The following is a 53,175-nucleotide window of genomic DNA, read 5'->3' on the forward strand; positions in this document are numbered from 1 at the left end:
TTTTAACATAACCCTTCTCCTCGTTCTTTTATTTTTTCTTAGCTAGCTTATGCTATTATACTAATGCAAGTCCTGTGCCAACTTTTTGCTTTTCGGAAATCTTATGTTTTTATGGCTTTATCCAGCCGTTTCATTGTATTTTTTACGATTTTTTAGACAAATTCATTTTATCATTTCTGATAATACCAGGATTTTTCTTATCAGATTAGAGAAAACGTTTATTTTTTTGTTTTCATACATCCTTTTTCTTGTTTATTTTTTAAATTAGTATTTAAACTTTTTTCTTTTATCTTTATTATGATCTTTAATTCATTTATCTAACGCATCTTTTTATAAAAATATTTTTTCAAAATATTATAGATTTTAAGATTTTTATCCTGCTAAGCGGTTTTCCGCAATCTTAACAAAAAAGTAAGAATTTTGACGAGTCGACAGTAAGATTTTGCTGATACAATAGCTTTAACGAAAACGAAAGGATCCATAAGCAGGATGAAAAAGCAGCACTCACACAACCGCCCACCCATCACACGCCTGACACCGCCGCCCTCTGCCGGACTGAGCAGTGCTGAGGCCGCTCAGCGGAAAAAAGCCGGCTGGCACAACCAGACAAAGGAACAGCTCTCAAAAACGGAAGGGCAGATCATTTTTGACAACATCTTTACCTTTTTCAATTTTCTGTTCTTTGCGCTGGCCTTCTGTCTTTTTCTGGTCAAAGCCTATACCGATATGTTGTTTATTGGCATTGTTGTAGTCAATGTTCTCATCGGCATTGTCCAGGAACTAAAGGTAAAGCGCACGCTGGATAAAATCACGCTGCTCTCTGAACAGAATACCCGGGTGGTACGGGACGGCAGGGTGCTGTCTCTGCCGCCGTCTGAGCTGGTTTTAGACGATATCGTGCACTTTGGACCAGGCAGCTCGATCTGCGCGGACGCCATTTTGTGCGAGGGCACAGCAGAGGTCAACGAATCCCTGCTCACCGGCGAGTCGGACATCATCGTCAAGCGTCCCGGCGATACCCTGCTGTCTGGCAGTTTTATCGTATCAGGCCGCTGCTCAGCAAGACTGGACCGGGTAGGCGATGACGCTTACGCTGCCAGCATCACCCGGGAGGCCAAGCGCCGCAAAAAGCACCGTTCAGAGATGATGCGCGACCTGGACCGCCTGCTGAAATTTATCGGCATTGGCATTATTCCACTCGGGCTCATCATGTTTTTCAAACAGAGCGCGCTCTTAAACACAGGCGTCCCTTATGCAGTCAGCTCCACGGTGGCAGCCATGGTGGGCATGATCCCGGAGGGGCTGTACCTGCTGGTCAACATTGCCCTGGCAGTGAGCGTGATGAACCTGGCCCGCCGCAGAACATTGGTCCACGAGCTGTCCTGCATCGAGAACCTGGCCCGGGTCGACACGCTGTGTCTGGATAAAACCGGCACCCTGACCGAGGGCGTGATGGAGGTGGCCAAAGTCCTTCCGCTGGCAAATTGCTCCAGGGCTGTCTTTGGTCAGGAGCTGGCCGTTTTTCTGAGCGCCAGCACGTCGGAAAACGCCACGGCCACAGCCCTTGTCCGATATTTTGGCCCAACGGATAAAGCGCCCCCTGTCCAGCGGGAAATCCCCTTTTCCTCTGAACGCAAATGGAGCGCGATCGTCTATGAGGATGGCGACGCCTGCTTTCTGGGCGCGCCGGAAAGGCTTCTGGGAGCAGCCGCCCCACGGTTCGACTCTCTGCTGAAGCCTTATCTGACCTCAGGACAGCGGGTGCTGCTGTTTGCCCGCGGAACCGTTTCGGCCGACGATGCGCCGGAGGCAGAGACCTTAACGCCTCTGGGATTTATCATTCTCTCGGACAAACTCCGGAAGGATGTCCACGAGACACTGGCTTACTTTAAGGAGCAGGGTGTTACCATCAAGGTAATCTCCGGCGACAATGCTGAGGCCGTGTCGGAAATTGCCGGGCGGGCCGGGATCAATGGCGCCGGCGCCTATCTGGATGCCAGTGCGCTGCCCGAAGGCACGGACCTCTCGGCTGAAGCCGAAAGCCACAACGTTTTTGGGCGGGTAACGCCTGAGCAGAAACGCCGGCTGATCCGCGGGCTGAAGGCCAACGGCCACACAGTCGCCATGATCGGGGACGGGGTCAACGATGTGCTGGCCCTCAAAGAGGCGGATTGCAGCATCGCCATGGCTGCTGGCAGCGAAGCGGCCCAGCATGCCTCCCAGATGGTACTGCTGGATTCGGATTTTTCCGCGATGCCCCAGATTGTAAAAGAGGGGCGGCGGGTCATCAACAATATTGAACGGTCTGCGGCGCTGTTTCTGGTCAAGAATATTTTTTCCTTTATTCTGTCCGTGGTTCTGCTGTTCGCCGCCATCCCCTATCCCTTCCTGCCCATACACATCACCCTCATCAGCGGACTGATGATCGGCATTCCATCCTTTGCCCTGACCTTTGAGCCTTCCTACAGTCAGGTGCGCGGCCACTTTTTGAAAAATGTGCTGCTGAGCGCGCTGCCCGGCGGTCTGCTGAACGCCTTTAATATTCTGGCGGTCTTGGTTGTCGGGACATCCCTCGGGCTGCCTCTGGAGCAGCTTTCCACCATCTGTACGCTGCTTGCAGGCATTGCCGGGCTTCTGGTGCTGTTTGTGCTCTGTCAGCCTCTGAATCTGCCGCGGATCGGTCTCATTGCCGCCATGGGCGTTGGATTTTTCGGCGCGGCCTTTCTGTTTGGCCCTCTGTTCCACCTCAGTCCGCTGTCTCTGGAGGGTTTTATTACCTTCGGCGGCTTTACGATCCTCTCGCCGCTGTTGATGGCAGCTCTGGTCGCTTTATGCCGTCGATTTCAAAAACGTGTCCGTAAGCTGCCCCTGCCGCTGCCGGAGGCTAGGAAGCTGATTTAACCAGAAGGTGGGGTGCAGAACGCACCCCACCTCCTTTTTTATTTCTTAAGCTTAATGAACGCATTTTCTGTTTTATTTTCCTTAAAGTATGCTACAATAGAATCACCATACTGATAAAGGAGCATACTGTTGTGAAGATAAAGGAGAACCAGTTTCGTTTTATTCCCGCCCTGTTTTTAGTCCTGCTGGTCTCCGGCGGCGCTATCCTGCTTCTTTTATCCTGCCTGCTCCCCAATGGGGATATCTCCTTTGACACCGGAGAGGCTGCGCGGCTCAATGAGGGCTGGACCCTGAACTCGGACGGCGCGCCCCAGAACGCTATCTCCCTTCCCAGCTCTTTCTCGAGCGGTCATATCGCTCTGACGCGCACCCTGCCGGATACGCTCCCTCCAGACTGTGTTCTCAGGGTTTCCACAGCTTTTCAGTCTCTGACCGTATCCGTTGACGGAGAGGTGATCTACGCCTTTCCAAAAGACATATCCTTTGGCAGCCTGGTCCATGTCATTCCACTGCCAGAGACGGCCTCTGGCAAATCGGTCACACTGGAATTTCAGTCGCTGCTCGCTTCGGACGGGGTTTTTGTGGATGGTGTTTCCTACGGCAGCCGCTCCGGCGTTCTTTTTAGTCAGCTTTGGTCGGACGCGGGCAGCCTGGCGGTTTCCTTTATTATCCTGATCATCGGGCTCCTGCTCCTGGCGACCTCCTGGTTTTTTTCGGGCTTTAAAAACGGAGGTTACCGTTTTATCTGTCTGGGGACCTTTTCGATTTTATCGGCTGTCTGGATTTTAACCGACTGCGGTGTTCTTCAGTTTTTACCGCTCGCGTCGCCTTTCCCGGTGCTTCTGTCCTTTTACAGCTTTACACTGATCGCGGTGCCCATCGTCCAGTTTATGAAGTTGGAGGGAGACACGCGGTACGCCCGCCCCTACGATATCATCACACTGCTCATGCTCGTCAATTTCATCATTAATGTCTGTGCCTCGACGGTCAGCATCCTTCTGCTCCCAAAGCTGCTGCCGCTCACCCATGTACTGCTCCTCAGCGCCATTCTGCTGTTTGTATGGACGCTTATCCACCAGTGGGTACACTGCCATACCCGGCGCTTCAGCGCTTTGTCCATCGCCTTTTTCCTGCTGTGTGTCACGGGTATTGTTGATCTTGCGCGCTTTTACAAAAACCCGGTGGGCGCAGATAACAGTCTGTTTTTTAAGCTGGGGCTGGTGGTTTTTATCACAATACTGGGCTTCTCCACCATCCGGGAAAGCCTCGCGCGGTTCCGGGATTCGGTTCACCTGGAGGTCTACAAAAAGCTGGCCTTCACCGATACCATGACCAGCCTGGCCAACCGGGCAGCCTACGAACGGGATCTGGCAGCGCTCAAAGAATCCTTACCCTTAAAGGAATTGACGGTCATCGCCTTTGATCTCAACAATCTGAAGCAGACCAACGACACACTGGGCCACAGCGTGGGGGACAGCCTGATTATCGCCAGCGGCCGCTGTATCCGGGAGAGCTTTTCCGACCTTGGCGACTGCTACCGCATCGGCGGTGACGAATTCTGCATCCTCACCGGGGGGCTGGAGCCTAAAGCCTTGGAGCAGTGTCTTAACGACCTGGAGAGCCGTATCAGCCGGTACAACGCTGAGAACAGCCTCAAGCTCGACATTGCCTGGGGCTTCAGCCACGGACCGGTCAACTGTCCTGAGGACCTCGACGCGCTGCTGCGCAAGGCGGATAAAAACATGTACGCCTATAAAAAACACTGTCATTTGGAGAACACTTAAAAAGGTGGGGTGCGAAACGCACCCCACCTTTTTATCGCCTTATTCTTTTATGGGTTTTTGGAAAGCGCAGGGCACGCCAGCCAGACACTTGCCGCAGACCTCGCTGCCCGTATCCAGTATTTCACCCGCTGCATCGGCGGCGTAGGAATTGCCAAAATCGCGATAGACTGCGGCGTTTTCGCTGCAGAGCCCAAAGCATTTCTGACGGTCATAGCCTGCTTTTGTCAGGGCGCCTGAGGGGCAGCGCTTCACACACACGCCGCACTGGCCCTCGCGTTTGTACAGGCAGTTTTCAACCTCCAGAGGCCTGCCCGGCGTCACATCCAGGTTGGTGACCACAGTGCTGATCCGCCCGCAGCAGCCCCTGTCGGTGATGAGCATATTGTTGAGCCCAAAGCTGCCAAGTCCGGCCAGCCATGCCATATGCCGCTGGGACCACCGGCTTCTGAGCGCTTCACGGTCAAAGGCCGTGGCCTCGGGCGATACCGCTGCATGGTAGCCTCTGGCCTCTAACCGCTCGATGAGGTGGGTGTTCAGCCTGGCGAACAGGGCGTTGGTGTCCTCATAGGCTCTGGCCCACTCCGGTGAGGAGAGACGGCCCTCCCGGTTCGATAAGACCGTCTCCCGGGTAAAGGGAACAAAATAGCAGACCACCACCGTGGCGTCAGGCAGCACCTCCCAGGGCATCACATGTTTTTCATTCGCCACCTTCCGAAGCTCCCCAAGCCGGGGATGGCGGGCGTCGGCAAAGCCCACCAGCGGCGTTCCCCATTTGGTCTCACTGGTTTTCTGGCACGCGGCGATATAATCCTCGATACACGCGGTGACATAAGCTTTCATATCATAAGCACTTCCTTGTCTTTTTTAAAATTTTCATATGGATTAAAAAATACCGGAGCGGGACGCTCCGGTATCGCTGTCTTTAAATTATCTGCCTTCCTTCAGCCGTCTTACCGCTTCCTCAGCGGTTTCCCATTCGTTGTAATACAGGTTTTCGTCCTTCATGGTTTCCTGTTTTTCGTGCCCCTTTCCGGCCAGTACCAGCACATCGCCCGCCTTTGGCAGGGTAGCGGCATAGTAAATGGCGTCCCAGCGTCTGAGCACTGTCTCGTAAGCGTCTGTCTTTTCCGCCACCGCCGCGGCCACCGTGTCGATGATGGACTGCGGGTCCTCGCTGGCAGGGTTGTCCGAGGTCACGATGATATGGTCGGCAAACTCGCCGGCAATCCGGCCCATGACCGGGCGCTTTTCCTTATCGCGGTCGCCGTTACAGCCAAAGACCAGGTAAATTTTTCCATCGTACATGGTGCGCACGGATTTGAGCAGGCGTTCCAGCGAATCCGGTGAGTGGGCGTAATCGATGATGATATCAAAATCGGTGTCCAGCTCCAGGCGTTCCATTCGGCCCTCCACGCCGCTCATGGAGGCCAGCGCTTCCTTAATCACCTCGATGGCTATCCCCTCGAGCAGCGCGTTGATAATGGCGGCCATACTGTTGTAAACCATGACCTCACCGGGCATGGAGAGATAAATTTCTTCCTCGCCATCCTTTGTCACCAGCGTATAGCGCGTGCCCTCAATGCTGTATTTCATATCTTTGGCGTAAAAATCGCACTCTGGGCTCAGGCCGTAGGAATAGACGGCAACCCCTTTTTTCTCGGCGCAGCGGCTGTAGAGCTTTTTGCCCCATTCATCGTCACAGTTGATGATATTGGCCTTAGAGGTATAGGTAAACAGCTTTGCCTTGGCCTCAAAATAGTTTTCAAAGGTTTTATGGTAATCCAGGTGGTCCTGGGTCAGGTTGGTGAAAATGCCATAGTCAAAGGCTACGCCGTTGACGCGGTCCAGATCCAGCGCGTGGGAGGAAACCTCCATCACCAGGTTTTCACAGCCGGCTTCCACCATTTCCGAGATGATTTCCTGTACCTCCAGCGAATCGGGTGTGGTACGGCCGGCGTTGTCGATAATTTCATCGCCGATCTGGTTATTGATGGTGCCGATGAGGCCGCATTTGCGTCCGGCCTTCTGAAAAATGTTTTTAAGCATGTAGGTGACGGTTGTTTTGCCGTTTGTGCCGGTAACCCCTGTGATGGAAAGGGATTCGGAGGGATGTCCATAAAAACGGCTGGACATGGTGCCCAGCATGTGGCGGGCGTTTTTTACCTTGACATACATGATACCATCCTGGTATTCATCCAGATCGTGTTCATAAATTACCAGAATGGCGCCCCGCCGGATGGCGTCGCCAATGTATTGATGTCCATCGGTTTTCAAGCCCTTGATGGCCACGAACATGCTGTTCGGGATCACCTTCTGTGAGTTATAGGCAATATGTTCAATATCAATCTCGGGATTGTTGTTCCTTACTTCCACAATCTCCGGGTTCTCTAAAATTCGACTTAGTTTCATGGCTACCTCGATCAATTTGTTCTTATTCGATTAACTTATTAATTATACAGTTCTTCTGTGGAATTGTCCACAAAAAGGCCATTTTGATACAAAAATAATACACTTAAGTTACATTTAAACCGCCCTTTTTTGTCACATATGTTATAATAAACAGTGACAAAATAAGAACGAGGTGAATAAAATTGACAACGCTATACCTGATTCGTCACGGCACTACCGACGCCAACGCCAACGGCATTTTTCAGGGCGTTTTGGATCTCCCCTTAAACGAGTTGGGCCTCAGACAGGCCGAGGCGCTTGGAAAGCGCTTTGAGAACATTGAACTGGACGCGCTGTACTGTACGCCCCTCACACGCACCCGGCAGACCGCCGAAGGGCTGCGCGGCAGCAAGGAGCTTCCAATTCTGGTGGAGCCGGGTATCATCGAGGTGGACGGCGGCCTGATGGAAGCCAAAAAAATCGCGGTGATCGAGGCGGAATTCCCGGGTCTGATGGAGGTCTTTAAGACGGATCTTCCCAACTTTCAGGCGCCCGGGGGCGAGAGCACCCGCGACGTTTACAACCGGGTTACCAGCGCGCTCACGCGCATTGTGGCCGAAAACGCCGGCAAGACCATCGCCTGTATTTCTCACGGTTTTGCCATTCAGACTTTTCTTTGGTACGCAAAGGGCCTGCCCTTCGAGGAAATGCAGCAGGAAATCCTGCGCAACACCGCGGTGTGCAAGTTTGTCTTTGACACAGCGGGTGGTCTCCAGATCGAGTATATTAACGATGACCGCCATCTGAGCGATGATCTGAAATGTGAACAGCCGCCTGAATTTCGGGTAGAAAAACAAAAAGCTGAGGGTAGGGCGTAAAACGCTCCTTACCTTCAGCTTTTTTTATTTATTGCTTACTGGTCTGTTTTTCTTTTTACCGCAAGGGCTGCCACGCCGGCGAGAACTGCCAGCACCGCGAAAACACCTGCGGCGCTGCTGCCATCAAGCCCGGTGTAGGGTGATAATCCTGATGGGCTGGCGCCACGGCCAGCCGGCGTCTTAACATGGTACTCGACGCGTTCCTTTTTATTGACTGCCTTAATCTGCACAGCCTGAGGTTCGCCCTGGGCCTTTGCCGCAATTTCAAAGACGGCCGGAGTCGTATCGATCTGATACCCCTGAGGCGCTTTGGTCTCAACGGCTTTATACTGCCCTGGCGCGAGTCCCGTCACATGGACATATCCCTGCTCGTCGGTTGTGAGCTGATCTCTGACGACGCTGCCGCTCTCGTCGAGAATCTTGAAGACTGCTCCCGCCAGCGGCTTTCCGTTTTCATCGGTTTTAAGGATTTCCAGCCGGCCGGTATAATCCGTCAGGGTGCCCAGATCCAGGGTCTGCACTTTTCCTTCGGCGGCTTCGGGAATTTCAAAGGAGATCCCCTGTGTATTGACCAGGTAGCCCGCGGGCGCTTCAACTTCCAAAAGGGTGTAATGTCCTGGGGCAAGGCCCTCATACTGGACTTTTCCGTCTTTTCCGGCGGTAATGTCATCTATAATCTTATTCTGTTCATCGGTCTTTATGATCCGGAATTTCGCGCCCTCCAGTCCGCGGCCCGATTCATCCTGTTTGACGAGCTCAATGCCGCCCTGATAGTTCACAAACTGTCCCAGCTCGAGGACCTCTGGCCTTCCTGCCGCGCTGGCGTCAATGGTAAAGGCGATGGGTTCGGTATTGAGAATATAACCGTCCTGTGCTTTTATTTCTGTCAGCTCGTATTGTCCTGGCGCCAGGCCGCTGTAAATAATTTTTCCGTCTTTGTCGGATAAAAGCGTGGCGATGAGCCTGTTTTGCTCGTCGAGCTTCCGAAGCTCAAACTGAACCCCGTCAAGACCTCTGCCGCCCTCATTTTCTTTGATCAGGGCAATGCTTCCCTGATAATTGACGAAGGCGCCCAGATTTAAGACTTGGGGCCTGCCCTCGGCGCTGGCTTCAATATTGAAAGCGATGGGCTCGGTGTTGAGGATATAGCCCTCCAGGGCTTCAACCTCAACCAGTTCGTAACTGCCCGGCGCTAACCCTTCGTAATGAATTTTTCCATTCTTATCCGATGTGATTTCCGCGATGAGCTTATTCTCCTCATCGGTTTTCCGGAGTTCAAATTTCGCGCTGGACAGGGGTTCTCCTGCTTCATTCTGCTTGATCAGCTCGATGCTGCCCTGATAATTTTGAACCGGGTTCAGTACAAGCGGCAGTACCTTTCCCTCCTCATTTTTGCTGAGTGTGAAAAGTACTGGCACACGGTTCAGGATATAGCCTTCTGGCGCCTTCGTCTCGGTAATCCGGTAGTCGCCTTCGGCCAGGCCCTCAATCACCAGCGAGCCATCCTGTCCAGATACCAGGGCATCATCCTCCCGAATCCTCGTCCAGGCGCCGTTCTGGCTGATTTCAAGACTGAATACCGCGCCGGCAAGGCTGTTTCCTTCTCCGTCCTGCTTAACCAGGGTTACCTTGGTCGGGTCATTTTCGAGAATGACAACACTGTCGGCCGCTGTGGTTTCCGCATTGACGGTGATGGTCTTTCCGTTTAGCAGCTCGTCGGATACGGTGTGCCCCTCCGGCGCCTCTACTTCCTTAAGAATATAACTGCCATACACCAGCCCCGTAAACTGGATGCGGCCGTTCTGGTCACTGACTACCGGACTTCCCAGCCTGACGCCGTTTTTGTCGTAAAGCTGAAAGACGCCGCCTGCCAGGGGCTTATGGGTGCTGCTGCTGTCCTTTTCCAGTGTGATACTGCCTTTCTTCCCAATGACGGTTCCGCCGCTGTCGTTGACATTGACGGCCAGCTCTTCATCGTCGTTGTCCTCGATGACCTGTTCGTTGTTGCCCTTGATGGTAACATTATTTGAAACCTTGTTGTCGCCGCCTTCTTCCAGTAAAACCTTGGTTCGGTAGGTCATAATGTAGGCCCGGTCGATATGGTTCAGCATGCTGACTGTCAGCTCATATTTGCCAGTCTCGGGGTTGATGACATAGTCGGCCTGATAGTCGACGCCCTCAACCAGTACCACATTGGTGTCGAGTGTGAGGTTTCCCTTCTCATCAATCTGTGTTCCGTAGATGGTCAGCGAATCCATATCCACCAGCTGATTATCCGAAGGCTTGTCTATAATCACCACGTCCGCTAAATCGGACTGGCTTGGGTTGACTGTAATATGCCAGTGCACATAGCCATCACTGTCCTGCTTGCCAGATTTCACTGCCAGCTTTCCGCCATTATTGACGGAGACTGTCCCGGTGAGAGTATGCGTGTATTTTCCGTTGGTAAAGGTCGCAGTGTTGGTATAGGTTTCGCTCTCCTTGATCACCTGGCCCTCCAGACTGGTCTGGAACTCGACAATGGCTTTTCCGGTGGCCTGGTCTGGGAAACGCACGGTCAGAACGTTATTGTTCTGGGCTGGTTCTGTAATGGTGACGAGCTTGTACTCTTCTGCTGAGATCTCCTCGCCCTTTACTGGTTTTCCGTCTGCGTCGATATTAAACCGGTAAATCCTGACCGAACCAGGCACAAACACCTGATTGCCGGTGATGGGATCGTTGATTTCAGCCGTGGGGTTTACATCAAAGTTATTGTAATTGACGCCGACACTCCAGGTGATTCTCTTATTGACAGCATTGTAGCTGCCGCTTTTAAAACCGTTATACTGCGTGCTTTGATCCGGCTTATACTCTGCATGGTCCTTGCTGCTGTGGTCATTGCCCTGCTCATCGGTCCAGTTAGATACCGCGTCATTGTTAAAGATGATGTTGTGGTCCGGGAAGAGGTCATAAGATGGATAATAATCCGTCTGGTACGTTATTTTAAGGCTGTCGCTTGTGGGGTTGTAGCTTCCAATCAAGGTGATGACAAACTGGTTGGTGTTTTTGTCATAACTCAGCGTATAATCTGTATCCCGCACGAGTGTCTTACCCGCCTTAGTTTTGACCACAACGCTGCTTTCATCTAAGGTCAGCCCAATGCCCAGCGTGTCGGTCAGCGACCAGTTGTGCATGGTGTACTGGTTTTTATTGACATCGATGGACCAGCTGATGCGTTTATTTTCCTCATCCGCCTGCACCATTTTCTTGATAACGCCCTGCTGTTTGGCCGAGCCCTTTGAGCCAGATGTCTGGCCGGTTCCGATTTCGACCTCGTTGCTGTAGGTTCCGTTTTCGTCCAAAATGCCGGATACCTGTGTTTTGTAAGTCATCTGCACCGCATAGTCCACATCGTTTAAAAATACGACTTTAAAGCCGTCGGCGGTCTTTTCGAGCGTGTAGTCCTGGCCTTCCACAAGCACGCCGGCGGTGGCCGTACTGCCGTCCGCGTTAAAGACGATCTTGTTTAAGACAAGACTGCCGTCTACATAGTCCATGCCGTCTCCGATCTTATCGGTGACCACTGCATGGTTCTGGGGAATTTTGGTTTCATTGTAATTATATTTGATTTCCCAGCTGAATATCTGGTTCGCCGAGTCGTAGCCGGTGCGGTTTTTCTCAAGGATTTTTCCATATTTTGCGTCAACGGTTGAGCTGGTGGTAATGTCTTTCAGATCGTCTGCGCTCAGGGTCGCGTTGTTGGTAAATTTAACGGTACCGCCATTCTGAGGCTTTACACTTTCGTTGATCGCGGTTTCGTATACAATCCGGTAAGCCGAATCGATGGGATTTTTAAAGCTGACATTGCCGTTTTCATCGACTGTGTACGCCGATGGATCGACGGGTGTGGGATCGACCGACGTGACATTGCCGTCGAGGTCTACCGCTACCGCATAAACCTGGACGCTTTCCAGGCTCAGGCCTGGCGGCAGCGTATCTTTCACGACAACGCCGTCGATGGTATCCAGACTTTTGTTGATATCCACATTCCAGGTTATTTTTTCCGGGTTCATTTCACGGTCAAACTGCCCGTTTTTTTCAATGGCGCTCTGCGCTTTGGGCTTGATGGTCACCACCTGCTCCGGAATATTCTCTTCGTTTGGAAATTTAATGATGGTGTCCCCAGGTCCGTTGATTTTATTTTTGTCAAAGCTTCCGCTGAAGTTAAGACTTCCAGTGATATCGGAGCTTTTGGTAACCTCGTCGGTAAACGTAAGGGTGACCACCCCATCCTTGCCCACCAGGGCTTCGCCGTATTTCACGCCATTTTCGTCGACCAGATTGATGGTGGTGTTATTTTCAATGATGATGTTTTCAGGGAGTTCAAAGCTGTAATAGTCGCCACCCTTCATCTGTTCCCGGACATCCTCCGGAATGGCAAAGCCGATGTCGAACCTTACTTTGTCGTCTACGGTGGGCGTTGTAACTTCCTGGCCGTCCTTATCATAATACTTGATCTGCACGCCGGTCAGAATGGAGCTCTGTTCATCTGAATAGCCCAGCTCCTTAAAAATTTCCTTGATGTCTCTTGGCGTTTCCGCCTTTGCTGTGGGGGTTGGGTCTGGAGCGGCTGCCGGCTCTTCTGCCGCAGGGACCGGCGCTGCTGCCGCTTCGGGCGCTTTGTCTTCAGGGGTCTGGGCCGATGGCTGGACCTCCGGCGTTTTGGCCTCCTCAGCTGCATCGGCTGCTGTCCCGGCAGCCTGTGTTCCAGATGACGCAGCCGGCTCCTGAGCTGCCGCTTGCGGATCTGAACTGGCAGTATCCGCAGCCTCAGCCATAACTGCCTGGGGCAGCGAAAACTGTAAAACCATGATTAGTGAAATCAGTATGCTTGCAAATTTTTTCATTATTAACCTTCCTGTATTGACGATTACTCTTGTTGTATGTGTCACATATTAATTAGCGTAATATATACCCAGAAAGTTTTAAGTTTTCATTTCACTTAAAGCATTCTTAAACAAAAACCGTTCAAATCGAAAAATATTTATAAAAAAACTGAGGGCAGAGCGCAGCGCGCATCCTTCCCTCAGCTTTCTTTTTTTAGCAGCCCAATCCCCTCGTCCAGGGTTTTTAACTTAGCGTACAGCCGCTCTTCTGTGACACTGTCCGCCGGTACCTTATCCGGCACCATCACCGGCTTCATCCCGGCCCGCCAGGCCGCCTCGATCCCGGCCAGAGAGTCCTCAAAAACCATACAGCGTTCCGGCGCTGTTTCCAGCTTCTGGGCGGCTTTGAAATAAATATCCGGTGCGGGCTTTCCATTTACGATCTCATCGCCGCCCACAATCGAATCGTCAAAATAGCGCTCAAGCCCGGCGCGCTCCAGATACATCTGAATCATGGGACGCTGTGTGGAGGAGGCGATGGTAAACCGGTAGCCCTGCTCCTTTAAAAAATCCAGCAGGCGGACCAGCCCCGGCTTCAGAGGAACGCCGTTTTCCCGCACATACGCCTCCATATAATCGAGGTGGAGCTTCATGGCCGCGCCGCAGTCAAAAGCGTCCCCGAAATGTGCCTTCCAGTAGGCGTCCACTGCCACGGGGTTCATCCCAAACAGTTCAAAAATCATGGCCTCTGTAATAGGATAGCCCAGTACCTCGCCCGCCTTTACCCAGCTGGGGATCGAGATCGTCTCTGTGTCGAACATGAGACCGTCCATATCAAAAATGATTGCTTCTGTCATGCGTTTTCCCTTCCATTGTTAAATAGCCTTTTTAGCTCCTACATTATAACGTGAACCCACAGCCAATTCAATTGCCTGAGCGCTTTTCCGGCTTTTAAACCGTTGCAGATTTTCGTCGCCGGCCCCTGTGCCGGTAGATGTTTTGGGGGCGGGTGAATTTTTGATGTTTCTCTTTGCCCGTTTAAAAAGAGGTACGGCCTGAAACAGACCGCACCTCTTTTTTATTTTCATGCTTTACTTTTCTATTCAACGGTGACGGATTTTGCCAGATTCTTTGGCTTGTCAACGTCGCAGCCTCTGGCGACGGACAGGTAGTAGGCCAGGAGCTGGAGGTAGACCACGGTTGGGATCGGGGTGATCTCATCATCCATCTGTGGGATGAAGAAAACCTGATCGACCTCGGGGATGATCTCATCATGGCCCTCTTTAGCAATGGCCATGACGTTGGCGCCGCGGGCCTTTACCTCTTTGATGGCGTTGAGCATTTTGTCAAAGACGTTCTCCTGCGTGCAGACCGCAATGACGACGGTTCCCACATCGACCAGAGCGATGGGGCCGTGCTTCAGCTCGCCGGCCGCATAGGCGTCGGAATGAATATAGGAAATTTCCTTTGCCTTCAGGGAGCCTTCCAGGCAGGTGTAGTAATCCAGCCCGCGCCCAATAAAATACATATCGTCCACCTTAAAGTGGTCGTAGGCGTATTCCTTGATCTTGTCGTGGTCGCCCAGGGCCTTCTCGATGAGGGCTGAGGTATCTTTCAGCCCGCTGGTGACGCGCTTCATGGTGGCTTTGTCTACCTGGCCGTTTAACAGGCCAAAGTGAAGGGCCAGCAAAATCATACAGCCCACCTGGGTCACGTAGGCCTTGGTGGAGGCCACAGCGATTTCAGGGCCGGCGTTAGTGTACAGCACATCGTCCGCCTCACGGGCGATGGAGCTGCCCACCACGTTGGTGATGGCCAGGACGCGGGCGCCCTTTTCCTTGGCCAGCCGGATAGCGGCCAGGGTGTCGGCGGTCTCGCCGGACTGGCTGATGACGATGAGCAGGGTGTGCGCATCGACCAGCGGGTCTTTATAACGGTACTCGGAGGCCGGTTCGGTTTCAACGGCCACACGGGCAAATTTTTCTATCAGATATTTTCCAACCATTCCAGCGTGGTAGGCGGTGCCGCAGGCCACAATCTGGATACGGTTGATGCTTTTCATGGTTTCGGCATCAAGGTTGACGTCGTCCAGCACGATTTTATCCGGGAAGCAACGTCCGGTCAAGGTGTCGGCCATCGCCTTTGGCTGTTCGTGGATTTCCTTAAGCATAAAGTGGTCGTAGCCACCCTTTTCGGCGTCGCCCGGGTCCCAGTCCACGTTAAAGACCTGCTTGCCGGCTTCACGGCCGGATTCGTCCAGCACGGTAACGCTGTCACGGGTCAGGATGGCGATTTCGTCGTTATCCAGCAGATAAACCTTGCGGGTATATTTCAGGATGGCCGGAATGTCGGAGGCGATGTAGTTTTCGCCTTCGCCGAGCCCCACGATGAGCGGGCTGTCCTTGCGGACGGCGATCATGCGGTCGGGTTCCTCGCTGCAGAGAATGCCCAGCGCGTAGGAGCCTTTGATCTTGTCAATGGCCAGGCGCAGCGTCTCAACCATGTCCCCGGTGTACAGGGAATTGAGCAGATGGGCAATGACTTCGGTATCGGTATCGGACACGAAAAGGTGTCCTTTCTTGATCAGCTCTTCCTTGAGCTCGATATAATTTTCAATGATCCCATTGTGGACGACCGCGATGCGGTTGTCAATGCTGCAATGGGGATGGGAGTTGATATCAGAAGGTTCGCCGTGGGTGGCCCAGCGGGTATGGCCAATGCCGACTGTGCCGGTCAGGGCTTCTTTTTCAAGCTCGTCCTCTAAATTTTTCAGACGGCCCTTGCGTTTTTTGACTTTGATCGCATTGTCCTTGTCCAACACTGCGATACCGGCTGAATCGTAGCCCCGGTATTCTAACTTTGAGAGACCATCAATTAACACTTTCTGGGCCTGATTCAGGCCAATATAACCAACGATTCCACACATAATAAATGCACCTCATTTAAGTAGATTTTGGTGGCTGCTCTGTGCAGCGGATCACTCCGCTGTTTTAACAAACCACCCTTCAGGGCATCCGCCGAATTTTCGATACTCCCTGTCCTCGTCAACTCAAATATTACGGGCTCACGCATGAGTTCTGGCGCTCTTGTCGCATTGATGTAAAGTGAACTGAGCCTTTATATCCTCCTGATTGCAGAATGACTTTACATGAACGTACAATGTGGATATTATAACATAATTTCAAATAAAAACAAGTGAATCTGCCGCCTTTTCTAACCGCTCACGTTTTCATCTGCTGCTGGGCGCAAAAAAGGACGGCCTGGGTGGGCTGTCCTTCCTTAAAACTTTATTATGCGTTGTATAAAATCAGGCCGATGATGGTCATGGTTTTTGGGCCGTTATTGTAGACGAGGCCGGTATCCTTGGTGAGCTGGACCACGTCGATGCCGGACGCCTCCAGGGAGGGCATGGCCTCATCCGGGAAACGGCAGGGTTCATCGGTCAGAATGCCACATTCCTTGCAGATGGTGCAGCAGCCGGCTGAAAAGACGGTTCCCTCCACATCGGATTTGCGGATGGCGCGGTGCAGCTTTTCCACAGTTTTCTCAAACCCGGCCATGATCTCGTTCATCCGGCGGTAATCCTGCCGGTTTTTAAACCGGTACACCTGCGAAAATAAAAGCCCGTTTGTGTAGCTGTTTACCACCTCGCGGTAGTGGTCTAGGCCGCCGACGGCTGGCGGGCACATGTAATTCTGGCCATAATGGCCGCAGTCGTTTTTGGCGCAGGCGTCCCGGACGTCCTGGGTAATGTGAATCTGTCTGGGGTCGACGGCCACGGTCTCCTCAAAACCGCAGGCCTCTACCATCTCTCGCAATGCTTCGTTCATAATTTTCCTCTTTCTTTATGTTTCATTTCTGATTTCTCATGGTTATTGTAACACGTTTTTCTTAAACGTATTCATATTTTGCAAACGGCGGGCACGCTGCCCTTCGTTCTTCGTTCATTGACATTAAAGCCGGTAATTATTATAATAGTATAAAGCAGTGTGACATCTTCGTTTTTCGGGGTGGGCACTGCTATTCATTTTGTGAAAAATTAATTTATATTCAAAAAGGAGTGATTTTTATGCGACAAGAGACCTGCCCTGCCGGGGAAAATAAAATGGGCGTCATGCCGGTCAACCGCCTGCTGATCACCATGGCCCTGCCCATGATGATCTCGATGCTGGTTCAGGCGCTCTACAACATTGTGGACAGCATGTTTGTATCCATGATCAGTGAGAACGCGCTGACGGCCGTATCGCTGGCTTTCCCGGTACAGAACCTGATGATCGCCATCGCCACTGGCACAGGCGTGGGGATCAATGCCCTGCTGTCCAAAAGCCTGGGCGAGAAAAATTTTAAGGAGGCCAACCGGGCCGCCAACAATGGGGTCTTTCTGGCTGTTCTCAGCTCTCTGGTTTTCATTATCTTCGGACTTTTCTTTACCCGTTTTTTCTTTGAGACTCAGACAAACATTGGCGAAATCGTGGATTACGGCACCCAGTATCTGACGATCTGCTCGGTGGTTTCCTTTGGTATTTTCGGGCAGATTACCTTTGAACGCCTGCTTCAGGCCACGGGCAAGACGCTGCTCACCATGTGCACCCAGACCACTGGAGCCATCATCAACCTGATTCTGGACCCTATCATGATCTTCGGGCTCTTTGGCTTCCCGAAAATGGGCGTGGCTGGCGCGGCGGCCGCGACGGTCATCGGCCAGGTCGTGGCCATGCTGTTCGCCTGTATCCTGAACCTCAGAAAAAACCACGAGCTCACCCTGAAGCTCAGGGGCTTCCGGCCCAATGGCGGCACCATCCGGCGCATTTACGCGGTGGGCGTACCCTCCATTATCATGGCGTCCATCACCTCGGTCATGACCTTTGGCATGAACAAGATTCTGCTGGCCTTTACCTCGACGGCCACTGCCGTTTTCGGGGTTTACTTCAAGCTCCAGAGCTTTATCTTTATGCCGGTTATGGGGCTGAACAACGGCATGGTGCCCATCATCGCCTACAACTACGGCGCCCAGAAAAAGGACCGGCTCGTCAAAACCATCAAGCTGAGCATGCTGTACGCCGTGGGACTGATGGTCGTCGGATTTCTGGTGTTCCAGCTCTTCCCGGGCGCGCTTCTGTCCATTTTTAACGCTTCGCCGGATATGCTGGCCATCGGCACGGTGTCGCTGCGCATCATCAGCCTGAGCTTTCTGTTCGCGGGCTTCTGTATTATCTCGCTGTCGGTTTTCCAGGCGCTTGGCAACGCGGTGCTCAGCCTGATCGTCTCGGTGGCCCGTCAGCTGGTGGTGCTGCTGCCCGCGGCCTATCTGCTGTCGCTCACAGGCAGCCTGGACGCCATCTGGTGGTCCTTCCCCATCGCTGAGATCGCTTCGGTTCTCTTCAGCGCGGCCTTTTTACGGCGCATCTATCGTCAGAAGATACGCCCCATTCCCGACGCCCTCCCTGTTCTGGGGACTCGGGCGGAGACGGTGGAGTAAAACAAAGAAAACCCGGTACGGTCTGAGACGGACCGTACCGGGTTTTTAAGTTTCTGTCTGGATTATTCCAGGTTGAGCTTGTTTTTCAGGATATAGTTGGTGACTGCAAAGTAGATCACTGACAGGATCAGGTTGCCCAGGGTTCCGATGTTCAGCATCCAGTTAACCGCGGCCACAGGGTCCATGTTGTTGAAGAATGCGTTGAGCATGCTGGTGTCTGAGGTCAGGGCAAAGCTGACGGTCATCACTGTAAAGACAATCTGCAGGATAATGTTGATGGCAATGTAGGTCACGAAAGCGCCGATGATTTTATGCTTGCCGAAGAGCTGTCCCACTGAGATAGAGGTATACACCTGAAGAACATTGCAGCAGACGCCCACGATCATCAGGATGAACAGCTCGATCAGGATCAGGGCAGCCTGTCCGCCCTCGGGTGAGTTGAAGGCACGTCCCAGTTCCTGGAAGAACTCGGCCATATACTGCAGGCTGGTGCCGTCAATGGCCAGAATCATAATGGACAGTATGATGACAATACCGCACACAAAGGTCCACATCAGGGCAATGACCAGCTTGGAGACAATCTGCTGCCAGGTAGGCACTGGGAGCGTAAACATCAGGTAGCCTTCGTCGGTCATCAGGTTTTTATAAAAACGCTGAATGATGACGATAAAGGTCATGACGACCAAAGCGATGATGATGCAGACGTAAAGCGCCATGCTGATACCGGTTGTCATGATGAAGCCTGTCGCCTCTGAGTTAATGGACAAAAATATTTTGTTAATCAGGGTCATGGCCAGCAGCGCCGCGTAGACAGGCAGCAGCAAGCGGGCCGTTCCCTTGACTTCATATTTCATGAGTTTTCCTAACATTTGAACACCTCTCTAAACAGCTCATCCACGGATTTATGCTGTTTTTCTCTGATTTCATCCACGCTGGCATTCATGACGATGCGCCCCTGGTTGATGAACACCACCTCGTCCAGCACCTTTTCAATATCCGCGATCAGATGGGTCGAGATGACCACGGTCGCGTTTTCGTTGTAGTTGGTAATGATGGTCCCCAGGATGTAATCCCGCGCGGCCGGGTCGACGCCGCCGATAGGCTCATCCAGCAGGTACAGCTCTGCGTCGCGGCTCATGACCAGGATCAGCTGAACCTTTTCCTTTGTGCCCTTGGACATGGTCTTGATGCGGTCCTTGGTGTCAATGCCCAGGTCGCTGATCATGTTGTAGGCCTTCACGCTGTTAAAGTCGTCGTAGAAATCGTCGAAGAAGGCAATGAGCTGGGTGACGGTCATCCAGTCGCTTAAATAGGTGCGGTCTGGCAGGTAGGACACGATCTTCTTGGTCTCGACCGAGGGGGCCATACCGGCCACCAGAAGCTGTCCGGATGTGGGGGTCAGCAGCCCGGTTGCTGTCTTGATCAGTGTGGTCTTGCCGCTGCCGTTGGGGCCTAAAAGCCCGATGATGCGGCCTCTTGGAAGCTGACAGTTCACTTCGGACAAGGCTTCCTTGGTGCCGAACTTCTTTGTCAGGTCAATGCATTCTAAAATTGGGTTCATTATTTTCCCTCCTTATCCTCACGTTCCATCAGTGTGATGATGTCCTCTTTCTTAAATCCGAGCTTTTCCATTTTTTCGAGGAAGTTTTCAATTTCCTTGATTGCCAAATTTTCCTTTGTTTCCTGTATCATTTTATGATCCTCCGTTATGAATCTGCCGCTTGTCCGCTGCGCATACACAAGGCCTGTCCGCTCCAGCTCCGAAAGTGCTTTCTGCATGGTGTTCGGATTGACTGAAGCCTCTGCCGCCATTTCTCTGACCGATGGCAATTTATCGCCTGGGGCGAAAAGACCGGAAACGATCCGGAGTTCTATCTGCTCGATGAGCTGTTTGTATACCGGCCGGTCGGAATCGATGATCCATTCCATAGTGTCCTCCTTTGTATTACTGTATTGTTGTACTAAGAACTTAATACAATAATACACGTATCCAGCTCCATTGTCAATACCCTTAAGAAATTCTTCATAAATAAAAAAAGAGCGGCTGAACCGCTCTCAGTTTTCAACATGAATATAGCCGCTGCTGTAATAGGGCAGGATATTGAGCCCAACGTCCTGGGCCAGGGCGGCCAGCTGGCCGACGGGCATGCCCGGACAGTAGAGATCGGCCGCGTGGCCCCGCTTATGGAAAGACCAGGCGACACCGCCCACTTCCTCGTTGCGTGCCTCGCACCGCACGCCGGATGTGATGATGACTGGGCTTTCGCAGGCACAGCGCAGTTCCTCGATCATGGCCAGCAGCTCTGGGTCCATGGCCGCGGGCCAGCCGTCGCAGTAGCCGTCACAGTCGCACCGGTATTCCTCCATGGCGAAATGAGGCGAGGCCATGACAGGCTCTGGGGCGGCCGCCATTGACTCTGTTGTTTCCTCCGGGGCGGGCGGCTCCTGGGGCGCTTCTGCGGAGGGCGCTGGCGCCGCTTCCGCTGCCGGAGGGGCTGCCTGCGGGGGCGCCCCCGCGTCTCCGCTGGCAAAAATCACACTGACCGCCACACAGCTGGCGGCGAGAAGGCCGGTAAAGATTATCTTAAATCGCTTCATAAAATCCTTTCTATAAAAGAAGCGGAAGGGCGGGCCTTCCGCTCAATGCATTACTCTGCCGGTATGTCGGTTTTAGTGGTCACAACTTTTACAGCGCCGGTCCAGGCGGTCAGCGGCGCGCCCTCGGGCTCAAAAATACCGTCGGCCACAATGGTCTGCCCGCCGGTTTTTACCTCGGCGTCGGTGATGTCCTCCCGGTAATCCGGGATGGTGATGTTGTGGTTCTTTCCGTCTGCGCGGTCAAAGCTCATGACCAAATCTCTGCTTGTTTTTTCTGCCATTTTCTACACTCCTTTCCTCTACTCGGTTTCCGTCAATTCTTCGGTCTGAACCATTTGCCGCTTTTCCATGATGGGCTCCTGCAGGGCTGCAATGGCCTTGCTGGTGCTCATGAATGCCTCGTCGGTGACGTCTGTCTTGACATCTCCATAGGTCTTGGTCTTTTTCATAATCCTGCCGTCTGGCTGCTCCCCATAGTTCAGTACGGTCTTCATGTCCACAGCGGTCACATTTTTCTGAATTGCCATCTCTTAACCTCCTTTGGCGTTTTGTCTTACACTTATACAATGGCCGTATCCCGGTTTTTCGTCCCAGGAAAATGTAAAAAATAAAAAAGCCGCCTCACTCAAAGGCCTCCCTCAGCCGCTTCAGGGCCCGGGCCATGCGGCTGCACACTGTTCCCAGCTTCACCTGCTCCCGGGATGCGATCTCGGCCCAGTCCATCCCCCGCACATAGTAGTCGTCAATGACGCGGCGCTGGGCGTCGGTCAGGGTTTCCAGCGCTTTCATCAGGCGGGCGTGTTCCTCTGCCCTTAGGATGCGCGCCCCGGTATCGGCCGCAGGGTCGGCCAGGCTGTCCATGAGGGTGGTGTCCTCCCCGGTGGGGATTTCCAGATACAGCTCCGCCCGGGCCGAGACCTGGCGGCTGGGCTTGGCCTTTTGCACAAAGGCGTAGAACAGCCGCTTTTTGGCGTAAGTCTGAAAATAGACGCCAGATTCGGGCTCATAGGTCTTGACCGCCTCCAGAAAGATGAGGCTGCCCTCCTGGATGCTGTCCTCAAGGCTGTCCCGGTCATAGACGTAGCGGGTGACCATGGACAAAATCAGCGGCCGGTAGGCTGTGAGCAGGCGCAGCTTGGCCTCCTGGTCGCCTGCCCTGGCCTGGGTGATCCACGTCTCCAGCACTTCATAATGGTTCATTCGTCATCCTCCCGGATGCTTTTAAGGTCAAGCACTATTTCAGGATAGCGGCTCTGCACGCTGTCCATATACTCGTTAAACTGGTCCTCCGCGTCCTCGGGGTCTCTGGCCCAGAAGCCAAGGCGCACATTACAGGTCGCTTTTACCAGATAAGGCCGTCTGCGCCTCACCAAAGGTCTGCCTGTTCCAATCATGTTGTTTACCTCCTCAGGAATTACTTAATATAGAAACGTATATTATTAATAAGAATTATTAAAAGGACGACAAGGCTGTCGTTTCATCTGCCGCTATTTTTCCGTTTTGGCTGTTTTTGATGACAGCGGTGTCGTGCATGCCGCCCACATAATCATAAACCAGCGCCTGCCCGCCGCCCAGGTTTTCGCGGGTGACGGGGCCCAGGTTTTTCACAAAGGGAATCATGGTGTAGATGCCCGGATGGCGGCCCTTGACAGCCTTCTGGTATTTCAGGCGGCCGGCGTCTGCCAGCTCCTTCCGGTACCGGATAACCGAGCGGTAATCGCAGCCCAGGGCCTGCTCCAGATGCTCGACCCGCACGGTAAACTCCACGCGCCACAGCCACTCACCCGAGGTGGTGGGCAGGGCGCAGGCGTTGTTGCGGTACATCAGGTAAAACCACAGGGCCTGGGCGCCGTGGCTGAGGGCGTGATCCCCCAGCCAGTCATAGAAATATTTGATCTCCTTAATCCAGTTCACGCGGGAACACCTTCAGAAAATGCCGCTGCCCTTTTGGCGTGATGCGGGTGGTCTGGTTCAGCAGCACCACGCCGGGCCTGGGGGCGTACAGGCTCTCCTCCACCACGAACAGGCCCAGGGCCATGCCCCGCTGGGTGGGAATGTTATCCTCCTTTTTGGAGCGGCACAGGTAGCCCTGCCGCCGCATCCATGCCATCATGCGGGTGCGCCCTGTCCGCACGCCAGCGTCCTGCAGCAGGCGCGCCATGCGCAGCATGGAGATGCCCCCGCCGGCGCGCATCAGCTGGCTGGCAAACAGCTCCAGATCCTTTCGCTCTGCCAGCTGGGCGGTCAGGGCCTGCACCTGGCGTTCCTTTTCAAACAGCAGCGCCGAGATCTCCGGCCGTCTGACCGTATAGCCGCCCGCCGCCCTCAGCCCGGGCAGCAGCACGTCAAAGACCCACTTCTCAAAAGCCACGGCTGACGGCAGCTTGCTGCCGATGATCAGGCGGTACAGATCGCCCTCGGGCAGAAAAAACATGTCCAGCAGCCGCCTCGGGTTCTGCGGGTGGGGTACGGTCCGTTTCACACCGTACCGGCAATGGCGCTTGATGGCGCTGCGGGTATTGCGGTAACCAAGGGCTCTCGCCACATCGGCCCCGCAGAACAAAACCGTACCGTCTCCTTCCTCCAGCACACGCACGCGGCCAAACCGCTCATCGACAAATTCCTGTATCATTGCTTGCATTTTTCTTCCTCCGAATCCATTATTCGAAGCGCGCTTCACTCACTTAAGTGACTCCTATGATACCGGATTTCAAAAATCCCTGCTTTCCCGTCTCAGACAGGCCCGCAGTGTTCTGTTGCGCCAAAGTCCTCTTTTTCGCGAATTTTCGGGGTCAGTCGGACGGCCTGGTTGCGTCAAAGGGCAGGTTTTAAAAAAACGCCTGCGCCAGACCAGTTGTTTCACACCCCGCCGATCTCTAAAAAAAGCGCCTTCAGGCTGGGCATCTCCCATTCCGGATCGTAATAATCCAGAATACGCTCAGCCTGGAGGAGCTTCTTTTTCATGGCCCGCCGCTCCATACAGTAGGACAGGGCCTGGTTTTCTCTCAGTAATATCTTTTTCTCCTTAAAGCGAATTCCCCTGTAGAGAAAAAAAGATTGACGTCGCCGTAATGGCCGTCACTGTCAATCAGAACCGAGGTCCGCATTTTGCAGGGCATCAGAACCATTTTGGCATGCAGCCACAGCGGTAGCATTTCCCTGCCGCCCAGCAGCGCTCTGTCGTCCGCCTTGCGGGCAGCCCGGTCGATGCGGTAAAATTCACAGGCCTTATTTTTAAAAGCCTCGGTGGTCTTGTGCAGCCAGCAGCTCCCGCCGTCCTTAAAGTACAGGCGGCAGCCGTTTTCGCCCGCCGGGCCGTATTCAGGCGCCAAAGCCATGAGCCCCCGGTCCACTAAATAGGTGTGCATTGCCTCACGTGTTAATTGCATATCGTTTACTCCTTTTTCTTATAAAAAAAGAGCCTGCCAAAATCGCAATGATTTTAGCAGACCCTTTTGTATCGCTGCCCTGCGGCAGCGCCGGAGCATCCGCTCCAGACGTTTCAAATATTAAGGCTGTTAATAGGTACCTTTTCTCCAGGTAATAAAAAATTTGCCGGGGACAAGGCCCCGGCTGTGTTAAATGTGTGCTAATAAAGAACTTGATTATCGTTATAATAAAATAGTTTTATATGGATATTAGTGTTTTCCAACCTTTATCCGTTTAAAATACAGAACCATGCAGCCGCTTACCGCTGCCAGCATCATCGCTGCCATGGGATAAAGAACTGCCGGATTATTTAAAATACCGGTATTCGGGTTGCCGCCTGTTACATGCGGCTGAGGACTTTCCGGTGTGGGCGCTCCTGGCGTCGGAACCTTGCTGTCATCACCCTTTACCTTGACCGTAACATCTATAAGCATGGTGGCGTAATTGGGATCGTCAGGTATAAAGCGCATTTTATAATTGCCGCTCTTTTCCACCTTAAGGTCAGAATCCACCCACTCAAAGGTACCTTTAAGAGCCTTGCCGTTGATGTCCAGCGCTTTGCCCTCCATGTACTTAACCTCTTTCAGGGAAATCCCCTTGTCCACCGGGTCTTTGACCTGAGGCGCAGGATCAAAGGTCGGCAGAGCCTTGTTGACGGTGTAAACCGCCCCCTCAGCCAGGGTAAGGGTATAGTTATCCCCTGCGCTTAAGGTACCCAAATTAATCGGATAAGTGCCGGCGTCTTCACCTGCCCCGCGGGCCAGAGCGCCTGTCATTTTATCATTGCCCACCAGAGCGGGTGACAGCGTGTAGGTGAGCTCGCCGTCTTTTTCGCCAAAGGTTTTTCCTAAAACCTTGCCTTCTTCCAGAGCTGCCGGTGTTACTGTAATGTTCAGCTGCGCAACCTCCACAGTCGCTTCTGCTTCGCACTGGCTGTATTTGCCCGGTTCGGCCGGAATAAAGACTACTGTCGCTTTCTGGCTGCCCGCGCTCAGGAGCGCGTCCGGATTTTCAAACTGCCAGGTTCCTTTTACCTCCGCATTGTCCGCGCCTTTAACACTGCCGCCGGACAGAGTGCTTTCGTCCAGCTTTTGGCCGTAGGTGATACCAGTGGCTGTTGGCGCCTGGGCGGCTGTTGTGCCCATTGGGCTTACGGTCACGCTGCACTTGGCAGTTTTGCCATTGACAGTGGTAGCGGTAATGTCAGTTGTTCCCGCGCTGATTGCGGTGACCTTCCCGGTATTGTCCACCGCGGCGATCTTATCATTACCCGCAGACCAGGCGATGGTTTTGTCATCGGTGGTGTCGGCCGGGTTCACGGTGGCGGTTAAGGTGTCGCTGCCGCCTGCTGTCAGGGATAGTTTTTCCTTGTTTAAGGTCACTCCGGTGATGGGGGATACCACCAGGACGGAGCCGTTGACAAACTCAAATGGCACAGTTCCGCCATCACTAGTACCGACGACTTCAGGGAAATTTGCGACATCTGCTCTAAAAGCCAGTTCAGCGATCCCAGAAGGCGCATCATCTTTAACTTTAAACTTAAAGGTCATAATCGGCTTGTTGATCGCTTCATTTTCGCCGCTGTTTGAATTAACAAAACCTTTAATTGTTGATATTTTTGCACTTTTGGCTTTTACTGCGGCTACACCGCCCTCCCAAAGCGTGCTGTCCTGAGTCCCGCTGATAAATTCCAGCGTGTCAGCTTCATAGTCAATGTAATACTGAAGGTTGCTGCAAGGTTGTTTTGTTGAATCCATGACCGCATTGATGGTCACCTCACTGCCCCTTGTAACCGGCACTTTCTGATCCAGAGTAAAGATTACCTTGTTTTCCTCTGCTTTAACCTTCTGCGGCATAATGGCCGATGTTAAGCTGAAACAAGCCAGAATCATTACCGACAACATTAAAGCAGCTGTCCGTCTAAGCTTAAGTTTATTCTCCATTCTTCCTCCATACTTCTTTTTAAAAGACTTTATCTGTCTCAAGAATATAACGTTTCATTTTGTTCGCATCCTGAGAGTTGATCCGGCCATCAAAATTGACATCAATGGCGGTTGTTTCCAATTCCGACTTTTGATCTGTTTCCAAAATGATCCGTTTTAATTTCCCGCTATCCTGCGCATTGATCCGCCCATCAAAGGTCACATCCCCCAGGAGCACATAATTCGATACAATGGCGCATTGTCCATCGGCCAGATCCTCCTCAGTGACGGTATAACGGGTTTTGTACTCCCGTTTAACCGCTGTGGGTTTGGAAACCAGCTCCGCCCTGTTTTCGGAAACCGCGGTGGCATAAGGGACATACGCTCTCTCCGCAATATTCCCCGACGCTGCAATCTCAAGCGTCATTCCCGGATAGACCGTATCGCCTTCTTTCAGCTCCCGCCCATCTGTGGCTGCTTTGATACCGCAGTCCTCAACCGATAAAGCGGCTCCGTCTTTATCCACGGTTTTATAAATCAGGTTCCCCTTTGGGGTATCCGCACTCTCGATCTCAAGCCTGCTGTCTTCCTCCCGCAGGATAAGGTTCAGCTCGATGGTTTTGATATGGATATTCGTCACCAGCTGGATAGTCCCGTCTGGCAGGGCATCCATCTCAACGCCGTCGAGGTTCCCGGTGCGGTCGATTCGGAAATCCGCCGTGCCGATGACCTGGCCGTTTTCCATCGCAAAGAGCTCATGCGCTCCCTCGGGCACACTGTTAAAAACAAACTGCCCGTTATCATCGGTCCGTGTCTGCTGAACCTCCGAGTGCAGTTCAATATCCGTGTTGGCCAGCGGCTCGCCGTTTCGGACGATCCGGCCCCTCACCACAAAGCGGTAGTTCTCATCCTGGGAGACGTCTGAAGGGATATAACTGACCTGAAGGGTCCCGTCATCGCTGATTTTGGGTAAGCTCAGACGGTTGTTTTTCACCTGATGCGTCACATCGTTTCCCTGATAAAACACGGATAGAATTTTATAATCGGTTTTGGGTTCCAGCGTGAAAACGACGTCCTGATGGCGCGGGATTTCCAGCGCTGTCCCAGAATCTACATCGGCATTGTCTTTTTTCACGCTCCCGCCCCGATTGTAATAAACCGATACCTGGTGGCTGGACGGCACGGTGGCGGTGATGGGGGTGCTGCCGCCTTTTTCGGCAGCGGCTGAGGCGGGTGCGGCCAGCAGGCACAAAATGAGGCTTAACGACAATAGGATTTTTAGTTTTTTCATTCTGTCCCTCCTGAGCCGGCATCCTGCATCTCTACCCAAAACGTCATGTTGGCCTGGTAGGCGCCCCCAGGCGCATCAGCCCAGTCCTGTTTGCCGATGTGCACCCTTATGGGGTAAGCCCGGTTGTCGGTCACATCCACGTCTGTAAAATCCATGGTGCAGGGCAGGGTCTGGCCGCTTTCTGTCTTCAGGTTTTCCAGTTCACCCCTGATTTTCAGCTGTTTCCCGGGTTCCAGCACCATCATGGAGACGCACACTGTCCCGGCGTCGGTATCCTCCTGATTATAGGGAATATCGACCCCGGCAGGTACCTCCAGCATGTACCCGGGCATCAGCTCGACTTCCATCTCAGCCGAGCCCTCAGGGTAAAAATTGTTGAGCTTACCCGCTGAGACACCGGGCCCAGTGAGAAGAAGCAGGCCCAGTACCAGGGTGATGATTAAGTTTTTTTTCATTGCAGGACCTGCTTTCTGTAAAATGAATGGCGGCGGCAGTTAACTCGCAGGGGTCGTTGACTTGGTATTCTCTGTGACCGTCGGTGAGATGGTGACTGTCAGCTGACTGTTGTATTTTCCCGGAGCCGTGTAACCATCCCACTTTGTGTCGTCCAGTTTTACTTTTCCGACAGCGCTCTTAACGTCCTCGGTCATGGTGACGATGGTGTCTCCCTTCTCGAGTTCTTTATCTGCTGCGTCCATCACTTTGTAGGCATCTTTTACGATGACGGTCGGGTCCTTCACATTGGTCATGTTAAACTTGTTGCTGTCCGTTAATTTTACCGCCAGATTTTCGATAGTGTAGTATTTCTCCCCGTCCTGCACATCAGCTTCGGTTCCGTTGTGGATATAGGAGGAGTAGGACAGCTCCTTCACTAATTTGCTGGGGTCTGTGGTGGCAGAGATCTGTTCAAAGGTGATTTTCTGGGGAATATCCACCGACCAGGTCGCTTCACCCGGGGTCACTTCCTTGAAAGAGAGCTCCAGCTCGGTCTGGTTCTTACCCTCGGTGCCGTCTGTGGTGACGTCATTCGCACCCGCAGTGGTGTCATTGCCGCTCCCATTGATGGGATAACTCTCACCAGCCGCAAAAGCAGTGGTGCCAAAGCATAGGGCCGTCATGGTGAGTGCCGCTAAGCCCACGGCGATTTTCTTCTTCATTGCCATTTTTATTTACCTCGTTTTCCTTTTATAATGTCACGGTGCTGGTGTTACAGCTTCTGTGGTCGGTGTGATGGAAACGGTCAGGTTCCCTTTGTAATTACCGTCCTTAAAATCTTTAAGTTTTGTCTTGTCCAGCTGTACCTTACCGGTTCCGTCGGCCACATCCTCGGTCATGGTGACAATGGTGCCGCCAGCAGCCACTGTTGTGAACAGGCCGTCTTTATCGGCAGCTGCGCCCGCGGCCACAACGCCGTAGGCTCCCGCTACCTTCGCAGGGTCTCCCGCCGCATCGGCGTTAAACATGGTGAAGGTGTTGGCAGCATCGCCATCCGGCAGCTTGATCTCAAGCTTGGTGATCTTGGATTTCGCATCAGCCACATTGTTGTTGATCACAGAGCTGTAAGCCAAATCCTTGACCAGAGCGCTCTGGGGGCTGTTTACTGAAATATCACTGAAAGCAATGGTCTGCGGAATATCCACCGACCAGGTTGGTGCTCCGTCTTCCAGTTTATAGGATAATTTTACCTCAGTCTGGCTGTCCGGCGTAGCGGTGTCCCCGCTGCCGTTTACCGGATTGTCTGCGTCTGCCGCCAGGGCGGTGGAGCCAAAACATAACGCTGTCATTAAAACCGCTGCCATACTGGCAGCTACTCTTTTTTTCATAGCCATTTTCTTAATATCCTCTCTAATTTTTTAAATCTCAGGAAGCCGGCGTGCCAACCTTTTCAGGGGTGATGACCACAGACAGGTTTCCCTTATAGCTGCCATTTGCAACGCCGCTGGCGGATAAAACGCTCTTATCCAGCTTGATTTTTCCTTCGCCATCGATTTTATCCGGGGTCATGGTCACAATCTTACCCTTTGCGTCCACAAAAGCGCCGTCCGTGCTGCCTTCAGCCACCACACCAAAAATGCCTGTCAGCTTGGTGGTCGGTTCGTCCGCTTTGTACATGTCAAACATCTTGTTATCACCCAGTTTGACGGTCAGGCTTTTAATTTTATTTTCTTCTGTGATTGAATCCACCGCATTATTGATGGCGCAGCTGTATTTTAAAGGCTTTTCCAAGGCCGAATCCGGGCTGTTGACGCTGATGCTGTTAAAGGAAACCTCCAGCGGGATATCCACCGACCAGGTGGGGTCGGCCGCTGTGGTGTCCAGGGTCATCTTAACCTCGGTGTTTTCATCGGTCACGCTGTTTGTTGTCCCCGACCCGTTGACCGGGGTGTTGTTCTCATCTGCCGCGAGAGCGGTACTGCCAAAACACATGCCTGCTACAATGATGGCGGCCATACTGGCGGCCAGTCTTTTTTTCATTGCCATTTTTCTTTACCTCTTTCTTTTAAAATATCCTGTGCTGAATGCCTATTCAACCGGATCGCTTTGATCTGGCGTTGGCTCTGGTGACGGTGTCGGATCGGGCTCAGGATCAGGCACGGTCAAGCGGGTCGGTGTGATCTTCATGGTCAGCTTACCTGTGTAGGTACCGGCGTCCTTGCCGTTGAAGCTCGCTTTATCCAGCTCAACCAAACCAGTGGCACTGTCGGATGCCTGGGTCAGGGTGGCGATGGGGTTTTTGCCATCGGTCACGTCGGCCTTTGACGGATCCTTCACCTTATAGGCGTCCGCAATGGTTTTGGTTGCATCGGTGGTCAGTGCCAGAGTCGGCTTAAAGCTGTCACCTACCTTTACCACAAGGTTCGCAATCTGGTTTTTCAGGGCCTCGTCGCTTGTGTTCACGTTCAAAATCGTGGCTTTAAGCGGCAGATCCTGGACAAACTCCGCTGCCGAGGTGGCTGTCACATTACTGAAGGACAGCTTTTTAGGAATCTCTACCGACCAGGTGGCGTCACCTTCCTTGATGGTTGTCACTTCAATTTCTGTCGAATTTGAATTGTCCGATGTGACAGCCGCCGAATTATCCGTGCCGTCACTGTAAATGGTGTTCGTTTCTGCGGCAAAGGCCGTTGTGCCAAAGCACATCGCCGTTACCGCGAGGGCTGCCGCGCCTGCGGCCAGCTTTCTCTTCATGGTCATTTCTTCTACCTCTTTCTGTGAGAAATTAAAATATATTGTCGGGGAAAGGCGCCAGCAATGGCACACTTCCCCATACAACTGCGCTTGCTGCGGCCTACTCGCCGCCGACCACTGGATCATCCCAGACAGCGTGCCAGGTCATATTGCCTGTGTAGCTGCCTGCATACAGCGTTTGGGAACCCGATAGCAGAACCGAACCCTGCTTCACCCGCTTACCGTCTGTTTCCGCATCATCACCGCTGAAGGTCCAGAAACTCCCTTCGGTGTAGAGCTGAACGCCGCCGGGAGTCTGCACCCGGTACTGCGGGGTAAAACCATTGTGGCTGGCCGCGGTGTTGTTCATGATGAAGGTGCCCCAGGCGCCCATGGCTCCCTTTGATGGCGAGAGACTGACCTCTACGGTCCGGCCCTCCTGAATATTACTTTCCACGGACAAATCGAAATCTGCCTTGACACCATGCCCGATGATCACTGGATTTTCAGGCGTTCCAGCCTGTATCTCAGCCGGGATTCCAAGCTGATAAGTCATATCCGCCAGCAGTGAAGCTGTCAGATTGTCATCCGCGTTGGCGCGCACTTTTCTCCGGTAGACACTGCCGTCGGGCAGTTCTGCCGAAACACTGGCGTAATAAGCGTCCTCCGACACAGCCGAAGCGGCCGTATAAGGCAGATACATACTCAGTAAACCGCCCGACGCCCCATCGACCTGGAAATCCGGTCCGGAGACCGCTGCCGACCAGCTGACTGCCGGAGACGCGGCGGTGCCCGTATCCCCATACCAGATGGTGGATCCGGTGACCCGCTGTCCTGCGTAAGCCTCTGGTGTTTCGCCCACCTTCAGCACCACACGGTGCAGGGGAATCTTCCCGCTGCTGTTTTGGGCGGTATCGTTAACCGGGTTGCGGACATTGGCGCCGCTGCCCTGTGCTGTCACCGAGCCGCCGTTGATGATGGTGGCCTTGTGGGCTAAGGCATTCGCCCCTGCCCCGCTGCCGATACCATCCGAGCCGCCGCTGCCCACAGCCGCCACATTGCCGCTGTTAATCCGGATTTCTCCAGCCAGCTGGGTGTTTCCCCCGCCGATGCCTGCGCCGCCGCCTGCACCTCTGGCTGTGACCATGGCGGTCCCGCCGATGGTGACCGAACCCTCCGGCACACCGCCGATGCCCGCGCCGGTGCCGCCGCCCTCAGCTGTCACTTTTCCGGACTCAATGCTGATGGTTTTGGTGCCGATGCCTGCGCCGGCGCTGCCGGTGGCGTTTACGGTGGCGCCGTTCAGGCTCAGGCTGCCGCTTCCGGAGGTTCCGGCCGGGCCTGAAAGATTCAAGGTTCCCGATCCCGAAAAGGTGCTGATGCCTTCGCTCAAAAGACCGGTTGTTGTTCCGCTGAAGCTGGAAAAACTGCCCTCCTTCAGGCTGAACTCTGCCGTAGCCCCGCCTTTGATCTGTAACGGGATGTCACTCCCGCTTAGGGTGAGCTGGTCAACATTGATGGCCGTTGCGCCCACATGGTTGCCGGATACCACAATAACCCGGTGTGCAGAGGGTTTTGTCAGATCACTGGACTTCAGCGTAAGCGCCTTCCCGCCTAAGGTATTATAACCTTCTGTTTCGACCACCACGCTTTCATCAATAAGGGAATCACTGAAGATAAATCCGTCCTTGTATATATACAAGTCCTTATTAACCGCCACTGCATCTGAAAAGTCATACTCCAGAGAAACGACAATCTCAAGCGTCAGATTTTTCTGGTAGGTGGTCTTATCCCCTGTGATCAGAGGCCCTGTCTCCTGACCCGTTCCCGGGTCAACCGACTTAAATCCTGACTCGGTCACTTCGATAACCAGGCTGTATTGCCCTGCGGTTAAGCCACTCGGATCCAGACAGGAAATCGCACCTGTGTCAGTGTCAACCTTAAATTTGCTGTTTCCCTGCGCCATTTTGTAGGTAACGCTTCCCGCAGGATTGTTACCTGTTACTTCTGCGGCATCCATAAATGGCACCTCCGGTGTTAATTTCGTGTTGACATAACGGTTGTCCTCACTTTTAGTTTTATACTCAAGCTCCGTAATGCCATAGAGCGCCAGTTTATCCTGTACGCTGTTAATAAAACGCATGCTCGGGGTCGTGTCCGCACTCCGGGTGAGCCCCAGCGGAAAAATGACCAGCTGGTAATTATCCCCCTGCATGCCGTCCAGCAATGTGAACTGGGACGTGGCGGTATAGGTGCCGTCTCCGTTATCCGTCAGGGTGGCGTGGCGCACGGTGTCTGTGTTCGAAGCCGCGGCAATCTGCCCGTAATCCCCATTCTTGATCCAGTAGGCGTCTGCCAATAAGACCTGGTTCTCAGCATCGTACATATCACTGCTGAGACGGATGCCTGTCATCTCCAGCTTGGACTCCGTATTGCCGTAAGACGGCCCGCTCTGCTGGGTGCTGCCAAAGCTGGCAGCGTAGGTTTTCACCTTGACCTGCGGGCTTCTTATATCCCGGACGCCGCCCTCCCCGATGCTGGTGTCGTCATAGGTGATCTTCGTGACCCTCAGCTCATACTCGCCGGATAAGGACTCCGCGTAGTTTTCACCCAATGTGTATTCCAGCGTTTTTTTATAGGTTTCGGTTGGAAAATCCGCGGTTTTTAATGTGCCCGCAGCCCCGTCAACCGGCGTGTTGTTCTTATACCACTGCCAGTCCATACTGCCCTTAAAACTCGGTGAAATCTCAATGATGGCGGACAGGTTTTTGTTCTCGTTAAAATAGGCCAGCTCATCCGCCGTACTGTTCTGACTGAACTCCAGCAGTCCGGATTTATCCGACTGGATCAGCATCAGGTCATCCAGTGAGAGATACACCCACTCCGAATAGAAATTGAAGGGGCCGTACCCTTTGCTGGCCTGATCGGCCGCGGTCTGGGTGCTTTTCAGCCGGTACCAGCCCGGGTCAGTCGCTTTTGTAAATTTATTATTGGGCGCCGCCCGGGTGCTGGATGTACTGCCCGCCGCCCCTCCGGCAGTCCATGAATCGGAGGCTGTCAGGCCGCTTAATGTCTGGGCGCCCGTATCCCCCGCGTCTCCGGTGGCCGGCGCTGTCTCCTGGGGGTTGGCAGAATACTGCCAGATGTAGTCATACTGATCCAGTGCCACACCGCCGCTGTAAGCCTGCAAATCCGCTTTCAGCTCATATGGAGTCTCGCCGTTGATGGCACTGGTCCGGGTCTGGTTCGTCATACCCACGTTGACCACTTTTAAATTCAGGGTTAAATCCGCCTCAAAGCTCTCCACCGCGCCTTGAAACTTGCCATCGATCAGCTTGTTCTGTTTTACCTGCATTTTCGCGCTGAACTGCGTATCGCCGCCCTTCAGCCCTGAGGTCTTGACTTGAAGATCCCCCGTCCACGGCATGTCTGGATTGACCATATAATTCAGCTTGGCCGCATCCACATTGCTGCTCTTGAAGGTTGAAATATGCGGGAGAATAATCTCAAAGTTTTCGCCCAGCGTATCGGCTGTCTTCAATGGCGCGAACTGGGCCGGGTCCCCTTGTTTGATAAAGGCGTTGTCGTCACCTGTCTGGATGACCGTCTTGGCCGCTCCGTTCTCCTCAATCTGCGCCAGGGTGATGGCCGGCTCATACGTTGTCGCAATTTCATTTTGGTAGGTGCCGACATCTTTGTAACAGTTGAGGGCAAAGGAATTTTTGAAAATTAACTCGCCAATATTGCCGCTCACGATACCGACAAAACCACCCTTTTTATCCCCTGCATTCGGGGTCTCACAGGACACCCGGCCCAGGTTGTAACAGTTTTGAATCGTGTAGGGCTGACCTGTTCCTGAGTTGGAAGCCAGCAGGCCGCAGAAACCGCCAACGTTCATATTACTTAGCAGGCTGTTGCCGTCCACATCCTGTAAATTATCAACGATGATGTCCCCTGTGTTCGCAGTGTTGGTCACATCGCTAGTAGATTTTCCCACCACACCACCGATGTTACCACCACCGCCGTCTGCGGTGATGTTGGTGATTTCAAACCTTCCTTTATGGATTGAGTTCTGAATCTCATTGACCTTTCCGCCAATTCCGCCCAAGTAATAGGATAAACCAATCTTTTTGACGTTATCCATGACATAATCAACGTCGGCTTCACAGCCGTACATATTGACGAGCGAATTACCCTCATTGCCGGCAATACAGCCGCTGACACACATTCCGTCTCCTTTGCCATCGTCACCGCCTATTTGGATGTTTTGATAATAAATCCCGCCATTTTTAGCCGAACTGTTATGGATATTGAGAACACTTAGATTACCGCCGCCGCCGGCCAGATAACCAAAAATCATTCCCTGTGTAAATTGAGCTATGCCATTTTTTCTAAGGTCAAAATCCCGCATGTAGATGGAAGAACCGTTTGTATGGCAGTCACGTATATCTCCCATGGTTTTTCCCTTATCGTATGGGTAATCGGCCGTTCCCCAGATAAAGCTGACAGTAAAGAGGCTCATGTTTCTGCTCGAATATGGACTGCCGCCTGCGGATATCTCGCTGTCGTTGACACTACAGCCCTCAATCTTCAGGTGCGTGCCACAGGCAATGAGCACCGCATTGTTATTCTGACTGCTGGTATACATGCTGGCATCTATAAAATTTAGATTTTTAATCGTTGAAAAGGTCACCTCATCCCAGACCTCTGTCCCATCCTCCAGCCACCACATGGAATTATACTCATTGATAAACCCCAGCGAACCTAACTGACTGGCATAACTCCAAAGCGGCGTGTCCAGCTGTGTCAAATATTTTCCCAGTTTGGTGTCATTCAGTCGCAGACCCGTAATGGCGTTACCCTGGCCGTCAAACAGCGAAGCGGACATATACCGTATCGGCACCCAGTAGTGTGCCGACAGGTCGATGTCCCGGTCAATGTAAATGTTTTTATTTTTGAAGGTGTTACCGTCATAGGACAGTTTTGAGAGGCCTGCCAGCTGTTCGGCCGTTGCGATATGATAATCGGTCGCACCCGCGTTATACCAGCTGGTATCATAGTAGGCTGTGTTATCCAGCCAGGTGTCATCATTGACAGCTGCCTTTACGGTGATATCATTGGTGGAGACCGCGGCCCTCGTCCCGCTTCCCCCTGCCGCTTCTGCTTTGATGGGCATCTGCATTGTTCCCAATGTCAGCACCACCGCCAGCAGGACGGGAACAATATGTCTTAAAATTGGGGTTTTTCTATTCATGGCGGTTCCTCCTCTAATTCTGCTTTATTTTTACTCAACCACCAGCTGTGCCTCGGTAACGGCGTTGTTCATGGGGGCATGGTCGCCCTCCAGCTCAAAGGTGTTGTACTGCAAGGTAATGTCATAGGTGCCTGGGCTCAGCTTCCGTGTGAGCTCAGGGTCTTTGATCTCACTGCCTGGAGGCATGAGCTTGGACTCGTAAATCACCCGGTTTCGGTCTTTTGTCTTCACGACTACCTGGAAATAGCAAGGGTTGCCCTCTGGGTTCACCAGGTTCCATTTGGTTTTGCCGTCGGTATTGGCAGTGATGACCGTATAGCCGGGAATGTTAATGTTTTCACGCTGGGGTACGTTCTGGGTAGGCACAGCCGCGGCGCTGGGGTCAATGTCCAGCTTTTGCGGGAACCAGGTGTTCCAGTTCAGTGCGCAGTATACTGCTGCCGCCAGCAGCGCGACGCCCAGCAGAGCCAGCACCAGTGTTTTATGGCTGCGTTTCCCCACAACGGCCACAAAAACATCGTCATCGACTCTCGCGTAGCCAACGACGCTGTTGATAAGGCCTTTAAATTCACTGCCTTTGTACACGGATATCTGGTGGCCCTCGCTATCTTCCAGCCGCTGGGCAACCGTGTACTGGCCTTCTTTTATTTTTCCAATCCCCCCGGCCACTCTATAGCCGCCCTGGGGATATAAAGTTTTCATTTGCTTCAGGGTGTAATAGCCGGTGGTGTAGCCGGTTTTGGAATCGGTGTACCGGCCGCCATAATTGCTTTCCTGTTTTAAATGTATGCTCACGTTTGTGTTTCTCCTTTAAAAAACTTTCTCTCAAGAGAGAGCCGCGGCGGGGGTTTTTGGCGCACCCCGCCGCGGGTGGAATAAGGTAAAAAAGATATGCTTTTCAGCATTTTATTTCAGACTCCAGAAATGACGCTTTCTGGTGATGGGGGAGACGATGATGTCGTCCTCCTCCTTCTCTGTCATGAAACCGTTAATCTGGAACAGCGCTTTAACCAGGTAGTCATCAAACTGGATATTGCGTTTTCCTTCCATTATTTCTTTGGCCGCTGCCTCGGTAAGGGCCGGGCTGCCCGGTGTTTCGTGGGTCAGGTTATCCCAGGTGTCGGCGACGGCGCAGAGCCGGCCTACCAGGACGATTTCCTGACTTTTTCGTCCGGCAGGGTAGCCAAAACCATTCAGCCATTCATGGTGGTAGAGACAGGCGTCGCTGGCAATGCTAAAAAAGATAATGCTTTGTTCATCTTTCTCATCCTCACTGGCCTGCCGATACAATTCGCTGAAAAAAGTGCCTCCCTTTTCCGGATGTTCTTTCATATTCTCGTCGCTGCACATGGCTTTGCCGATATCGTGGTAGTAAAAGGGCAGCTTTCCACGCCAGCACCAGATCTCCTCAAATTCCTGCCACTCCAGTACAGCCAGCAGCTCGCGAACGAGGTCACCGGTACGTCTGCAGTGGTCTCTTACGGCTTTGCTGCATGTATTAAAGCTCTCATTCAGCTTTTTTTCCAACATGCTTTTCCTCTCCTCCAATAAAAAAAGTTATACTGTCTTTTCTGTTAACAGTATAACCTTCTCCAAAATATCGGGCATCGACCAAAAGGGATGATTTATATCAGACTGAGTTTCTCAGCCTTTTTGATGGCATCAGCCTTTTTGGATACCTGAAGCTTATTATAAATATTGCGAATATGGGTCTTGACAGTCGGCAGGCCAATTTTCAGTTCTGTTCCGATTTGCTTGCGGGCGTAGCCCCTGCACAGCAGGGTCAGTATTTCTTTTTCTCTGACTGTAAGACCCGCGGCACAGATGCCGTGATAGTTCTCATACAAATCATTAAAATGGCGGCAGTCCTCCAGCACAGGCTCTGCATCCTCAGGTTTCAAGCGGCAGAGCATGGCAAGAACATGGGGGGACAGCTCGATCAGAGGACTGTAGTATCCATCTGGCCGCATATCCGAGAGCAGGCTTTTTAATATGGGTGCGCCGTCCCCTCTCTGCTGCTCGACCGCAATGGCCTTGAACAGACGGGCGTAGATCTCGCCGATGATAAAATGGTTCCGTCTGGAATGCTCCAGCAGAAGCTCGGCGTGAATCTCAAGCTTGATGGGGTTGTTCTCCAGAATTTCTGCCATGCCGTGGACAATGGCAATGATGCCCTTGCCCTGAGGCGGCGCTGTATAGTATTCGGTGTCGCCCTTTTTCAGCCATACGGGAATCTCGTCTGTGCGTCCCATTACGGCGCTCACAAAGCCAAGAGCGATCTCTGCGCTCTGGCGCTGGCTTGGAATATCGCTGTTTGCAGCGGCTTCCTCCATTTTTTTACGGCAGCTGCGGATTTTTTTCTCATCGCCCAGATACAGCTCAAGCCGCATCTGCTGAAACAGGGCTGAAATAAGGATGCTTTTCTGCTTTTTTTCTTCTGCCTTAATCTGAGCCTTTTCGATGGCATTCTGTGCCTCGGACCACTGCCCAAGCCCCATGGCATACTCGGCCTCCAGGATATACTCATGCCCAGCGCCGCACCCTCCGGAAACATGGGTATAATACCAGCCATCCTTTTTCAGCCGGTCCAGTATCTGCCGCAGGCCGCCAAAGCGGCTGTGATATAAGTACAGGATACTGGGGCAGCCAAAGGTAAAATCCATCTGGCTGCACTGTATCTGGGATTCGCCTCCCTCAAAGGCCTCGTAGGCCTGCCGGTGGCGTATCGACATTTCTTCCAGATCATTGAATACCGCATAGCTTTCGATAAGGGCAATCTCACCCAGGATGCGCTTTTTATTGGGCAGGTTGGGGTTTTTCCGATAAACAGCCTTTGCCTCCTCCAGAAGCTCCAGCGCTCTCTCGGCGTCTACCACCACCAGATAAGAACACAGAAAGGACAGATACGCCCGCGGGTGGCTGAGTCTTTTCCATGGCGGTATCGCCTTAAAGCTTTCAATAATGAGTGACGGAGCCTGATCCAGCAGCTCAGTAGCGCCTTTCTGCTCCATGATTTCCAGGATAGCGTCGTCGTTTCCTGCTCTGCGGTAAGCATTAATCGCCTCCAGAGGCTTTTCCTGCCGCTGATACCACACACCGTTCTGGCGGTTGAGCTCCTGAATTTCTGCCTGACTGAGCAGATTCTGCTGATTTACCACGTTTTTTAAAATGGTGTGCAGCTGGTAGGTTCTGCTCTGGGTATGGTAGTGAATAAAGCAGTTTTTGCGCAGCATCTGCTGCACTACGGCGGCCGCTTCAGGCGCACCCGTGACAAAGGATGCCTGCTCCAGGGTAAAGGTGTTGAGCTGGGACAGCTGAACCAGTATCTTTTGTTCGGCCTGTCCCATCTTTTCACAGATGGCTGTCCACACAAATTTTTCTGCCTTATCAATAGCGTCCAGCCTGTGGGTTTCTGCGTATTGAAGCAGCGATAAATAGACGGTCGCCGTCCAGCCACCGCAGTAGGCGTTCAGCTTTCTTACCGCCTCGCCTTCAAGAGGAAAGCCATTCTGCCTGTAAAAAATTTGTATTTCTCCTGCTGTAAAGTTAAGGCTTTCCTGGCCGATGATGGTACAGCGTCCCTTGATTTCCAGCTCGTAGTACACTGGCTCTGGCGGGTTGCGGGAGATCAGGATGAGCCGCAGATTTTGGGGCTGCTCCTTTGCGATGATCGCCGCCAGGTGTTTCAGGTGCAGATTCTGCACCAGATGGAAATCATCAATGACCAGCAGAATATCCTGACTGAGCTGCTGGGTCAGAATATCCATGATCCTGCCCACATCGCTGCTGCTCTGGGGAATTCCTGCCTCTGACAGTGCTGACGCCAGTTCTGGCAGTCTCTGCCCCAGCGTCTGTACAAATCTTCCCCAGGCCCACTGCTCATCCATAACCTCATCTGGACAGGTAAACCAGATTGCCGGCGGGCCTCCGGACTTTTTCAGGTACATTTCCACGCTGGTCGTTTTTCCTGATCCCATGAGACCATACAGGTACACCAGCGGCTTCTGTCTGCTCCGCAGCAGCAGCTTTTGCAATTTCTGACGCTCCAGCATCTTGGGTTTAAACGCGTTTTCTAACATAACCATTATCCTCTCTTATACGATGGTTTAAACGGTGTGCCAAAAAGCATACTTTTTGGCACATTAAAAAGCGTTAAAACAATATTTGAAAAGCTTATATAAGCATGTTATAATCAAACCCATATTCTTTATATTCCATTTTTTTATTAAAATTTCTCTGTGCCAAAAAGTATACTTTTTGGCACATTTTTAGTCTCACATTTCATGAATACGCCGGTAAAAGGTCCGTACACTGACCCCCAGCAGCTCAGCTGCCTGGCGTGCCGATACTTCCTTTTCGCAATAGCGGCTGTAAACTGCTTTAAAGTTATGCTCGGTCCTTATTTTAGGACGTCCAAATTTCACACCCTTTTCCCGCGCCTTGGCAATGCCCTCCTGTTGTGTTTGATGAATATAATCCAGATTCTGCTGTGCCACAAAGGATAATATCTGTAATACGAGATCGCTGATAAAGGTGCCAATAAGGCCCTTGTACTGGCTGGTGTCCAGCAGCGGCATATCCATTACCCTTATATCTGCGCCAATTTCCTTGGTAATGCGCCGCCATTCCACGATGATCTCCTCATAATTGCGTCCCAGGCGGTCCAGACTTTTGATAATGAGAAGATCGCCTTTTTTTAATTTTCTCACCAGCCGCTTATAGGCGTTTCGCTCAAAATCTTTTCCACTTTGTTTGTCGCAGAATATATTTTTAGTTGATATTTCTTTCTCCTTTAGTTCATCTATCTGACGGTCTAAATTCTGCCCTACGGTAGAGACGCGCGCATAGCCGTATACCTGTTTTTTATGAGTGTTGTCTTTCTTTTTTAACCGATACATGCGTTGTTTCCTTTCAGTTCTAATCGCCTTTATTTTTTACCTTTTCCATAACAAACCTCTTTCTCAATATATTCTATCTAAAATTAAATTTCTCTTTAAAATTAAATTTCTCTGTTAATGATACCTTAAATCAATGCCAAAACAGCCCGTAAGGCAGAAAACAAAACAGCCTGCCGAAACCCTGAGGGATTTCAGCAGGCTGTTTGATCATTTTAAATATTCTCCCGGACCAGACGGCAGGGGCTTCCGATCGCAACCTTATCTGATGGGATATCCTTTGTCACCACGCTGCCCGCGCCGATGACCACGTTGTTGCCAATGGTGACACCCGGCAGGATTATGGCCCCGCCGCCGATCCAGACATTGTCACCGATGACAACCGGGGCGGTCTGGGTCTTGCAGAAGGCAAAGCTCCCGTCCTCTCTGGGCGGTCCGAAGCGGTCCACCGCCCTGGTCGGATGAAAGGCGGTGTATATCTGAACATTGGGCGCGATGAGGGCGTTGTCCCCGATAACAATCCGATTGTCATCCAGAAAGGTGCAGTTCATGTTGACCTCACAGTTGTTGCCAAAACAGATGTTAACGCCATAATCCACAAAAAACGGCGGCGTTATCCACAGGTTTGCACCGCGCTTTCCCAGCAGCGCTGTCAAAATCCGGTCCTTCTCCTCCAGCGCCTCTGAGGCGGTCTGGTTGTAGGCCCGCACCAGATCCTTGGCTCTGTGCCACTGTGCCAGCAGTTCCGGGTCGCTGCAGTCGTACAGCTCACCCGCCAGCATTTTCTCTCTTTCGGTCATTTTGTTCACCTCATTTCATTCTATCTTCTACAGCGGATACCCCTATCTTAGCACATTTGAGCGCCAATGGATACACAGAGCCGCGGCTGTTTTTTTGTTTCGCAGGCGGGATTATGGATAAATATTATTAAAACCAAAGCCTTATAGGAGGTATTATCATGACTAAAAATAAATTAATCCCAGTTGTTCAGCTGATTCTCGCCATTGTCGTTGTCGAGCTGGTGGGCTTTTGCTCCTCACTTCTGGCCGGTGACATCGCCGGCAAATACGCCATGCTCAACAAGGCGCCCCTGTCCCCGCCCGGGTCCGTATTCGGGCCGGTCTGGATTGTGCTCTACCTGCTCATGGGCGTCGCCATTTTTCTGGTTTTACGGACCAATACGGACGACCGGCTCAAGCGTTCCGCCACAGGGCTGTTTGTCATCCAGCTGCTCCTCAACTTTTTGTGGAGTATCCTCTTTTTCGGCGGCAGTTCTTTCTGGCTGGCGGCTGTTATCATCCTGCTTCTGGACGCGGCAGTCATCGCCTGCATTGTCTGGTTTAAAAAAATCTCCACCCTGGCGGCGGGCCTCATGGCGCCCTACCTCCTCTGGATTCTGTTCGCCACCTATCTGAACATCGCGTTCGCGGTGATCAACTAGCGCGGGGCTATAGCAAGATCATGGATTCTATTTCAATGCTTTCGTATAACCAGAAAAGACAAGGCCCTCAGCGACCTTGTCTTTTTATTGTTGTTCCCTCTTTCTCTGTCCTCCTCAGAGCACCAAGTTAGGGCAGCGGAAAATACTAATTTAAACGCGAGCGGCACAAAGCTGGCAATGGCTTTCCTGATATGGATTGCCTGTTAAGCGGGCAGCCTCACAATCACCTCCACGCCCTTAGGCATATGGTGCCGCATCTGGATACTACCGTCGTGCAGCAGAACAATGCTCTCTGCAATGGCCAGACCCAGTCCGCTGCCGCCAGTCTGGCGCGACCTTGCCTTATCGGCGCGGTAAAAGCGTTCAAAAACATGGCGCATATCCTCATCGCTGATACCAATGCCGGTATCGCTGATTCTCAAAACGACTTTTCCATCCCTCTCCTCTGTGCTCATGGCAATGCTGTCGCCGGGTTCGGTGTACTTAAAGCTATTGTCCAGCAGGATGACTGCGAGCTGGCGAAGCTTATCGGGGTCTGCCTCAATGCTTCCCTTAAAGCGGAAATCCATTGTCATGCTCTTATTTTCCAGGCTGGCGATCTCACTGTAGGCCTCTCCCACACTGCCGAGCAGTTGCTCAAGACATACTGTTTCTTTCTGCAGCGGCGTCTGGCCGGTATCGGTCATTGCCAGCAGGATCAGGTCCTCTGTCATTTTTGTCAGACGCCTGGCCTCGTCGATGGTCCGGTTGACTGCCTCAAACTTATCAATGATCCGGCTTTCCGGGTCGCTCAGCAGCAGCTCCTGGGTAGTCCGGATAATGGTCAGCGGGGTCCTCAGCTCATGAGAGGCGTTCTGAACAAACTCGGTCTGCTTCTGGTAGGCTTCCGTCACTGGCTTCAGGATACGCCGGGACAGCAGCCAGCCGACGCCGGCGGACAAAAAGACTGCCGCGCCCAGCGCAACCGAAAGGCCGGTCACCACATTTCGGAGGATCTCGTCCTCAGCGTCAACGTTGATGAGAATCTGCAGGTATTCCTTCTGCTCATGGTCTTTTTCGATCATACGGTTGATGGCCCGGTAATGGTAGCGGCCATCCAATGTCATGAAATACAGTGTGTCCAGCTCGGCGGAATTAAAGGTAAAGCCCTTATACAGGTCCCCGTAAAGATCTCCGTTAATATCTGAATAAAGGAGCGGACTGCCGTTCACATCTCTGGCAATATACAGCACTCTCGGGTTAATCTCGGGAAAATCGCCGATCAGCTCGGCCTGGTCAGTGGCTATGTCGCCGCTCTCCGGCTCTGCAATCTCAAATCCTCGGTCCTCCATCATTAATGCCGCGTAGGCTGTTCCCTGGTCGGCCAGCAGTATCTTATCCACTGAGGCGTACAGATTGGTCCGTACAATGCCGTAGATCAGCAGGCCCAGCACTGAATAGATGCACGAAAAGGCCAGGATAAAAAGCAGCAGGCTCCGTATAAATTCCCGCCGGATCCATTTTTTCTCATTCAATGCGCTTGCTCTCCATCGGTCAGCATATAGCCGACGCCCCGAATTGTTTTCAGACAGCCGTCATAGCCGCAGCCAGCCAGAATCCTGCGCAGGGCGCTCACGTATACCTCCACCACATTGGAGCTGGTATCTGTGGTAAAGCCCCATATTTTGTCAAAAATCTGGGCTTTGGTCACGAGCTGCTCCTGATGGCTGACCAGGTATTCCAGGATGTCGTACTGTTTGCCACGCAGGTCAAGAGCTTCTCCCGCGACGGTGACCGCGCGCGTTTTTGTATCGACCCGCATCGCCTTAAAGCAGAGGGCCGCAATGTCGTAATGTCCTGTGCTGCGGCGCAGAATGGCCTCGATGCGCAGCAGGAGTTCGTCCCTGTCAAAGGGCTTGACCAGATAATCGTCCGCACCAGCGCGAAAACCCTTTGTCTTGTCGGTCATGGCGCCTCTGGCTGTCAGGATGAGTACTGGTGTGTAAATTTTCTGTTCCCGCAGTTGCCTGAGCACCTCATAGCCGTCGATAACGGGCAACATCAGATCCAGCAGAATCAGGTCATAGATATTCTGGCTGGCGTAGTAGAGCCCCTCCTCGCCGTCAAAGGCCTGCTCGGTCTGGTAGAGCGGCGCCACACACTGCCGGATCACTTCGGACAGGTTTGGGTCATCTTCGATAATCAAAAGCTTCATCGTCAACCTCCTTTTACTTCCAGTTTACCATAATCTACCTTAAAAAACAGTGAAGTACCCAAAGCTTAAGACCCTCTTAATTTTGAGCGTTTCACGAATTTTTAAGCTGAGCTCTGCTAAAATGCAGACAGAAAAATGAATGGAGGCTATTACATGAAAACTAAAACCTTTAAAATTATTATTGCTGTGCTGATCATTGCCATACTGGCAACTGGCGGCCTGCTCATCGCACGCAAATTTCTTCCCAGTGAATCGGCCAGAAAGCCAACTGGTGGAGAACTTCAATCTCAGGAGCAGGACACTGTTGTCAATGACGAACCCGGCTATGGCATCGTAACCGAATAGATATATCGAAAGGAAAAACGGATGAGAATTGCAAAACAGATCCTGATCATTGTCCTGCTGCTCGCTGTCTTCGGCGTCACGCTTTATATCTATCTTAAGCCCGACGGCTCTCAGGCAGCGGACACTGCCGCCGCCCAGGAGGTGACTGCCGCAGTCGCCCGAAAAACCATCACCCGAACCCTGACCGCCTCGGGCGAGATTAAAACCCGTCGGACGCTGAGCCTGAAGCCCAACACGAATTACAAGTTTAAAGCACTTTGCGTCGGCGTCGGCCAGACAGTCCGGGAGGGCTATCCGGTACTGGAGTACACTAACGGCGAAACGCTGGATGCACCCTTTGATTTGGTGGTTACAAACGCTGCGCTGCCGGCAAAGGATGAATCGATGACCGCCGACCACTCTGTCGATGTTTCGGACACCCAGAACCTGCAGGTCCAGATGAGTGTTTATGAGAATGACCTTGCAAACCTCCAGGACGGCCAGGCCGTCGACATCAAGGCCGGCGCAGTCGGTGACCAAATCTTCCAGGGAATGGTGAGTGACATCAGCCAGATTGGTAAGTACGACGCCACGGGTTCCAAGTTTACCATATCGGTCTCTTTTGACAACGACGGCTCTCTAAAGCTTGGCATGTCTGCCAGCTGCAGTATCAAAACAGCTGTTGCCGACAATGTGCTGAGTGTGCCGGTGGCCGCTATCCAAAGCGGCGAGGACGGCAAATATGTCACGGTAAAGTCCAGCGGCGGCGAAGAACGGCGCAAGGTTGAAACCGGCATATCTGACGGTCAGGATGTGGAGATCACAAACGGCCTCAATGAGGGCGATATGGTTATTCTCCCCTCTGCCGCCGACCCGTCCGGCGAGGAAGTTCCCGGAGAAGATATGAGCATACCAGAACAGGAGATCCCGCTATGATACAGCTCACGCACATCGAAAAAAGCTACCGACTGGGGGATACATCTGTCCAAGCGCTCTCCGACGTCAGCCTGCACGTCAAACCCGGTGAGTTTGTCTCCATCGTTGGGCCCTCCGGCTCTGGAAAATCAACACTCATGAACATCCTGGGTCTGCTGGACACACCGGATTCCGGCACTTATTATCTGGATGGCCAGGAGGTCGGAACCCTGTCAGATAACAGCCTGGCAGCGCTGCGCAACCAGAAGATCGGCTTTGTCTTTCAGAATTTTAATCTTCTGGACAAGCTGAGCGCTTTGGAAAACGTAAAGCTCCCGCTGAGCCTGCGGGGCATCCGTCAAAAAGAAATGACGGCCACTGCCCTTGAATATCTGCACCGGGTCGGCCTTGCAGGTCGGGAAAAGCACATTCCCTCACAGCTTTCAGGCGGCCAGCAGCAGCGCGTCGCCATCGCCCGGGCTCTCATCGGACAGCCGGAGATCATTCTGGCCGACGAGCCAACCGGCGCGCTGGACTCCAAAACCAGCATTGAGATCATGTCGGTGTTTAAAAGGCTTAACCAGCAGGGGCAAACCATTGTCCTCATCACTCACAATCTGGGCCTGGCGCGGGAAACCGGTCGGGTGCTCCAGATTCTTGACGGACAGCTCTGTGCGGACACGTCAGGAGGTGCGCCATGCGGCTGTCCACAATCCTGAAATACGCGGCCGCAAGCCTGCTCTCTAATAAGCTCAGAAGCCTGCTGACCATGCTTGGCCTCATCATCGGTATCGCCTCAGTCATTCTTCTGGTGGGCATTGGTCAGGGTGCCAACCAGTCTGTCAGGCAAAAGATGGACACTCTGGGCGGCGATATCCTGACAGCCAGTGTCTACACCGAAAACCCAAACGACGGTCTGAAAGCAGCAGATCTGGGGGAGATAAAAAAGCTGTCTGGCGTTCAGGCTCTCGCGCCCTTTAAAGTTCTATCAGCCAAAGCTTATTTTGAAAAAAACACCTCGAAGCGCAGTGTCCTAGCCGGGACTGACGACCAATACCTGGGTCTGCGCAACTTAAAATTGCAGTCAGGCCGAAACCTGTCCATCATTGACCTGGAGGAAAAAAGCAAGGTCTGCGTCATCGGTGTCAATATTGCCCTCGACCTGTTCCACACCACCCAAGTGAAGGGCAACCATCTGAAGCTGGGCGGCGACGAGTATAAAATCGTTGGCATCCTGGAACCCCAAGGCGAATCTCTGGGCGTCAATGTCGACAATCTAATTCTGGTTCCCCTGACCACTTCCCGTTATTTTGATCTGGGCGACGACGTGGGCAGCTTCTACGTTAAGGCAGAAAGTCAGGAGCAGATCAACGGGGTAAAATCTGCCCTGTCAGCTTACCTGACCATTAAAAAAGGGCTGTCACCTGCCATGTACAGTGTCTCCTCCCAGGATGAAATGCTAAACGCAGGGGCAGATATCAGCGGCAGTCTGTCCCAGCTGCTGGCCGGAATCGCAGGGATTTCCCTGATCGTGGGCGGCATTGGCGTCATGAACGTCATGCTGGTGTCTGTCAGCGAACGTGTCCGGGAAATCGGTATCCGCAAGGCGCTGGGCACCAAACGACGCGATATCCTCGCCCAGTTTCTGGCAGAGGCGCTGGCCATGAGCCTGCTGGGCGGCGCTTTCGGCGTCGGCGCTGGCATTGCTGCTGGCTTCCTGTCCACGCTTCTGGGCTTTCAGTTTGTCATTCCAGCTGTCATGGTGCCTGTAGCCTTTGGTGCCAGCACCCTTATCGGCCTGGCCTTTGGAATTTTCCCCGCCTGCCGCGCCTCTAACCTGAACCCCATCGAAGCGCTCCGGCGTTAAACCAAAATGAGGTAGGGTCTGAAACAGACCCTACCTCATTTATTGATCTCTTTTTTCTTTTTATGAATGCTGTAAATCAAATTCGCGCCCAGAATCAGGGCCACAATGTAGCCGATGGTGCCCAGGGCGGGTATGCCCAGCAGCTTTGGCTCCATATTCGTGGTACTGATAAAGCTGGAGCCGATGAGCAGCGCGGCGGCGATGATACACTTCACAATTTTGTTGACCATCTGGTCAATGGTGTTCAGCGGTTCCTCGGAGCCGGTAATCTCCAGATTGATCTTTGTCTGCCCCTTGACTGTCATGCGCAGCAGATCCAGCGCCTGGCCGGGCAGGCTCAGGGTGCTTTTGGCCGCGCCGTACAGCTCACGCCCCAGCTCAAGGGCTTCCCGTTTGGGGTCCAGGTTCTCAAGGCGCTCGGCGGACATATGGTTGATCATAATCTGCACCACGTTGGTCTCTGGCGCCAGCATGCTCAGCACGCCCTCAATGGTCAGAGAACCGCGGGCCAGCATGGTCACGCCTTTTGGCATGGCGATATGATGGTCGTTGGCCAGCTGAAGCAGGTCCTCCATCATGGTACCGATGTTTATGCTGCCCAGCTCCATGCTGCCGTACTCGTCCATCATATTGTCAATATCGGAATACAGCCTGGCGTGGTTGATCCGGCCGGTGTGCACGCCAAGGGACAGCACCACGTTTTTCATGGCGTCCACGTCGCCTGTCGCCATGGCCTCCACGGCCTGCTTGAACAGGTCCTTGTCCTTTGAGGAAAGGGTGCCCATCATGCCCAGGTCGATAAAGACGATCTGGCCGTCGCGGATGCGGATATTACCCGGGTGCGGGTCGGCGTGGAAAAAGCCGTCGTCGATGACCTGCTTGACGTAGTTCTCCGAAAGCTTGAGGGCGATCTCGTCCAGATCGTAGCCCAACTCCGTGAGCCGGCCAATCTGGTCGATCTCCTCGCCGGCGATGTATTCCATCACCAGCACCCTGGAGGTGGTGTGCTTATGGTAAATGACAGGGCTGGTCACATAGACGATGTCCCGGTTGAGCTCGTAAAACTCGTCGGCGTTGTGGGCCTCGATCAAAAAGTCCATTTCCTGCTGGGCTGTAAACCACATTTCGTCCAGCACCATCTTAAAATCGATGGCGTTTCCGGTGCCGCCGGCGATTTTGAGCAGCGCGGCGGCCCTGTCCAGCAGCCCGATGTCGCGGGCCATGGTGTCCTTGATACCGGGGCGCTGCACCTTGACCACCACAGAGCTGCCGTCCTTCAGCTCTGCCTGGTGCACCTGGGCGATGGAGGCCGAGCCCAGAGGTTTCCGGTCCAGAAAAGTAAAGATCTCGTTCAGGGGCTTTCCATACTCCTCCTCGATGACCGCCACCACGTCCTCGAAGTCCATGGGACGCACCTCGGTTCTGAGCTTTGTAAGCTCACGGCAGTACTCAGCCGGAAGGATGTCCTGGCGCATGGAAAGCACCTGTCCAAGCTTGACAAAGGTCGGGCCCAGATCCTCGATGATGAGCCGCAGCTTGACCGGTGTGATGCCTTTGACAATATCGTATTTGGCCAGTATCGCCATGATTTCCCTCAGACGCTGCCTGTTGTATTCTTTGGCTTTTCCAGCGCCTGAGGGCTCTTTTTCATGGTTTAATGGGTTATTCTGCGTCTTTGACCTCTGCGTCTTCTGCATTTTCACGCTCCATTCGGGCCAGCTTGTCCTTGATGGCCTGTAATTCTTCCGGACTCATTTTGTCCATGGTCTCAACCACCTTATCCACAGATGGCTCATCGTCCTTGACGACAACGGTCACGTTTTCCTTGACCTTGTCCCGGATGTTGCGCTTCAGCTCTTCGTTCATCACCTTGCCCTGCTCCACAGTCAGCTCGCCCTTTTCAACCAGCTGGTTGATGAGCTCCTGAGATTTCTCAGCAGTGGTCGCCACTGCGCCCACGCCTGCCAACAGTACTTTTCTCAGCTCTTCGCCTAAGTTAAAACTTGCCATTTTAATTCTCCTTTGCTTTTGGAAATCTTGAATCATAAAACATTGATAAAATGGTCATGCGCTGCAAAGCCGCAAAATACTTTACAAGTGGAAGCAGGAAGGTTGAAAGTGGAAGGTTTTTGATTCAGGCAGCGGCCGCAGGCCGCTTCCAATCAAATGTGCAGCGCACATTTGTTCCTGAACTTTCCACTTTCCATTTTCAACTTTCAACTGCAAAAGCCTCTTTATTGCAATTTACCGCTTCACGATCTTTTTCATCACTGCCTTTTTCTGCCGTTTGCTGTTATTTCATTATAACACAGCGTTCTTTAAATTCAGTTTAATTTTACCCTTTTAGAGATATTTATAAACAGCGGCCTCAATTTCCATAAAGGATTTTCCCGTTTCGCCGGCAATGCGCTTCAGGTCCTCGTATTCCGGGCTGCGCTTGGCGATACCGTCATAGGTGCAGGCCTTGACGCGGACCGGGCCAAAGGGCGTGTCCACCGTCTCGATCGCCCGGTTCATGACCGCGCGGTCAACCTGATATTTGCGCAGGCCGATGCTGCTGGTCTGCGCGAAAATATAGCGGGTGACCGTCTCCTCCTTTCCGGCGTCGCAGATCACGGTCAGCTTGACGGCCGGCCGGTTTTTCTTCATATAGATGGGCGTGTAAAAGGCGTCGCGCACGCCCTGCTCAAAGAGGCCCTCCAGCACGTAGCCGGCCGTCTCGCCTGTCATGTCGTCAATGTTGGTCTCCATGACCAGGATACCACTGTCCGCCTCGTGGGTGTGTCCCATAAAAAGGCGCAGGCCGTTCAGGATCTCAAACTCACGGTCGCCAAAGCCATAGCCGACGGTGTCCACCGCTATCTGCGGAAAGCCGGCCGAATAGCTGGCCAGCTCGGCGAGGATGGCCATGCCCGTCGGGGTTGCGGACTCACCGTCCACGCCCTTCGCGTAAATGGGAAAATCGGTTTTTCCGATGATCTCCGCTGTGGCGGGCGCCGGCACTGGCAGCAGGCCGTGGGCACATTTCACAAAGCCCTGGCCCGCGTTCACCGCAGAGCCATACACCACGTCGGGCGCAATATCGTGGAAGCAGATGGCCGCGCCCACAATATCCACAATGGAATCCACTGCGCCCACCTCATGGAAGTGTACCTGCTCCATGGGAACACCGTGAACCTTGCCCTCGGCCTCGGCCACACGCCTGAAAATGGCGATGGCCGTTTTCTTGACCGCCTCGTCCAGGCCGCTGCTCTCAATGATCTTCACAATGTCGCCGAAATGGCGGTGGGCATGCTCGTGACGGTCCATGACCACGTGGCACTTGGTCCCGGTGATGCCCCGCTTCTGGGTTTTCTCGATCTCCAGATGAAAGCCCGGCACGCCCAGCCTGGCCAGCTCGCGCTCCAGGTGCGCGGGGTCTGCGCCAATGTCCAGAAAGGCGCCCAGCGTCATGTCGCCGCTGATGCCTGCAAAACAGTCAAAATATAATACTTTCATGGTCCCTCCTGCTAAAGTTGATTGATTTTTGAGGCCAGACAGGCCGCCCCAAAGCCATTGTCGATATTGACCACCCCGATGCCTCCTGCACAGGAGGTCAGCATGCCCAGAAGGGCCGAGACGCCGCCGAAATTGGCGCCGTAGCCGATGCTGGTGGGCACCGCGACCACGGGTTTATCGGTCAGGCCGCCCACCACGCTGGCCAGCGCGCCCTCCATACCAGCCACCACGATGATGACCCGGGCATGGTTGATGATGTCCACGTTGTCAAGGAGCCGGTGTATGCCGGCCACGCCCACGTCGTACAGACGGTTTACCCGGTTTCCCATGACCTCGGCCGTCACAGCGGCCTCCTCTGCCACCGGAATATCCGATGTTCCGGCAGACACCACTGCGATGGTGCCCTCGGATACGCGGTAGGGCTCACGCTTCACCACCACAGACCGGGCTTCCTTATAGTAGACCGCATCCGGCGTCAGCTCGCGGATGGCCTCATAAACCTCCTCACTGGCGCGGGAGGCCAGAATATTGCCGGTCGTGCGGGCCAGCATATCCCGCACAATGCCGCGGATCTGGCCGAGGCTTTTGCCCGGGCTGTAGATCACCTCGGGAAAGCCGTTGCGCAGCTCCCTGTGGTAATCGACCTTGGCGTATTCAAGGTCGTGGTAGGGCAGCTCCTTGAGCTGCTCCAGAGCGTCCTCAACGCTCGTATCGTCGTTTTTAACCTGCGTCAGCAGGGCTTTCAGCTGTTCTGCGTTCATTTTTTCACCTCATTCATACTGCCGCACTGGTAACCCGAAAGGTCAAGGGTAACGGTTTTAAAGCCAATGGCTTTCAGGTTGCTCACCAGCTCCTGCCGCCTGTCCATGAGCAGCTCAAAATCTTCCTCGGCGCACTCGATCTTGGCCATGCTGCCGATATAGCGCAGCCGGTACTGGCGCAGGCCCAGCACCTTCAGGCATTCCTCGCCCTGCTCCACCATCAGCAGCTTTTTCCGCGTGATCGGCTCGCCTCCCGGGATACGGGTTGCCAGGCAGGCCATGGCGGGCTTTTGGGCTGTGGACAGCCCGTAAAAGGCGGAAAGGTCGCGGATATCCTGCTTGGTAAGGCCGGCTTTTATAAAGGGGCTTACCACCATCATTTCCTCCAGCGCCAGCAGGCCTGGGCGGTAATCGTCCAGGTCGTCCAGATTGGAGCCGTCAAAAATAACGTCGCAGCCCAGCTCCTGGGCATGGCCCTTGATCTGGGTAAAGATATTCTTTTTACAAAAGTAGCAGCGCTTCGGCCCGTTTTCCACGAATTCGGGCACTGAAAGCACGTCCACGTCCAGCACACACAGCGCGGCGCCCATGCCCTGAGCCAGCGCTTTCGCGTCCCCGAACTCAGACCGCGGCATCATGCTGCCGTTAACCGTCATTGGCACCGCCGCCGCGCCCAGGGTTTCCACTGCCACCCGGAGCAGCAGGGTGCTGTCCACGCCGCCGGAAAAAGCGATACACGGCTTTTCATAGCTCCGGATCACATCCTTCAGGCTGTCCAGCTTTCCAGCCAGCGCTTTATCTAAAGTGTTCATTGTTCTCTCTCCTGATTATCATAATACCCTTATTATACGCTTTCCTGACCATAAAAAAAAGACCAGCTTTAAGCTGATCTTATATCTGCCCATTTCTTTCACTCACCCCCAGTCAGAGCCGGATAACAGCTGGTCTGGAGCCGCAGCCTCTCCGTTTCCATAGAATGGCAATATTATACGCCTGATCACACAGAAAGGAAAGCCTGTCAAAATATTTCTCACGGCCAAATGTTGACACGGGTGTGCAAAAAAAGAAAAAAGACCAGCATTGCTGATCCGATAAACAAAATGGCAAGGGTGGCAGGATTCGAACCTGCGAATGATGGAGTCAGAGTCCATTGCCTTACCGCTTGGCGACACCCCTACGGCGTACTCCGTTCTGAGCACGATATTTATTTTAGCTTTTTTTACAGGATTTGTCAAGAAAATATTTCCAATTTTTCTCAAAAATATTTTGCCCCCGAATTGTAAAATTAATTGACCGCATAATTATACAACAAATTTTAAAGAA

The 53,175-nt window shown here is 53.0% G+C and carries 47 protein-coding genes and 1 tRNA gene; 10 read left to right on the forward strand and 38 right to left on the reverse strand.

Translation table 11 applies throughout. From position 1 onward, the window contains the following. Positions 1–489: 489 nt before the first annotated feature. A complete protein-coding gene (locus DW091_RS18740) occupies positions 490–2,901 on the forward strand; it encodes an HAD-IC family P-type ATPase (RefSeq protein WP_118518960.1) in 2,412 nt (803 codons plus the stop codon). Between the two features lie 131 nt (positions 2,902–3,032). After that, entirely contained in the window at positions 3,033–4,685 is a 1,653-nt protein-coding gene (locus tag DW091_RS18745) for a GGDEF domain-containing protein (RefSeq protein WP_118518961.1), read from the forward strand. 39 nt (positions 4,686–4,724) lie between these two features. Here DW091_RS18745 and DW091_RS18750 read toward each other — a convergent pair whose 3' ends face one another. Then, on the reverse strand, positions 4,725–5,525 hold the full coding sequence (locus DW091_RS18750; RefSeq protein ID WP_118518962.1) for an epoxyqueuosine reductase: 801 nt from the start codon (positions 5,523–5,525) through the stop codon (positions 4,725–4,727). An 87-nt stretch (positions 5,526–5,612) separates the two neighbouring features. Beyond that, on the reverse strand, positions 5,613–7,094 hold the full coding sequence (locus tag DW091_RS18755; protein ID WP_074618175.1) for a UDP-N-acetylmuramoyl-L-alanyl-D-glutamate--2,6-diaminopimelate ligase: 1,482 nt from the start codon (positions 7,092–7,094) through the stop codon (positions 5,613–5,615). A gap of 182 nt (positions 7,095–7,276) precedes the next feature. Here DW091_RS18755 and DW091_RS18760 point away from each other — a divergent pair, with 182 nt between their 5' ends. Next, positions 7,277–7,951, forward strand: coding sequence for a histidine phosphatase family protein (locus DW091_RS18760; RefSeq protein WP_158577944.1), 675 nt, complete (start codon positions 7,277–7,279; stop codon positions 7,949–7,951). 35 nt (positions 7,952–7,986) lie between these two features. Here the strand turns inward: DW091_RS18760 and DW091_RS18765 are convergent, their stop codons facing one another. The 4 genes from DW091_RS18765 to DW091_RS18785 all read right to left on the reverse strand — a co-directional run bounded on the left by DW091_RS18765 (position 7,987) and on the right by DW091_RS18785 (position 16,646). After that, positions 7,987–12,837 carry a SpaA isopeptide-forming pilin-related protein gene (locus DW091_RS18765; RefSeq protein ID WP_118518965.1) on the reverse strand — a complete coding sequence of 1,617 codons (4,851 nt, stop codon included), beginning with the start codon at positions 12,835–12,837 and terminating at the stop codon, positions 7,987–7,989. 179 nt (positions 12,838–13,016) lie between these two features. Further along, on the reverse strand, positions 13,017–13,673 hold the full coding sequence (locus tag DW091_RS18770; RefSeq protein ID WP_096919139.1) for an HAD family phosphatase: 657 nt from the start codon (positions 13,671–13,673) through the stop codon (positions 13,017–13,019). A gap of 242 nt (positions 13,674–13,915) precedes the next feature. Next, on the reverse strand, positions 13,916–15,742 hold the full coding sequence (gene glmS, locus DW091_RS18780) for a glutamine--fructose-6-phosphate transaminase (isomerizing) (RefSeq protein WP_118518967.1): 1,827 nt from the start codon (positions 15,740–15,742) through the stop codon (positions 13,916–13,918). Positions 15,743–16,106: 364 nt separating this feature from the next. Then, positions 16,107–16,646, reverse strand: a complete 540-nt coding sequence (locus DW091_RS18785; protein WP_118518968.1) for a DUF2284 domain-containing protein — start codon at positions 16,644–16,646, stop codon at positions 16,107–16,109. A gap of 239 nt (positions 16,647–16,885) precedes the next feature. Between DW091_RS18785 and DW091_RS18790 the strand changes: the two genes are divergently transcribed. Continuing rightward, positions 16,886–18,295, forward strand: a complete 1,410-nt coding sequence (locus DW091_RS18790; RefSeq protein ID WP_096919137.1) for an MATE family efflux transporter — start codon at positions 16,886–16,888, stop codon at positions 18,293–18,295. A 62-nt stretch (positions 18,296–18,357) separates the two neighbouring features. On the opposite strand, the gene DW091_RS18795 is transcribed toward DW091_RS18790, so the two are convergent. From DW091_RS18795 to DW091_RS18910, 24 genes are all read right to left on the reverse strand, one after another. Then, positions 18,358–19,164: a hypothetical protein gene (locus tag DW091_RS18795; protein WP_118518969.1), complete on the reverse strand. Its 807-nt coding sequence runs from the start codon at positions 19,162–19,164 to the stop codon at positions 18,358–18,360. Beyond that, complete coding sequence (locus tag DW091_RS18800; protein ID WP_038350993.1) at positions 19,158–19,856, reverse strand: ABC transporter ATP-binding protein; 699 nt, start codon at positions 19,854–19,856, stop codon at positions 19,158–19,160. Before DW091_RS18800 ends, DW091_RS18795 begins: the two co-directional genes overlap by 7 nt. After that, positions 19,856–20,224 carry a GntR family transcriptional regulator gene (locus DW091_RS18805; RefSeq protein WP_058696008.1) on the reverse strand — a complete coding sequence of 123 codons (369 nt, stop codon included), beginning with the start codon at positions 20,222–20,224 and terminating at the stop codon, positions 19,856–19,858. Before DW091_RS18805 ends, DW091_RS18800 begins: the two co-directional genes overlap by 1 nt. Positions 20,225–20,350: 126 nt before the next feature. Continuing rightward, a complete protein-coding gene (locus DW091_RS18810) occupies positions 20,351–20,893 on the reverse strand; it encodes a D-Ala-D-Ala carboxypeptidase family metallohydrolase (protein WP_118518970.1) in 543 nt (180 codons plus the stop codon). Positions 20,894–20,943: 50 nt separating this feature from the next. Continuing rightward, entirely contained in the window at positions 20,944–21,174 is a 231-nt protein-coding gene (locus tag DW091_RS18815; protein WP_058696010.1) for a DUF2922 domain-containing protein, read from the reverse strand. Between the two features lie 18 nt (positions 21,175–21,192). Further along, the gene (locus DW091_RS18820; RefSeq protein WP_058696011.1) at positions 21,193–21,420 is read right to left on the reverse strand and encodes a DUF1659 domain-containing protein; all 228 of its coding nucleotides are present in this window, start codon (positions 21,418–21,420) and stop codon (positions 21,193–21,195) included. A 94-nt stretch (positions 21,421–21,514) separates the two neighbouring features. After that, the gene (locus DW091_RS18825) at positions 21,515–22,093 is read right to left on the reverse strand and encodes a sigma-70 family RNA polymerase sigma factor (RefSeq protein ID WP_118518971.1); all 579 of its coding nucleotides are present in this window, start codon (positions 22,091–22,093) and stop codon (positions 21,515–21,517) included. Beyond that, positions 22,090–22,287, reverse strand: coding sequence for a hypothetical protein (locus tag DW091_RS18830; RefSeq protein WP_074618161.1), 198 nt, complete (start codon positions 22,285–22,287; stop codon positions 22,090–22,092). Before DW091_RS18830 ends, DW091_RS18825 begins: the two co-directional genes overlap by 4 nt. Before the next feature lie 58 nt (positions 22,288–22,345). Further along, positions 22,346–22,807: a hypothetical protein gene (locus DW091_RS18835; protein ID WP_118518972.1), complete on the reverse strand. Its 462-nt coding sequence runs from the start codon at positions 22,805–22,807 to the stop codon at positions 22,346–22,348. Further along, positions 22,794–23,534, reverse strand: coding sequence for a phage antirepressor KilAC domain-containing protein (locus DW091_RS18840; protein ID WP_118518973.1), 741 nt, complete (start codon positions 23,532–23,534; stop codon positions 22,794–22,796). Before DW091_RS18840 ends, DW091_RS18835 begins: the two co-directional genes overlap by 14 nt. A gap of 364 nt (positions 23,535–23,898) precedes the next feature. Next, positions 23,899–24,282 (reverse strand): hypothetical protein, encoded by a 384-nt coding sequence (locus DW091_RS18845; protein ID WP_118518974.1) that lies wholly within the window; start codon positions 24,280–24,282, stop codon positions 23,899–23,901. A 249-nt stretch (positions 24,283–24,531) separates the two neighbouring features. Next, complete coding sequence (locus DW091_RS18850; protein WP_158577945.1) at positions 24,532–26,265, reverse strand: MBG domain-containing protein; 1,734 nt, start codon at positions 26,263–26,265, stop codon at positions 24,532–24,534. Positions 26,266–26,284: 19 nt separating this feature from the next. Beyond that, the gene (locus tag DW091_RS18855) at positions 26,285–27,535 is read right to left on the reverse strand and encodes a dockerin type I domain-containing protein (RefSeq protein ID WP_118518975.1); all 1,251 of its coding nucleotides are present in this window, start codon (positions 27,533–27,535) and stop codon (positions 26,285–26,287) included. Beyond that, positions 27,532–27,990 (reverse strand): hypothetical protein, encoded by a 459-nt coding sequence (locus tag DW091_RS18860; protein ID WP_096919128.1) that lies wholly within the window; start codon positions 27,988–27,990, stop codon positions 27,532–27,534. The genes DW091_RS18855 and DW091_RS18860 overlap by 4 nt, the downstream gene beginning before the upstream one ends. Positions 27,991–28,029: 39 nt before the next feature. Then, positions 28,030–28,698 carry a hypothetical protein gene (locus tag DW091_RS18865; RefSeq protein WP_058696019.1) on the reverse strand — a complete coding sequence of 223 codons (669 nt, stop codon included), beginning with the start codon at positions 28,696–28,698 and terminating at the stop codon, positions 28,030–28,032. Positions 28,699–28,728: 30 nt separating this feature from the next. Beyond that, positions 28,729–29,364 carry a hypothetical protein gene (locus DW091_RS18870; protein WP_147365311.1) on the reverse strand — a complete coding sequence of 212 codons (636 nt, stop codon included), beginning with the start codon at positions 29,362–29,364 and terminating at the stop codon, positions 28,729–28,731. A gap of 31 nt (positions 29,365–29,395) precedes the next feature. After that, entirely contained in the window at positions 29,396–30,016 is a 621-nt protein-coding gene (locus DW091_RS18875; RefSeq protein ID WP_118518977.1) for a hypothetical protein, read from the reverse strand. Between the two features lie 42 nt (positions 30,017–30,058). Next, the gene (locus DW091_RS18880; protein WP_118518978.1) at positions 30,059–30,730 is read right to left on the reverse strand and encodes a hypothetical protein; all 672 of its coding nucleotides are present in this window, start codon (positions 30,728–30,730) and stop codon (positions 30,059–30,061) included. A 94-nt stretch (positions 30,731–30,824) separates the two neighbouring features. Further along, on the reverse strand, positions 30,825–35,957 hold the full coding sequence (locus DW091_RS18885; RefSeq protein WP_118518979.1) for a hypothetical protein: 5,133 nt from the start codon (positions 35,955–35,957) through the stop codon (positions 30,825–30,827). Between the two features lie 30 nt (positions 35,958–35,987). After that, the gene (locus DW091_RS18890) at positions 35,988–36,752 is read right to left on the reverse strand and encodes a hypothetical protein (RefSeq protein WP_058696024.1); all 765 of its coding nucleotides are present in this window, start codon (positions 36,750–36,752) and stop codon (positions 35,988–35,990) included. A 111-nt stretch (positions 36,753–36,863) separates the two neighbouring features. Further along, the gene (locus DW091_RS18895; protein ID WP_118518980.1) at positions 36,864–37,487 is read right to left on the reverse strand and encodes an HD domain-containing phosphohydrolase; all 624 of its coding nucleotides are present in this window, start codon (positions 37,485–37,487) and stop codon (positions 36,864–36,866) included. Positions 37,488–37,582: 95 nt separating this feature from the next. Continuing rightward, positions 37,583–40,036: a LuxR C-terminal-related transcriptional regulator gene (locus tag DW091_RS18900; protein WP_158577946.1), complete on the reverse strand. Its 2,454-nt coding sequence runs from the start codon at positions 40,034–40,036 to the stop codon at positions 37,583–37,585. A 195-nt stretch (positions 40,037–40,231) separates the two neighbouring features. Continuing rightward, on the reverse strand, positions 40,232–40,855 hold the full coding sequence (locus tag DW091_RS18905; protein WP_058696027.1) for a recombinase family protein: 624 nt from the start codon (positions 40,853–40,855) through the stop codon (positions 40,232–40,234). A 212-nt stretch (positions 40,856–41,067) separates the two neighbouring features. After that, positions 41,068–41,652 (reverse strand): sugar O-acetyltransferase, encoded by a 585-nt coding sequence (locus DW091_RS18910; protein WP_118518982.1) that lies wholly within the window; start codon positions 41,650–41,652, stop codon positions 41,068–41,070. Between the two features lie 158 nt (positions 41,653–41,810). On the opposite strand from DW091_RS18910, the gene DW091_RS18915 reads away from it, so the two are divergent. Continuing rightward, positions 41,811–42,293 (forward strand): TspO/MBR family protein, encoded by a 483-nt coding sequence (locus DW091_RS18915; RefSeq protein ID WP_118518983.1) that lies wholly within the window; start codon positions 41,811–41,813, stop codon positions 42,291–42,293. Positions 42,294–42,496: 203 nt separating this feature from the next. On the opposite strand, the gene DW091_RS18920 is transcribed toward DW091_RS18915, so the two are convergent. Continuing rightward, positions 42,497–43,807 carry an ATP-binding protein gene (locus DW091_RS18920; protein ID WP_118518984.1) on the reverse strand — a complete coding sequence of 437 codons (1,311 nt, stop codon included), beginning with the start codon at positions 43,805–43,807 and terminating at the stop codon, positions 42,497–42,499. Beyond that, a complete protein-coding gene (locus tag DW091_RS18925; protein WP_074618387.1) occupies positions 43,804–44,487 on the reverse strand; it encodes a response regulator transcription factor in 684 nt (227 codons plus the stop codon). Before DW091_RS18925 ends, DW091_RS18920 begins: the two co-directional genes overlap by 4 nt. 153 nt (positions 44,488–44,640) lie before the next feature. Between DW091_RS18925 and DW091_RS18930 the strand changes: the two genes are divergently transcribed. The 4 genes from DW091_RS18930 to DW091_RS18945 are packed head-to-tail and all read left to right on the forward strand — an operon-like array spanning position 44,641 to position 47,593. Further along, the gene (locus DW091_RS18930) at positions 44,641–44,832 is read left to right on the forward strand and encodes a hypothetical protein (RefSeq protein ID WP_118518985.1); all 192 of its coding nucleotides are present in this window, start codon (positions 44,641–44,643) and stop codon (positions 44,830–44,832) included. A gap of 21 nt (positions 44,833–44,853) precedes the next feature. Next, complete coding sequence (locus DW091_RS18935; protein WP_118518986.1) at positions 44,854–45,747, forward strand: efflux RND transporter periplasmic adaptor subunit; 894 nt, start codon at positions 44,854–44,856, stop codon at positions 45,745–45,747. Next, on the forward strand, positions 45,744–46,445 hold the full coding sequence (locus tag DW091_RS18940) for an ABC transporter ATP-binding protein (protein WP_074618390.1): 702 nt from the start codon (positions 45,744–45,746) through the stop codon (positions 46,443–46,445). Before DW091_RS18935 ends, DW091_RS18940 begins: the two co-directional genes overlap by 4 nt. After that, positions 46,424–47,593: an ABC transporter permease gene (locus tag DW091_RS18945; protein ID WP_118518987.1), complete on the forward strand. Its 1,170-nt coding sequence runs from the start codon at positions 46,424–46,426 to the stop codon at positions 47,591–47,593. Before DW091_RS18940 ends, DW091_RS18945 begins: the two co-directional genes overlap by 22 nt. Positions 47,594–47,628: 35 nt before the next feature. Here the strand turns inward: DW091_RS18945 and DW091_RS18950 are convergent, their stop codons facing one another. Continuing rightward, positions 47,629–49,290 (reverse strand): AarF/UbiB family protein, encoded by a 1,662-nt coding sequence (locus DW091_RS18950; RefSeq protein WP_118518988.1) that lies wholly within the window; start codon positions 49,288–49,290, stop codon positions 47,629–47,631. Continuing rightward, positions 49,256–49,603, reverse strand: a complete 348-nt coding sequence (locus tag DW091_RS18955; RefSeq protein ID WP_013378791.1) for a phasin family protein — start codon at positions 49,601–49,603, stop codon at positions 49,256–49,258. The genes DW091_RS18950 and DW091_RS18955 overlap by 35 nt, the downstream gene beginning before the upstream one ends. Positions 49,604–49,722: 119 nt before the next feature. Between DW091_RS18955 and DW091_RS20220 the strand changes: the two genes are divergently transcribed. Further along, positions 49,723–49,926, forward strand: coding sequence for a hypothetical protein (locus DW091_RS20220; RefSeq protein ID WP_158577947.1), 204 nt, complete (start codon positions 49,723–49,725; stop codon positions 49,924–49,926). Positions 49,927–49,936: 10 nt separating this feature from the next. Here DW091_RS20220 and larC read toward each other — a convergent pair whose 3' ends face one another. The 4 genes from larC to DW091_RS18975 all read right to left on the reverse strand — a co-directional run bounded on the left by larC (position 49,937) and on the right by DW091_RS18975 (position 53,028). After that, positions 49,937–51,091, reverse strand: a complete 1,155-nt coding sequence (gene larC / locus DW091_RS18960) for a nickel pincer cofactor biosynthesis protein LarC (RefSeq protein ID WP_118518989.1) — start codon at positions 51,089–51,091, stop codon at positions 49,937–49,939. Between the two features lie 11 nt (positions 51,092–51,102). After that, on the reverse strand, positions 51,103–51,852 hold the full coding sequence (larB, locus tag DW091_RS18965) for a nickel pincer cofactor biosynthesis protein LarB (protein WP_118518990.1): 750 nt from the start codon (positions 51,850–51,852) through the stop codon (positions 51,103–51,105). Beyond that, positions 51,849–52,664, reverse strand: coding sequence for an ATP-dependent sacrificial sulfur transferase LarE (gene larE, locus DW091_RS18970; RefSeq protein WP_118518991.1), 816 nt, complete (start codon positions 52,662–52,664; stop codon positions 51,849–51,851). The genes larB and larE overlap by 4 nt, the downstream gene beginning before the upstream one ends. A 289-nt stretch (positions 52,665–52,953) precedes the next feature. Continuing rightward, a tRNA-Gln gene (locus DW091_RS18975) sits at positions 52,954–53,028 on the reverse strand. Positions 53,029–53,175: the final 147 nt, after the last annotated feature.

It is taken from the genome of Eubacterium sp. AM05-23 (assembly GCF_003477535.1).
Taxonomy (GTDB): domain Bacteria; phylum Bacillota; class Clostridia; order Eubacteriales; family Eubacteriaceae; genus Eubacterium; species Eubacterium maltosivorans.

Excerpts from the sequence above, each read along its gene's own strand:
- DW091_RS18740 (WP_118518960.1), top strand. The coding sequence starts at position 490 with ATGAAAAAGCAGCACTCACACAACCGCCCACCCATCACACGCCTGACA.
- DW091_RS18750 (WP_118518962.1), bottom strand. The coding sequence starts at position 5,525 with ATGAAAGCTTATGTCACCGCGTGTATCGAGGATTATATCGCCGCGTGC.
- DW091_RS18755 (WP_074618175.1), bottom strand. The coding sequence starts at position 7,094 with ATGAAACTAAGTCGAATTTTAGAGAACCCGGAGATTGTGGAAGTAAGG.
- DW091_RS18765 (WP_118518965.1), bottom strand. The coding sequence starts at position 12,837 with ATGAAAAAATTTGCAAGCATACTGATTTCACTAATCATGGTTTTACAG.
- DW091_RS18770 (WP_096919139.1), bottom strand. The coding sequence starts at position 13,673 with ATGACAGAAGCAATCATTTTTGATATGGACGGTCTCATGTTCGACACA.
- glmS (WP_118518967.1), bottom strand. The coding sequence starts at position 15,742 with ATGTGTGGAATCGTTGGTTATATTGGCCTGAATCAGGCCCAGAAAGTG.
- DW091_RS18785 (WP_118518968.1), bottom strand. The coding sequence starts at position 16,646 with ATGAACGAAGCATTGCGAGAGATGGTAGAGGCCTGCGGTTTTGAGGAG.
- DW091_RS18790 (WP_096919137.1), top strand. The coding sequence starts at position 16,886 with ATGCGACAAGAGACCTGCCCTGCCGGGGAAAATAAAATGGGCGTCATG.
- DW091_RS18795 (WP_118518969.1), bottom strand. The coding sequence starts at position 19,164 with ATGTTAGGAAAACTCATGAAATATGAAGTCAAGGGAACGGCCCGCTTG.
- DW091_RS18800 (WP_038350993.1), bottom strand. The coding sequence starts at position 19,856 with ATGAACCCAATTTTAGAATGCATTGACCTGACAAAGAAGTTCGGCACC.
- DW091_RS18805 (WP_058696008.1), bottom strand. The coding sequence starts at position 20,224 with ATGGAATGGATCATCGATTCCGACCGGCCGGTATACAAACAGCTCATC.
- DW091_RS18810 (WP_118518970.1), bottom strand. The coding sequence starts at position 20,893 with ATGAAGCGATTTAAGATAATCTTTACCGGCCTTCTCGCCGCCAGCTGT.
- DW091_RS18815 (WP_058696010.1), bottom strand. The coding sequence starts at position 21,174 with ATGGCAGAAAAAACAAGCAGAGATTTGGTCATGAGCTTTGACCGCGCA.
- DW091_RS18820 (WP_058696011.1), bottom strand. The coding sequence starts at position 21,420 with ATGGCAATTCAGAAAAATGTGACCGCTGTGGACATGAAGACCGTACTG.
- DW091_RS18825 (WP_118518971.1), bottom strand. The coding sequence starts at position 22,093 with ATGAACCATTATGAAGTGCTGGAGACGTGGATCACCCAGGCCAGGGCA.
- DW091_RS18830 (WP_074618161.1), bottom strand. The coding sequence starts at position 22,287 with ATGATTGGAACAGGCAGACCTTTGGTGAGGCGCAGACGGCCTTATCTG.
- DW091_RS18840 (WP_118518973.1), bottom strand. The coding sequence starts at position 23,534 with ATGCAAGCAATGATACAGGAATTTGTCGATGAGCGGTTTGGCCGCGTG.
- DW091_RS18845 (WP_118518974.1), bottom strand. The coding sequence starts at position 24,282 with ATGCAATTAACACGTGAGGCAATGCACACCTATTTAGTGGACCGGGGG.
- DW091_RS18850 (WP_158577945.1), bottom strand. The coding sequence starts at position 26,265 with ATGGAGAATAAACTTAAGCTTAGACGGACAGCTGCTTTAATGTTGTCG.
- DW091_RS18855 (WP_118518975.1), bottom strand. The coding sequence starts at position 27,535 with ATGAAAAAACTAAAAATCCTATTGTCGTTAAGCCTCATTTTGTGCCTG.
- DW091_RS18860 (WP_096919128.1), bottom strand. The coding sequence starts at position 27,990 with ATGAAAAAAAACTTAATCATCACCCTGGTACTGGGCCTGCTTCTTCTC.
- DW091_RS18865 (WP_058696019.1), bottom strand. The coding sequence starts at position 28,698 with ATGGCAATGAAGAAGAAAATCGCCGTGGGCTTAGCGGCACTCACCATG.
- DW091_RS18870 (WP_147365311.1), bottom strand. The coding sequence starts at position 29,364 with ATGGCTATGAAAAAAAGAGTAGCTGCCAGTATGGCAGCGGTTTTAATG.
- DW091_RS18875 (WP_118518977.1), bottom strand. The coding sequence starts at position 30,016 with ATGGCAATGAAAAAAAGACTGGCCGCCAGTATGGCCGCCATCATTGTA.
- DW091_RS18880 (WP_118518978.1), bottom strand. The coding sequence starts at position 30,730 with ATGACCATGAAGAGAAAGCTGGCCGCAGGCGCGGCAGCCCTCGCGGTA.
- DW091_RS18885 (WP_118518979.1), bottom strand. The coding sequence starts at position 35,957 with ATGAATAGAAAAACCCCAATTTTAAGACATATTGTTCCCGTCCTGCTG.
- DW091_RS18895 (WP_118518980.1), bottom strand. The coding sequence starts at position 37,487 with ATGTTGGAAAAAAAGCTGAATGAGAGCTTTAATACATGCAGCAAAGCC.
- DW091_RS18900 (WP_158577946.1), bottom strand. The coding sequence starts at position 40,036 with ATGTTAGAAAACGCGTTTAAACCCAAGATGCTGGAGCGTCAGAAATTG.
- DW091_RS18905 (WP_058696027.1), bottom strand. The coding sequence starts at position 40,855 with ATGTATCGGTTAAAAAAGAAAGACAACACTCATAAAAAACAGGTATAC.
- DW091_RS18910 (WP_118518982.1), bottom strand. The coding sequence starts at position 41,652 with ATGACCGAAAGAGAGAAAATGCTGGCGGGTGAGCTGTACGACTGCAGC.
- DW091_RS18915 (WP_118518983.1), top strand. The coding sequence starts at position 41,811 with ATGACTAAAAATAAATTAATCCCAGTTGTTCAGCTGATTCTCGCCATT.
- DW091_RS18925 (WP_074618387.1), bottom strand. The coding sequence starts at position 44,487 with ATGAAGCTTTTGATTATCGAAGATGACCCAAACCTGTCCGAAGTGATC.
- DW091_RS18930 (WP_118518985.1), top strand. The coding sequence starts at position 44,641 with ATGAAAACTAAAACCTTTAAAATTATTATTGCTGTGCTGATCATTGCC.
- DW091_RS18935 (WP_118518986.1), top strand. The coding sequence starts at position 44,854 with ATGAGAATTGCAAAACAGATCCTGATCATTGTCCTGCTGCTCGCTGTC.
- DW091_RS18940 (WP_074618390.1), top strand. The coding sequence starts at position 45,744 with ATGATACAGCTCACGCACATCGAAAAAAGCTACCGACTGGGGGATACA.
- DW091_RS18945 (WP_118518987.1), top strand. The coding sequence starts at position 46,424 with ATGCGGCTGTCCACAATCCTGAAATACGCGGCCGCAAGCCTGCTCTCT.
- DW091_RS18950 (WP_118518988.1), bottom strand. The coding sequence starts at position 49,290 with ATGCAGAAGACGCAGAGGTCAAAGACGCAGAATAACCCATTAAACCAT.
- DW091_RS18955 (WP_013378791.1), bottom strand. The coding sequence starts at position 49,603 with ATGGCAAGTTTTAACTTAGGCGAAGAGCTGAGAAAAGTACTGTTGGCA.
- larC (WP_118518989.1), bottom strand. The coding sequence starts at position 51,091 with ATGAAAGTATTATATTTTGACTGTTTTGCAGGCATCAGCGGCGACATG.
- larB (WP_118518990.1), bottom strand. The coding sequence starts at position 51,852 with ATGAACGCAGAACAGCTGAAAGCCCTGCTGACGCAGGTTAAAAACGAC.
- larE (WP_118518991.1), bottom strand. The coding sequence starts at position 52,664 with ATGAACACTTTAGATAAAGCGCTGGCTGGAAAGCTGGACAGCCTGAAG.